Annotated in this window: 64 protein-coding genes and 1 tRNA gene (1 of these 65 running past the window's edge); 28 read left to right on the top strand and 37 right to left on the bottom strand. The window is 39.4% G+C overall.

The features are described 5' to 3' along the window. Positions 1–107: 107 nt before the first annotated feature. Positions 108–911 (top strand): penicillin-binding transpeptidase domain-containing protein, encoded by an 804-nt coding sequence (locus K2F45_RS12610; protein WP_075994776.1) that lies wholly within the window; start codon positions 108–110, stop codon positions 909–911. A 51-nt stretch (positions 912–962) separates the two neighbouring features. Next, on the top strand, positions 963–1,589 hold the full coding sequence (locus tag K2F45_RS12615) for a class I SAM-dependent methyltransferase (protein WP_075992507.1): 627 nt from the start codon (positions 963–965) through the stop codon (positions 1,587–1,589). A gap of 63 nt (positions 1,590–1,652) precedes the next feature. Here K2F45_RS12615 and K2F45_RS12620 read toward each other — a convergent pair whose 3' ends face one another. Beyond that, complete coding sequence (locus K2F45_RS12620; RefSeq protein ID WP_248933746.1) at positions 1,653–1,994, bottom strand: winged helix-turn-helix transcriptional regulator; 342 nt, start codon at positions 1,992–1,994, stop codon at positions 1,653–1,655. A gap of 93 nt (positions 1,995–2,087) precedes the next feature. Here K2F45_RS12620 and K2F45_RS12625 point away from each other — a divergent pair, with 93 nt between their 5' ends. Both K2F45_RS12625 and K2F45_RS12630 read left to right on the top strand, forming a co-directional pair. After that, the gene (locus K2F45_RS12625) at positions 2,088–2,723 is read left to right on the top strand and encodes a peroxiredoxin-like family protein (protein WP_248933747.1); all 636 of its coding nucleotides are present in this window, start codon (positions 2,088–2,090) and stop codon (positions 2,721–2,723) included. Beyond that, entirely contained in the window at positions 2,720–3,523 is an 804-nt protein-coding gene (locus tag K2F45_RS12630; protein ID WP_248933748.1) for a DNA alkylation repair protein, read from the top strand. Before K2F45_RS12625 ends, K2F45_RS12630 begins: the two co-directional genes overlap by 4 nt. 214 nt (positions 3,524–3,737) lie before the next feature. Here the strand turns inward: K2F45_RS12630 and K2F45_RS12635 are convergent, their stop codons facing one another. The 3 genes from K2F45_RS12635 to K2F45_RS12645 all read right to left on the bottom strand — a co-directional run bounded on the left by K2F45_RS12635 (position 3,738) and on the right by K2F45_RS12645 (position 9,764). Beyond that, entirely contained in the window at positions 3,738–4,889 is a 1,152-nt protein-coding gene (locus K2F45_RS12635; protein WP_248933749.1) for an efflux RND transporter periplasmic adaptor subunit, read from the bottom strand. Next, on the bottom strand, positions 4,882–9,279 hold the full coding sequence (locus K2F45_RS12640; RefSeq protein ID WP_248933750.1) for a CusA/CzcA family heavy metal efflux RND transporter: 4,398 nt from the start codon (positions 9,277–9,279) through the stop codon (positions 4,882–4,884). Before K2F45_RS12640 ends, K2F45_RS12635 begins: the two co-directional genes overlap by 8 nt. 107 nt (positions 9,280–9,386) lie before the next feature. Continuing rightward, a complete protein-coding gene (locus tag K2F45_RS12645; protein WP_157626074.1) occupies positions 9,387–9,764 on the bottom strand; it encodes a hypothetical protein in 378 nt (125 codons plus the stop codon). Between the two features lie 599 nt (positions 9,765–10,363). On the opposite strand from K2F45_RS12645, the gene K2F45_RS12650 reads away from it, so the two are divergent. Continuing rightward, on the top strand, positions 10,364–10,837 hold the full coding sequence (locus K2F45_RS12650; protein ID WP_075992514.1) for a hypothetical protein: 474 nt from the start codon (positions 10,364–10,366) through the stop codon (positions 10,835–10,837). Positions 10,838–10,849: 12 nt separating this feature from the next. On the opposite strand, the gene K2F45_RS12655 is transcribed toward K2F45_RS12650, so the two are convergent. Continuing rightward, on the bottom strand, positions 10,850–11,383 hold the full coding sequence (locus K2F45_RS12655; protein WP_075992515.1) for an O-acetyl-ADP-ribose deacetylase: 534 nt from the start codon (positions 11,381–11,383) through the stop codon (positions 10,850–10,852). Between the two features lie 274 nt (positions 11,384–11,657). On the opposite strand from K2F45_RS12655, the gene K2F45_RS12660 reads away from it, so the two are divergent. Beyond that, positions 11,658–12,050: a DoxX family protein gene (locus K2F45_RS12660; protein ID WP_237241631.1), complete on the top strand. Its 393-nt coding sequence runs from the start codon at positions 11,658–11,660 to the stop codon at positions 12,048–12,050. 76 nt (positions 12,051–12,126) lie between these two features. Here K2F45_RS12660 and K2F45_RS12665 read toward each other — a convergent pair whose 3' ends face one another. Then, the gene (locus K2F45_RS12665; protein WP_248933751.1) at positions 12,127–13,185 is read right to left on the bottom strand and encodes a metallophosphoesterase; all 1,059 of its coding nucleotides are present in this window, start codon (positions 13,183–13,185) and stop codon (positions 12,127–12,129) included. Positions 13,186–13,656: 471 nt separating this feature from the next. Here K2F45_RS12665 and K2F45_RS12670 point away from each other — a divergent pair, with 471 nt between their 5' ends. Next, entirely contained in the window at positions 13,657–14,010 is a 354-nt protein-coding gene (locus K2F45_RS12670; RefSeq protein ID WP_046676278.1) for a winged helix-turn-helix transcriptional regulator, read from the top strand. Between the two features lie 77 nt (positions 14,011–14,087). Here K2F45_RS12670 and K2F45_RS12675 read toward each other — a convergent pair whose 3' ends face one another. Next, entirely contained in the window at positions 14,088–15,278 is a 1,191-nt protein-coding gene (locus tag K2F45_RS12675) for a hypothetical protein (RefSeq protein ID WP_248933752.1), read from the bottom strand. A gap of 222 nt (positions 15,279–15,500) precedes the next feature. Here K2F45_RS12675 and K2F45_RS12680 point away from each other — a divergent pair, with 222 nt between their 5' ends. Then, on the top strand, positions 15,501–15,812 hold the full coding sequence (locus K2F45_RS12680) for a hypothetical protein (RefSeq protein WP_083663615.1): 312 nt from the start codon (positions 15,501–15,503) through the stop codon (positions 15,810–15,812). A gap of 485 nt (positions 15,813–16,297) precedes the next feature. Here the strand turns inward: K2F45_RS12680 and K2F45_RS12685 are convergent, their stop codons facing one another. Further along, positions 16,298–17,479 (bottom strand): glycosyltransferase, encoded by a 1,182-nt coding sequence (locus tag K2F45_RS12685; RefSeq protein ID WP_075992521.1) that lies wholly within the window; start codon positions 17,477–17,479, stop codon positions 16,298–16,300. A 502-nt stretch (positions 17,480–17,981) separates the two neighbouring features. On the opposite strand from K2F45_RS12685, the gene K2F45_RS12690 reads away from it, so the two are divergent. The 3 genes from K2F45_RS12690 to K2F45_RS12700 all read left to right on the top strand — a co-directional run bounded on the left by K2F45_RS12690 (position 17,982) and on the right by K2F45_RS12700 (position 19,826). Beyond that, positions 17,982–18,464: a GNAT family N-acetyltransferase gene (locus K2F45_RS12690; protein ID WP_075992522.1), complete on the top strand. Its 483-nt coding sequence runs from the start codon at positions 17,982–17,984 to the stop codon at positions 18,462–18,464. A 116-nt stretch (positions 18,465–18,580) separates the two neighbouring features. Then, complete coding sequence (gene xth / locus K2F45_RS12695) at positions 18,581–19,366, top strand: exodeoxyribonuclease III (RefSeq protein WP_248933753.1); 786 nt, start codon at positions 18,581–18,583, stop codon at positions 19,364–19,366. Next, positions 19,359–19,826 carry an NUDIX hydrolase gene (locus K2F45_RS12700; RefSeq protein WP_075992524.1) on the top strand — a complete coding sequence of 156 codons (468 nt, stop codon included), beginning with the start codon at positions 19,359–19,361 and terminating at the stop codon, positions 19,824–19,826. Before xth ends, K2F45_RS12700 begins: the two co-directional genes overlap by 8 nt. 34 nt (positions 19,827–19,860) lie before the next feature. Here the strand turns inward: K2F45_RS12700 and K2F45_RS12705 are convergent, their stop codons facing one another. After that, positions 19,861–20,271 (bottom strand): DUF6157 family protein, encoded by a 411-nt coding sequence (locus tag K2F45_RS12705; RefSeq protein ID WP_075992525.1) that lies wholly within the window; start codon positions 20,269–20,271, stop codon positions 19,861–19,863. Between the two features lie 124 nt (positions 20,272–20,395). Then, entirely contained in the window at positions 20,396–20,866 is a 471-nt protein-coding gene (locus K2F45_RS12710) for a hypothetical protein (RefSeq protein WP_075992526.1), read from the bottom strand. Positions 20,867–21,487: 621 nt separating this feature from the next. Here K2F45_RS12710 and K2F45_RS12715 point away from each other — a divergent pair. Continuing rightward, positions 21,488–23,662: an ATP-binding protein gene (locus K2F45_RS12715; protein ID WP_248933754.1), complete on the top strand. Its 2,175-nt coding sequence runs from the start codon at positions 21,488–21,490 to the stop codon at positions 23,660–23,662. 16 nt (positions 23,663–23,678) lie between these two features. On the opposite strand, the gene dapB is transcribed toward K2F45_RS12715, so the two are convergent. Further along, positions 23,679–24,482 carry a 4-hydroxy-tetrahydrodipicolinate reductase gene (gene dapB / locus K2F45_RS12720; protein ID WP_075992528.1) on the bottom strand — a complete coding sequence of 268 codons (804 nt, stop codon included), beginning with the start codon at positions 24,480–24,482 and terminating at the stop codon, positions 23,679–23,681. A 153-nt stretch (positions 24,483–24,635) separates the two neighbouring features. On the opposite strand from dapB, the gene K2F45_RS12725 reads away from it, so the two are divergent. Further along, positions 24,636–25,721, top strand: coding sequence for a baeRF3 domain-containing protein (locus tag K2F45_RS12725; protein ID WP_248933755.1), 1,086 nt, complete (start codon positions 24,636–24,638; stop codon positions 25,719–25,721). Positions 25,722–26,179: 458 nt separating this feature from the next. Here K2F45_RS12725 and K2F45_RS12730 read toward each other — a convergent pair whose 3' ends face one another. The 3 genes from K2F45_RS12730 to K2F45_RS12740 form a co-directional block, all read right to left on the bottom strand. Further along, positions 26,180–26,416, bottom strand: a complete 237-nt coding sequence (locus tag K2F45_RS12730) for a hypothetical protein (protein WP_075992529.1) — start codon at positions 26,414–26,416, stop codon at positions 26,180–26,182. A 282-nt stretch (positions 26,417–26,698) separates the two neighbouring features. Continuing rightward, complete coding sequence (locus tag K2F45_RS12735) at positions 26,699–28,180, bottom strand: hypothetical protein (RefSeq protein ID WP_248933756.1); 1,482 nt, start codon at positions 28,178–28,180, stop codon at positions 26,699–26,701. Positions 28,181–28,217: 37 nt separating this feature from the next. Next, the gene (locus K2F45_RS12740; RefSeq protein WP_248933757.1) at positions 28,218–28,406 is read right to left on the bottom strand and encodes a hypothetical protein; all 189 of its coding nucleotides are present in this window, start codon (positions 28,404–28,406) and stop codon (positions 28,218–28,220) included. A gap of 306 nt (positions 28,407–28,712) precedes the next feature. On the opposite strand from K2F45_RS12740, the gene K2F45_RS12745 reads away from it, so the two are divergent. Beyond that, complete coding sequence (locus K2F45_RS12745; protein WP_248933758.1) at positions 28,713–29,201, top strand: response regulator; 489 nt, start codon at positions 28,713–28,715, stop codon at positions 29,199–29,201. Then, on the top strand, positions 29,134–29,337 hold the full coding sequence (locus K2F45_RS27445; protein ID WP_420833022.1) for a response regulator transcription factor: 204 nt from the start codon (positions 29,134–29,136) through the stop codon (positions 29,335–29,337). Before K2F45_RS12745 ends, K2F45_RS27445 begins: the two co-directional genes overlap by 68 nt. On the opposite strand, the gene K2F45_RS12750 is transcribed toward K2F45_RS27445, so the two are convergent. Further along, a complete protein-coding gene (locus K2F45_RS12750) occupies positions 29,306–29,605 on the bottom strand; it encodes a hypothetical protein (protein WP_248933759.1) in 300 nt (99 codons plus the stop codon). The two genes, K2F45_RS27445 and K2F45_RS12750, sit on opposite strands and share 32 nt — an antisense overlap. Positions 29,606–29,811: 206 nt before the next feature. On the opposite strand from K2F45_RS12750, the gene K2F45_RS12755 reads away from it, so the two are divergent. After that, on the top strand, positions 29,812–30,219 hold the full coding sequence (locus tag K2F45_RS12755) for a putative quinol monooxygenase (RefSeq protein WP_075994779.1): 408 nt from the start codon (positions 29,812–29,814) through the stop codon (positions 30,217–30,219). 108 nt (positions 30,220–30,327) lie between these two features. Here K2F45_RS12755 and K2F45_RS12760 read toward each other — a convergent pair whose 3' ends face one another. Together K2F45_RS12760 and K2F45_RS12765 are read right to left on the bottom strand one after the other, a co-directional pair. Next, positions 30,328–31,848 carry a glycoside hydrolase gene (locus tag K2F45_RS12760; protein ID WP_083663619.1) on the bottom strand — a complete coding sequence of 507 codons (1,521 nt, stop codon included), beginning with the start codon at positions 31,846–31,848 and terminating at the stop codon, positions 30,328–30,330. A gap of 471 nt (positions 31,849–32,319) precedes the next feature. Beyond that, positions 32,320–33,672, bottom strand: a complete 1,353-nt coding sequence (locus K2F45_RS12765) for a DUF3472 domain-containing protein (protein WP_248933760.1) — start codon at positions 33,670–33,672, stop codon at positions 32,320–32,322. Positions 33,673–34,084: 412 nt separating this feature from the next. Here K2F45_RS12765 and K2F45_RS12770 point away from each other — a divergent pair, with 412 nt between their 5' ends. Next, a complete protein-coding gene (locus K2F45_RS12770) occupies positions 34,085–34,849 on the top strand; it encodes a hypothetical protein (protein WP_075992535.1) in 765 nt (254 codons plus the stop codon). A gap of 131 nt (positions 34,850–34,980) precedes the next feature. Further along, positions 34,981–35,709, top strand: coding sequence for a CPBP family intramembrane glutamic endopeptidase (locus K2F45_RS12775; RefSeq protein ID WP_248933761.1), 729 nt, complete (start codon positions 34,981–34,983; stop codon positions 35,707–35,709). Positions 35,710–35,830: 121 nt separating this feature from the next. On the opposite strand, the gene K2F45_RS12780 is transcribed toward K2F45_RS12775, so the two are convergent. From K2F45_RS12780 to K2F45_RS12820, 9 genes are all read right to left on the bottom strand, one after another. Continuing rightward, on the bottom strand, positions 35,831–36,247 hold the full coding sequence (locus tag K2F45_RS12780; protein ID WP_248933762.1) for a Cif family virulence factor: 417 nt from the start codon (positions 36,245–36,247) through the stop codon (positions 35,831–35,833). A gap of 76 nt (positions 36,248–36,323) precedes the next feature. Beyond that, positions 36,324–36,896 (bottom strand): Crp/Fnr family transcriptional regulator, encoded by a 573-nt coding sequence (locus tag K2F45_RS12785; RefSeq protein ID WP_075992538.1) that lies wholly within the window; start codon positions 36,894–36,896, stop codon positions 36,324–36,326. 2 nt (positions 36,897–36,898) lie between these two features. Continuing rightward, positions 36,899–38,440 (bottom strand): M20/M25/M40 family metallo-hydrolase, encoded by a 1,542-nt coding sequence (locus K2F45_RS12790; protein ID WP_075994781.1) that lies wholly within the window; start codon positions 38,438–38,440, stop codon positions 36,899–36,901. 118 nt (positions 38,441–38,558) lie between these two features. Further along, entirely contained in the window at positions 38,559–39,659 is a 1,101-nt protein-coding gene (locus K2F45_RS12795; RefSeq protein ID WP_248933763.1) for a DNA alkylation repair protein, read from the bottom strand. Positions 39,660–39,743: 84 nt separating this feature from the next. Next, positions 39,744–40,154 (bottom strand): VOC family protein, encoded by a 411-nt coding sequence (locus tag K2F45_RS12800; protein ID WP_075992540.1) that lies wholly within the window; start codon positions 40,152–40,154, stop codon positions 39,744–39,746. Between the two features lie 96 nt (positions 40,155–40,250). After that, positions 40,251–40,934: an ATP-dependent Clp protease proteolytic subunit gene (locus tag K2F45_RS12805; RefSeq protein ID WP_075992541.1), complete on the bottom strand. Its 684-nt coding sequence runs from the start codon at positions 40,932–40,934 to the stop codon at positions 40,251–40,253. 12 nt (positions 40,935–40,946) lie between these two features. Next, complete coding sequence (locus tag K2F45_RS12810) at positions 40,947–41,219, bottom strand: hypothetical protein (protein WP_145329060.1); 273 nt, start codon at positions 41,217–41,219, stop codon at positions 40,947–40,949. Next, a complete protein-coding gene (locus K2F45_RS12815) occupies positions 41,200–41,733 on the bottom strand; it encodes an RNA polymerase sigma factor (protein WP_145329058.1) in 534 nt (177 codons plus the stop codon). The genes K2F45_RS12810 and K2F45_RS12815 overlap by 20 nt, the downstream gene beginning before the upstream one ends. Positions 41,734–41,886: 153 nt before the next feature. Next, positions 41,887–42,843: a bifunctional helix-turn-helix transcriptional regulator/GNAT family N-acetyltransferase gene (locus K2F45_RS12820; RefSeq protein ID WP_075992543.1), complete on the bottom strand. Its 957-nt coding sequence runs from the start codon at positions 42,841–42,843 to the stop codon at positions 41,887–41,889. 174 nt (positions 42,844–43,017) lie between these two features. Between K2F45_RS12820 and K2F45_RS12825 the strand changes: the two genes are divergently transcribed. Further along, entirely contained in the window at positions 43,018–43,797 is a 780-nt protein-coding gene (locus tag K2F45_RS12825) for a class I SAM-dependent methyltransferase (RefSeq protein WP_083663620.1), read from the top strand. 539 nt (positions 43,798–44,336) lie between these two features. After that, entirely contained in the window at positions 44,337–44,498 is a 162-nt protein-coding gene (locus K2F45_RS27450) for a transposase (RefSeq protein ID WP_312460305.1), read from the top strand. Between the two features lie 96 nt (positions 44,499–44,594). Here K2F45_RS27450 and K2F45_RS12835 read toward each other — a convergent pair. Next, positions 44,595–44,668 (bottom strand) — tRNA-His (locus K2F45_RS12835). Between the two features lie 202 nt (positions 44,669–44,870). On the opposite strand from K2F45_RS12835, the gene K2F45_RS12840 reads away from it, so the two are divergent. Continuing rightward, complete coding sequence (locus K2F45_RS12840) at positions 44,871–45,431, top strand: DUF4230 domain-containing protein (protein ID WP_075992545.1); 561 nt, start codon at positions 44,871–44,873, stop codon at positions 45,429–45,431. Between the two features lie 134 nt (positions 45,432–45,565). Here the strand turns inward: K2F45_RS12840 and K2F45_RS12845 are convergent, their stop codons facing one another. Then, positions 45,566–45,781: a hypothetical protein gene (locus K2F45_RS12845; protein WP_145330575.1), complete on the bottom strand. Its 216-nt coding sequence runs from the start codon at positions 45,779–45,781 to the stop codon at positions 45,566–45,568. 280 nt (positions 45,782–46,061) lie between these two features. Between K2F45_RS12845 and K2F45_RS12850 the strand changes: the two genes are divergently transcribed. After that, entirely contained in the window at positions 46,062–46,265 is a 204-nt protein-coding gene (locus K2F45_RS12850; RefSeq protein WP_145330573.1) for a hypothetical protein, read from the top strand. 63 nt (positions 46,266–46,328) lie between these two features. Here the strand turns inward: K2F45_RS12850 and K2F45_RS12855 are convergent, their stop codons facing one another. The 4 genes from K2F45_RS12855 to K2F45_RS12870 form a co-directional block, all read right to left on the bottom strand. Beyond that, positions 46,329–46,580 carry a Rho termination factor N-terminal domain-containing protein gene (locus K2F45_RS12855; protein ID WP_248933764.1) on the bottom strand — a complete coding sequence of 84 codons (252 nt, stop codon included), beginning with the start codon at positions 46,578–46,580 and terminating at the stop codon, positions 46,329–46,331. An 87-nt stretch (positions 46,581–46,667) separates the two neighbouring features. After that, entirely contained in the window at positions 46,668–47,222 is a 555-nt protein-coding gene (locus K2F45_RS12860) for a type 1 glutamine amidotransferase domain-containing protein (RefSeq protein WP_075992549.1), read from the bottom strand. A 135-nt stretch (positions 47,223–47,357) separates the two neighbouring features. Next, positions 47,358–48,092, bottom strand: coding sequence for a metallophosphoesterase family protein (locus tag K2F45_RS12865; RefSeq protein WP_088161493.1), 735 nt, complete (start codon positions 48,090–48,092; stop codon positions 47,358–47,360). Between the two features lies 1 nt (position 48,093). Continuing rightward, positions 48,094–48,837, bottom strand: coding sequence for a nucleotidyltransferase (locus K2F45_RS12870; RefSeq protein WP_248933765.1), 744 nt, complete (start codon positions 48,835–48,837; stop codon positions 48,094–48,096). A gap of 183 nt (positions 48,838–49,020) precedes the next feature. Here K2F45_RS12870 and K2F45_RS12875 point away from each other — a divergent pair, with 183 nt between their 5' ends. Together K2F45_RS12875 and K2F45_RS12880 are read left to right on the top strand one after the other, a co-directional pair. After that, entirely contained in the window at positions 49,021–49,551 is a 531-nt protein-coding gene (locus K2F45_RS12875; protein WP_248933766.1) for a DUF421 domain-containing protein, read from the top strand. A 132-nt stretch (positions 49,552–49,683) separates the two neighbouring features. Continuing rightward, positions 49,684–49,911, top strand: a complete 228-nt coding sequence (locus K2F45_RS12880) for a hypothetical protein (RefSeq protein WP_157698448.1) — start codon at positions 49,684–49,686, stop codon at positions 49,909–49,911. Positions 49,912–49,944: 33 nt separating this feature from the next. Here the strand turns inward: K2F45_RS12880 and K2F45_RS12885 are convergent, their stop codons facing one another. From K2F45_RS12885 to K2F45_RS12895, 3 genes are all read right to left on the bottom strand, one after another. Beyond that, positions 49,945–50,445 carry a hypothetical protein gene (locus K2F45_RS12885; protein WP_075994784.1) on the bottom strand — a complete coding sequence of 167 codons (501 nt, stop codon included), beginning with the start codon at positions 50,443–50,445 and terminating at the stop codon, positions 49,945–49,947. Between the two features lie 165 nt (positions 50,446–50,610). Next, positions 50,611–51,132 carry a DUF4142 domain-containing protein gene (locus K2F45_RS12890; RefSeq protein WP_088161497.1) on the bottom strand — a complete coding sequence of 174 codons (522 nt, stop codon included), beginning with the start codon at positions 51,130–51,132 and terminating at the stop codon, positions 50,611–50,613. A 324-nt stretch (positions 51,133–51,456) separates the two neighbouring features. Beyond that, positions 51,457–51,708 carry a hypothetical protein gene (locus tag K2F45_RS12895; RefSeq protein ID WP_157626078.1) on the bottom strand — a complete coding sequence of 84 codons (252 nt, stop codon included), beginning with the start codon at positions 51,706–51,708 and terminating at the stop codon, positions 51,457–51,459. A gap of 261 nt (positions 51,709–51,969) precedes the next feature. Between K2F45_RS12895 and K2F45_RS12900 the strand changes: the two genes are divergently transcribed. Then, complete coding sequence (locus K2F45_RS12900) at positions 51,970–52,560, top strand: YciE/YciF ferroxidase family protein (protein WP_075992554.1); 591 nt, start codon at positions 51,970–51,972, stop codon at positions 52,558–52,560. Positions 52,561–52,781: 221 nt separating this feature from the next. Here the strand turns inward: K2F45_RS12900 and K2F45_RS12905 are convergent, their stop codons facing one another. Together K2F45_RS12905 and K2F45_RS12910 are read right to left on the bottom strand one after the other, a co-directional pair. Then, on the bottom strand, positions 52,782–53,165 hold the full coding sequence (locus tag K2F45_RS12905; protein ID WP_232475777.1) for a low affinity iron permease family protein: 384 nt from the start codon (positions 53,163–53,165) through the stop codon (positions 52,782–52,784). Positions 53,166–53,401: 236 nt separating this feature from the next. Next, positions 53,402–54,283, bottom strand: coding sequence for an AraC family transcriptional regulator (locus K2F45_RS12910; RefSeq protein WP_088161498.1), 882 nt, complete (start codon positions 54,281–54,283; stop codon positions 53,402–53,404). 162 nt (positions 54,284–54,445) lie between these two features. On the opposite strand from K2F45_RS12910, the gene K2F45_RS12915 reads away from it, so the two are divergent. The 3 genes in view from K2F45_RS12915 to K2F45_RS12925 are tightly spaced (at most 48 nt apart) and all read left to right on the top strand, a layout consistent with a single transcriptional unit that may run on beyond the window. Continuing rightward, positions 54,446–54,874, top strand: a complete 429-nt coding sequence (locus tag K2F45_RS12915; RefSeq protein ID WP_232475778.1) for an L-rhamnose mutarotase — start codon at positions 54,446–54,448, stop codon at positions 54,872–54,874. A gap of 45 nt (positions 54,875–54,919) precedes the next feature. Further along, positions 54,920–55,966, top strand: a complete 1,047-nt coding sequence (locus K2F45_RS12920; RefSeq protein WP_088161499.1) for an alpha-L-fucosidase — start codon at positions 54,920–54,922, stop codon at positions 55,964–55,966. A gap of 48 nt (positions 55,967–56,014) precedes the next feature. After that, positions 56,015–56,125 carry the beginning of an enolase C-terminal domain-like protein gene (locus tag K2F45_RS12925; protein WP_088161500.1) on the top strand. Its footprint extends 1,110 nt past the window's final position, so the window shows 111 of its 1,221 coding nt (coding positions 1–111); it begins with the start codon at positions 56,015–56,017; its stop codon lies beyond the right edge, outside the window.

A 56,125-nucleotide genomic window follows, 5' to 3' on the forward strand; every position in this document is an offset into this window, starting at 1 on the left:
AGTTTTCAAGTTTCAATTTGTACAATGGCTTTTTATTTTAATGGTATCAACGTATGGTTTTAAATAGTATTTATCGGATGGTTTTCAAATCGATTTTGTTTATAACAATGACGTTGATTTCGTTTGACTTGTTGGCCCAAGCTCGAAATCCTGAAAAGAAGATCATTAGATCTGACTTTCAAAAATATTTTGATGAGTGTCATGTTAAGGGCGCTGTTGCGCTTTATGACAATAACAAAGGTGCTTGGATTTTGTCCGATACATCGGACACACAAGTTGCAACATTACCTGCATCAACTTTTAAGATTATAAATATGTTGATTGCCTTGGAAACGAAGACGATCAAAGATGAAAATAGCATTGTTCCATGGCCGGGATCAACAGATACCTTAAAATATGGCTACCGACCAGATATTTATAAAAATATCAGTGTAAAAGAGGCATTTACCGTGTCTGCAGGTTGGGCATTTATTGAGTTAGCGAAGAAAATTGATCGTTCTGTCTATCTGAAGTATCTCAAAGCCTGTAACTACGGGAATGTGGACCTTTCCGAATCAGGTCCCGACTTCTGGAATTTTGGTCCAATGGGCATCTCACCAATTAATCAGGTTGAATTTTTGAAAAAGCTTTATGATGGAAATTTGCCATTTTCAAAAAGAAATATGGATATTGTTAAAGGTGTCATGATTTCGGAACAAAACGCGGACTATACGGTTCGGTCTAAAACGGGCTGGACAATGGCCAATCAGATCAACACCGGATGGTGGATAGGCTATGTTGAACAAAAGGAAAATGTTTATTTCTTCGCAACGCGACTTATTCAGGACCGGAAGTTCAACAGCCCTGATTTCTCGAGCTGCCGGAAGACGATTACACGGAAAATTTTTAAGGATCTAAAGATTTTGCCCTAACACCAAGGTTGATGGTTATCAGTCAATAAATTTTATCAGGACAATAGACAGATGGAAAATTTTAATCGAAAAAAGCATTGGGAAGAAATATACGAAAATAAGCCGCTGGAATCAGTTAGCTGGTATCAGCCTACCCCAGAAGTATCACTACATTTTATAAATCAATCTAGTCTCCCAAAAAAGGCTAAAATTATTGATATAGGTGGTGGTGACAGTTTCCTGGTTGATTTCTTATTAAAAGCAGGATTTGAAGATATTACCGTATTGGATATTTCCAGCGCTGCCATTGAAAGAGCGAAGAAGCGATTAGGGGATCAAGCGACTAAAGTCAAATGGATTGTTTCGGATATCTTGGACTTCGTTCCCGATACACCATATGATTTTTGGCATGATAGGGCCACATTTCATTTTTTGACTGCTCGCCAGGAGATTGAACGCTACATCGAAATCGCAGATCAAGCAATTGCAGTGGGAGGTATTTTGGTTGTTGGAACCTTTTCTGAACAGGGACCAACGAAATGCAGTGGCATTACAATTAAACAATATTCAGCACAATCGATAAGCGATTTGTTCCAGACATATTTTAGGAAAATTGAATGTATAGATATTGACCATATAACACCCTTCGACACGAAACAGCGTTTTGTGTTTTGCAGTTTTCGCAAAGAGCTGTTATAGCAGGGTCGAATACTTCTCTCGCAAATAGAACATCGCTGTGTCGATCGAATCTGCTCGTTTGCGCTAACTTTTATTGGAATTTTCCAATAAAAGTTCTCCCCAAGCATTCAATTTCCAGAGTACTTCCACTAAACTTTTCCCTAATGGGGTCAATGAATACTCCACTCTTGGAGGAAGCTCCTGGAAAGATTGTTTGGTTAGAATGCCATCATTGACCATTTCACCCAATTGTTGGTTTAGCACTCGTCTATCAACTGTTGCGATACCACGAAGCATTTCACTTGGGCGTTTTTCCCCTTCATTGATACGCCATACAATCGGAATTTTCCATTTCCCACTAATCGCATTGACGGCAAATTCCAATGGACATATTTTTTGTTTTATTGTTTTCTCTGTTATACGCATAAAATTGACTTTTTTGTCCCATAGGGATAATAAAATGCGGTATTGTGATTGTGCATTTACTTTTAAAACTTTGCAGAAATAACATACAGCATCATGAAAAATTTAGAATACGAAGTTGCTAAATTAAATGCAAATTTAGCAACTCTTCCTCTCGAAATAAAGGAAATATTTGGCAGATCGATTCAGGATCTACAGTCTGGGGATCTAACCGAAAAGAGCCTACAGATAGGGGACAAGTTCCCTGATTTTAGTTTGGTGAATTCGAAGTGTGAAGAAATTGAGCTGGGAAAACTTCTGAAGAAAGGAAAGGTCATTGTGGCCTTTTTCCGCGGTAGCTGGTGTCCCTACTGTAACCTCGAGTTAAGAGCTTTACAACAGAATTTGACTCATTTTACTGCTGTTGAGGCCACTCTTCTTGCAATTTCGCCACAAGTGCCTAAATTTAGCGAAGCACTTCTGACGGACAACAATTTGGATTTCGAATTGTTGTTTGACGAAGATAATACTTTGGCAATCAGTGTTGGCATCTCATTTGAACTTCAGGATTATGCCATTTCAAACTATAATCGCTTGGGAATCAACTTGTCCGCCTACAATGGTAATGACGGCAACAGACTGCCGGTCCCTGCTGTTTTTGTGATCGATCCTGATTATACGATATCTTATCGATTTATGGATGTCAACTATATGAATAGGCTTAATATCGAAGAGTTAATAACACAGCTATGAGTAAAGTACAACGTAAAGGTGCAAGACGGATAGCGGATATTTCGATAGATTGCCTGGACAGTCTGAACCGCGGAGAAATTGAAACTGCAAATCTTATGGAGTGGCTCGCTGTTGACCAACGGTTTTTACTCGAGCATATCCTTCAGCAAAATGGGCGCATTCATTACTTGAAACCAATCTTGGCACTGCTTGATCAGTTACAGAAACCGACGGTAAATTCCATCAATGAAACGATCGGGCGGGCGCTGCTCGATTTGATCACACAATATCGTGATAATACCTTCCTGACAATACTATCCAATCATGCTGCAGATCTCGTGCGTTGCTGGGCAACCTACACGGTCGGAGCTGATAAGCAGCTTGAAATTGAGAAACTACTGTTGTCCATGCGTCCTTTTGCCGCAGATCGGCATTTTGGGGTGCGAGAAATCAGCTGGATGGCGATACGTAATAGGATAGCTTTGGACTTGGAAAGGAGTATTGCCGGTCTGAGTCTATGGACGGTGGAGAAGGATGAAAATTTGAGACGTTTTGCTTCGGAGGCGACCCGACCGAGAGGCGTATGGTGTAAGCACATCGATCGCTTGAAGCAGGAGCCAAGTCTAGCCTTGTCTATTTTAGAACCGCTAAAATCTGACCCTTCAAAATATGTTCAGGATAGTGTTGGAAATTGGCTGAATGACGCAAGCAAAAGCCAACCCGGTTTTGTTAGGGCACTTTGTAATCGCTGGGAACAGGAAAGCGATACCAAGGAAACGCAATACATCATTCGAAAAGCACTTCGAACTATCCTGAAATAAATATGTCCGGTAGTTATCAAACAAAAAATGATGATCGCCCGCTTGAGCGACATTTGACCTCAGTTTACGGCAATAAATCTGAGTTTGCGTACTTTAACTAAAGCAGTTTAGATGGATGATCGGCTTATCCGAAATTAAAAGCCGCCATTTATTGTTCTTAAAAGAACGATAAATGGCGGCTATCACTTAAATGATTTATTCGATACGTATGATTTTACTCTTCCTTATTCTGTGCTTTCATTAGTAACGCGAAAGCATTTTTTAGTGCTAATTGTGTGTTCGGTTGAATGTTATCGGCCTGAATCTGCTGTTTTCCGTTCTCTTGGATACCTAATTTTACCTCATTCATTTGAAATGAACCAGCGCTATGTTGTACAAATACAAAATATTTATTTTGCCAACGTACGATAGCCTCTTCTGGTACAACCATTGCCTTGGTGTTATTGATATGAAGATCGGCATTCATGAACATCCCAGGGGTCAAAATAGCATCGGATTTTTGAAAACGGCATAGCACTTCGGCCATTCTATTTTCATCAAAAGTGCGGTTGACAAGAAAGACTGCGGCCGGAATTTTTCGAGCGACTTCCGTATTGGCATATGCAGAAACGGTATTTCCTATCTTGACTTTAGCCAGATCTTTTTCGAACAGCTGTAGGGAAAGATACATGTCTGATGGATTAACAATCTCAAATAGGATATCTGTGGGAGCAGTATATTTTCCAACACTGACATTCACTTTGGTGATAAAACCATTGGTTGGAGACAATATACGTACGTCTTTTTTGATACTTGTCGTCGTTAGTTTCTTCGGCTCGATTCCGATAAGACGCAATTTTTCCGACAATGAGTGAATTAGGATACGCTCACGATCCATATCTGCTTTGGCCTGCTGGAACACCTTGTCGCTGCTTGCCTTGCTTTGATTGAGCTCGTATTGTCTTTTATATTCTGTTTCGGCGAGCACATAATTTGTCTGTGCAGTCAAATAGTCCTGTTGGAGCTGGATAAACTGCATATCTTCGATAGTTGCCAATACCTGACCTTTTCGCACAGGTTTTCCAGGGAGCATAGTCGTCGATTTAATATAGCCACCAATGGGAAAACTTAGGCTCACAGTGCTTTCCGGCGCAACAGCGACATGGCCCTGTAATGTAATTTTGCCACTGACATTTTCGATTGTAGGGGGTCCGATTACAATACCGGCTGCTGCAATCTGTTTGGGTTCAAGTTGAACACTTTGCGCTGCAAGTGCAGAATCTGCTACGGGCGCTGGCTTGTTGTTTTCGGTGTTTTCTCCTTGAGCACAGGCAACGAAGGAAAAAAGGATCAAACTGTATGCTGTGTTTTTTAACGATTTATTCATTGTATAACTTACTTAATTGGATGGCTGCTTGATTGTAACTGTTTAATGTATTGATGTATTCGCTTTGTATGGCAATGGCTTGGTTGACAAGAATGACCCATTGTAGGTAGTCTATTTCGCCATTGACGAATTGCTTGTCGGCTGTTACAAAAATTGTATCTGCATGCTTTAATCCACGATCTTCATAATATTTTAGTACTTCTTTATACTTCTCAACCTGCTCGATGGCATTGTTTGATTCTGTCTTCAATTCACTTTTTACGTATTCAAGTTCTTTCAATTGACCTTTCCATGCGAGTTTTGCCGCGTTTATTCGATTGGACTGCGCTCCAAAAAATAGGGGTACACTGATGCCGGCGCTGAAGTAGCTCAAACGGTCGGACGAACGATACAATACCTCCTGACCACGGAAGGTTTGTACCCCCTGCAACGTTTGACTATTATATCCTATTGTAATTTCAGGAAGCAGCTTTGAACGCTCCAGTTGCCATTGAGCATGCGCTGTCTGTGTCTGAAGTTGCGCAATCTTATAGGCCGGAAGTGCTTCAGCCTGACTGGATAAGTCCGGGTGAATCGACATAACTTCTTGATATTTAATTGTGTCGGAGGCTGGGATGTAACGAATGCTGTCCTGCAATAAGAAATTGAATCTGTTCAGGGTGATGTTCAGATCTTTTTGAAGCAGCTTTAATTGATTATTGATTTCTTGACGCTGTGTTTGGGCTGCGGTTTGCTCCAGGATATTTGCCGCGCCAACTTCAAAGCGTTTGCTTGTCTTTGCTTCAAAAATACGATACAGACTATCTGCGCGTAACAAGAGCTCCTTTCGTTTGCCCATTGCCAGATAATCGAAATACAGGCTCTTAACGGCGGTTCGAATCTCCAGGAGATTAAACTTGGTAGATTCACGCGCCAATGAGAGCTCGTTTTTTAAGACTGCTGTCTGTTTTTTATAAACAGCAGGAAAACTAACCGTTTGGCTGATACCGATGCGATTATCGGTATACGCACTATTCACATGACCGTAATCGCCTGAAATAGCTAATTTAGAAGGGTCGAATCCGGTTTTGGCCAATTTTTCCTTAGCTTGTTCATTGATCCTGAGCTGTTGGATACGCGGACTATTATGCTCTGCCCGCTGTATGGCCTGCGCTAAAGATATATGCTGTGTGCTGTTGATCGTCTGTGCCGAAATCTTACCCTCCTGAAAAAAGGAACAAGACAAGAGAACCAAAAGGACTATTTTGGTTACAGCCGAATTTGGTTTGCTAAGGGCTTTGTCTGATTTATTAAACAACAGATATAATGCGGGCAAAACAAAGAGGGTTAGAAATGTTGCTGAGATTAAACCGCCAATAACAACTGTTGCCAGTGGACGTTGTACTTCAGCACCTGCACCATTGCTCAATGCCATTGGTAAGAATCCCAAGGACGCCACGGCGGCGGTCATCAGTACCGGTCGGAGACGATTGCGAGTGCCCATCATGATCAGTTCCTGCATGTCGGTAATAATCCCTTCCTTTTTAATACGGTTAAACTCCGAGATCAAGACAATGCCATTTAAAACGGCAACACCAAATAGCGCAATGAAACCAATGCCTGCCGAGATACTAAAGGGCATCCCCCGAAGTGCCAGGGCAAAAACACCTCCAATCGCCGACAGGGGAATTGCAGTGTAGATCAAGGCGCCATCTTTTAACGACGAAAATGCAAAGTAAAGCATACCAAAAATTAATAGCAGGGCAATGGGCACAGCAATGCTCAAGCGGGCCTTGGCCTGTTGCAGATTTTCAAATGTACCACCATAAGTCAATGTGTAGCCTGTATCCATTTTAAGCTGCGCAGCAACCTTTTGCTGCAGTTCCTCCACGATGCTTTGCACATCACGCCCCCTGACATTGAAGCCCAAGATAATACGGCGCCGCGCATTTTCTCGCTGGATCTGATTAGGGCCCTCCACTTCATCAATATCTGCAATCTGGCTAAGTGGAATCTGTATCCCTTTGGCGGTCGTTACCTGTAGATTCCTGACATCTTCAATATTACGGCGACCTTCATTACCTACGCGCACAACAAGATCGAAGCTTTTTTCACCTTCATAGATCTTGCCTGCGGAAGCTCCTGCAAAAGCCGAATTAACAGTACGATTGATGGAAGCGATATCGAGACCATATTTTGCAATCTCATCCCGGTTGTAGTCTATGACAATCTGGGGCATTCCCGTGACTGATTCGATGTACCAGTCTGCAGTTCCTTTTACTGTTTTGGCAATATCGCCCAATTGCTGCGCATAGTTTGCCAATTTATCGAGGTCTTCTCCATAAATCTTGCACACGACATCTTGTTTTGCGCCCGTCATTAATTCATTAAAACGCATTTGAACAGGGAATTGAAAGCCTGTCGTTATCCCGGGCATAACTTCCTGTGCTGTTGCCGACATTTTACCAGCCAGCTCCACAAATGATTTAGCATTTTTCCATTCCGACTTTGGTTTTAAGACAATGATCATATCACCTCCTTCAATAGGCATTGGATCTGTTGGTATTTCTGCGCTTCCGATCCGCGACACGATTTTTTCAACTTCAGAATAACGATTTTTTAAGGCTTCTGAAACCCGATCAATTGCATTTATCGTTGTCGATAGATTGGTACCAACGAGCAGCCTTGTCTCTACAGCAAAGTCACCTTCCTCCAGTTGGGGTATAAATTCACCGCCCATTTTTGAAAATACAACGATTGAAATAGCGAAAAGTGCAATTGTGATGGCAACGAGTATTTTACGGATAGCAAGTGCACCAGTGAGTGCATTCTGATAACCCTGCTCGAGACGGGTCATAATCCGATCCGAAATATTGGGTTTATGATTGAGCTTCTTGCTCACCACAAGTGAGCTTATCATTGGTACATAGGTCAAAGATAGAATGAAAGCGCCTAGAATAGCGAATGCTACCGTTTGAGCCATCGGTTTAAACATTTTCCCTTCGATTCCAGTAAGCGAAAGAATGGGCAAGTAGACGATCAAGATAATAATTTGTCCAAAAACTGCGGCATTCATCATTCTGGAAGCTGAAGAAGTCACTTCCTGGTCCATTTCCTGTTGGGATAAACTGTCGATGCCCTTATATTTTTTTGAAAAATGAATATGGTGCAGGATGGCTTCAACAATGATAACAGCACCATCGACAATTAAACCAAAGTCCAGTGCTCCTAAACTCATTAGGTTGCCACTGACGCCAAATGTGTTCATCATGCTGATGGCAAAGAGTAGGGATAGCGGGATGACCGAAGCAACAATTAAACCTGCCCTCAGATTACCTAGGAACAGCACAAGAACCAGTATGACAATGAGAGCTCCTTCCAAGAGATTGTGTTCTACGGTTCCAATGGCGTTGTTTACCATTTTCGTGCGGTCGAGGAAGGGCTCAATAAGGACTCCTTTGGGAAGTGTTTTCTGAATTTGATCGACTTTATCTTTGACGATTTTGATCACATCCGAAGAGTTTCCACCTTTGAGCATCATGACAATACCACCGCAGACCTCGCCTTGTCCTGCCATAGTCAGTGCGCCATAACGAATCGCTGAGCCCAACCTGACTTCGGCAACGTGATGGATGAGGATCGGTACGCCACCATTATCTTTGACCACAATTTTATTGATGTCGGCTATGGATTTTGTCAAGCCAACACTTCGGATATATAATACTGCGGGGCCTTTTTCGATATAAGCTCCGCCTGTATTCTGGTTGTTGTTTTCGAGTGCCGTAAAGACATCAATTATACTGATATTCAAGGCTTTCAGCTTGGATGGGTTTACTGCAACCTCATATTGTTTGAGTTCTCCACCAAATGTAGCAACATCTGCAACTCCGGGAGTTCCGAGAAGTTGACGGCGTACAGTCCAGTCCTGAATGGTGCGCAAGTCTGCCAGCGAATAGGTCTGTTCATAACCTTTTTGAGGTTTGAGGACATATTGGTAGATTTCACCAAGTCCTGTAGTGACGGGAGCGAGTGTAGGAGCACTTGCATTTTCGTTTATTTCAATTTGTGCGAGACGCTCTGTGACTTGCTGTCTCGCCCAGTAGATATCGGTGCCATCTTCAAATACGATGGTTATTAAAGATAGACCGAACCGCGACATACTTCGACTTTCCTTGATTTCGGGAACATTGCTGACAGCCAATTCCACGGGAAAGGTGATAAGGCGCTCAACGTCTTCGGCACCAAGAGAGGGTGCGGTCGTGATAACTTGAACTTGATTGTTCGTAATATCTGGTACGGCATCGATAGGCAACTTGGTCAATTGGTAGATGCCATAGCCGACCCATACCAATATAAACAGACCAATTGCCAGTTTGTTTCGAACTGAGAATTGTATTATTCTATTAAGCATTTTAGTAAAATCTAAATTATAAGAAATCGTGCAAACCTCATTTTGGGACAAAAAAAGACCTGCAACTTGAAAAATCAGGTTGTTTTAACATGCTGATTTAATATAAATTAGACTTGAGGCGGGCGGAATAATGCGGAAATATATGATCGGGAATAATTATTCGGTTTAGGCAAACCAAAAGCACTATCCACTGCGACTTGATGCGGCCTAACATAATGAATCTTATAGTTGGATACAAAGACAAATGAAAATGCTGTTAAATCGTATTTTTTGAAGGGCAGTTTCATGTCTTCCTGCTCATCGTTGTCAGGCAGATCCTGGCCCCAATAATGCATGGAAAGAAATTCCACAAAGGTTATGGGCGGACCTATCTCATTATGGATTGTAAAATGCTGATACAGCTTGGGCAGTTTCGCCAGCTGGGACAGCATCGTTGATTCTCCAATGACCAAAAATAGAAATATGTAAAGAAAAAATCTTTTCACCGTTGTAAAAATACAGTTGTTCAATCAATTTCGCAACAAAACTATCACTTATTATGCAGATCGATCGGGGAAGGAGAGCGTTCTTTGAAACGATGTCATAGTGAGCTGATTTCGGATGGCCGAGTATAATTCTAGGTGAGCCAATCGGGCACTGTTTTACTGCTTTGTGCGTTTTTGTCGCTTTATTGTAATCGTTTGTGCATTATAGTATTTAAATGACCGTCGAACAATATTCAAGCTGTGTTTGGGTATTGTTCAATATGACGTAATGGGGGGAGACATCTTCATGACAGCTTCTTGCAAAAAAAAGGTTACCCAGATATTTGATAACCAATGTTTTAAACAGATACTGGTAGGGTGTTTATTTTTTTAAATATCGTGAATTCTAATGACTTATAAAGAAATTTTAAAAAGATGGCCATATTTGTTTGTTTACCTCCTTTTTGTTCTGACTAATTTGTATCTTAATAAACTGTATAGCCATCCGCAATCTCATGTTCTAAGGCCTTAAATTGGGGTATTAACTTGTTGGTCATATTGGCTTCTAAACTTTGTCAAAGGAATATTGCTGCAGTTTAAAAATAAGGAGAAAATACGAAATGAAAAAAATTATCGTCATTGCTGTCTACTGTGTTGTGTTGTTTATGTCGTGTAACAATAGGGATGAAGATGGGGGAAATGATGAGGTTGCTGAAATATCTCAAAGCGGAATAGCCTCGGTCGTAAAATCATACTTTCTCTATCATGAAATAAGAAATGTAGACTATGCTATCTATATCAATGACGTATTGGCAGGACAATCTCATGAAAATGATGGTATTCCGGGGCCCTATAAGTTGAACCAGTATATAACTTCATCAGGAAAGCAAATTGTGAAAATGATCATATCTGCCAACAGTCGAGAAAGAGAGATCACTCCAGAAATATTGGGAGAAATCAGTAAGAACACAGGTATATATTTGCTTTTAAATAAAGATTTCGAGAATATTAAGGAGCTCAAAAAACTGCAATTTCCGCACATCGAAAAGTCTGTTCCTTCCTATGAATGTATATGGGAATTTGAAACTGACTAGGATAATTTTCCCCTAGGCTTGCATTACTAGTTGATTGATCAGCCGGAAGTTATCATCGTCAAAACATACTATTTTGACTTGCGTAAGTGTTGTATCCGCCATCAGAAACTGCGTAATGACGCGGATGGATATTTGAGCAGCTAGTTCTTTCGGGAATCTGTAAATCCCTGTACTGATATTGGGAAAGGCAATCGAATGGCAACCATTTTTTACAGCTAATCTGAGCGCATTATAATAACAGCTTTCTAATTTTTCAATTTCGTGATTTTTCCCTCCATTCCACACAGGGCCAACTGTATGAATTACATATTTAGCGGCTAGCTTGCCTGCAGTTGTAATGACGGCTTCGCCGACCTTGCAGCCTCCTTGTTTAGCCACAATGTTACGGCATCCTTCCAGAATTTCCGGCCCACCGGCGCGATGAATAGCGCCATCTGCACCTCCACCTCCAAGTAACGACGTGTTGGCAGCATTTACAATAACATCGACTGCAATTTTTGTTATATCGCCCTTTACTACGGTTATTTTATCGGTATTATGTGACATAAGATTAATCTTAATTCAAAGATATGAAAAATAAAATAGCAGGTCTAATCACTGTATTAGGGGGATAGCCATTGAAGTTAATGTCTCAGGTAAAAAAATATTGTGTAGTTAAATAGCTACGCTTATATTTATAGTCAAATAACTACATAACAAGGAGCGGTCGGTAATAGAACTAGCTTATTTTAGGAAATAAGAAGAAGACCCAGTGTTGAAGATAGGAGAGGTGACTATTAACGTGAAGTAATTAACAGTATAATAAGTAAATCATAGTATTATGAAAAGAAATAGGATAATTTATTGGATAGCGACCGTATGGTTGGCTGTAGGATTATTGTCAACTGCTATCATACAGATTTTTAAAATTCAAACGGAAGGAGCAGGTGGGATACAAAATGTTACTCATTTGGGATATCCTAGTTATATACTTCCTTTACTTGGGATCTGGAAGCTTTTAGCCGTGGTTGCCTTGCTTTGGCCTAAAAGGCCTCTCTGGAAAGAATGGGCATATGCGGGTATTTTCTTTACCGCTACTAGTGCTTTGTATTCACATATTGCATCGGGAGATTCTTTCGCTTTAATGGCTCCGGCACTATTATATATTATTCTAATTGCTACTTCTTGGTATTTCAGACCAGCCGATAGGAAATTTGATTTGAAATCGTGTTGAAACCTGTGATGAATTTAATGAGTTAACCGAAAATATACACTGTATTATGGATTCATCAGTGACAGTATTTAATGCTTTAACCTTTACTCTTTAGATGAAATATGGTGATTTCCGGTAGTATCCCAACTCGGCTTGGATAATCCAGATAACCGAATCCAACATTTACGTACAGTGCCTGATGCTTTTCACGGTATAGGCCGGCCCATTCACGGTAAGCATATTTCACTGGACTCCACTGATAATTCGGGCTATTATAGCCGAATTGTCCCCCATGTGTGTGTCCACTGAAAGTGACGTCGATTGTGGGATATTTGGGTATGATCTCCGCGCGCCAATGGGAGGGATCGTGTGAAAGCATTAAGTTGATGGGCGAAGATTTATCTACTTTAGACATGGCCAAATCGATATTCCCATAATTTTTGGGATTATTTGTTCCCCAATTTTCGACGCCTATAATGGTAATCTTTTCGTTATTCAGTATCAGTTCTTTCGATTCATTGAGAAGTAGTTGCCAGCCTAGTTTTTGATGAATGGATTTGAGATTTGAAAGATTTTTTTCCTTGGTCAAGTTCATTTGATCAAAGAAATGATATCTGTTAAAATGATAATCTCCATAATCGTGGTTTCCAAGTATAGAGAATGTGCCTAATGGGGCCTTCACTTTATCAAATATGGATAAATAGTCCTCCATTTCGGCAGCAAAATCATTGACTAGATCCCCTGTAAAAAAGACGATGTCAGGCTTCTGTGCTAACAAGAGGTCGATCCCTTTTTTTACAGCAGTTGAATTAAATAGACTACCTGCATGTATATCGGAAATTTGCGCTATAGTAATTCCTTCAAATGATTTCGGTAACTTAGGTAAGATTAAATCGAGGTGGTTGACCTGATATTTATACAAATTGAAGGCAAATCCACGTGTAAGTGCAAGAATGGGAACACTGGCTAGCAGAAGACCGCTTTTGACTATAAAATCTGATCTTTTTATAGGCGGTAAATTTCCAGCCTGTTTCGGCGAAGATTTAGTTTTTTTAAAACGTCTGTTAATTATTTTGAACGTATATACAATAGTATCAATACCGATAAAGAAAAGACAGATTATCTTACCAAATAGCAACGAAAGCGTAAAAAACACGAAACAGGCAGATTCAAAACTAGTCCATTTAAAAAATAAATTAAGAAATATGCACAGATAGGAAAGTATACTGACAGACCACCAGACTATGTTTAGTAGCTTTGGATTGAATTTCCAAATTGACAATGTCCGAATTCTTAAGAAGATTAATAGATCTAAAAAAATGAATAGCATTAAAATTTTTAGATAAGCATAGAACTGTTGGAGCATATTCGAAGTTTAACTAATTTGGACCAGGCATATCTGGAATAAATAATTGGATTACAAAACCTAAAATAGGTGTTTTTTTCCGTAATCATAATTTCATTGTTAAATTATTTTCATAGTAAAGACTATTACGCTTTAGAGCCTATAACCTCCTCTTGTTTTGTGTCATATTATTGACGAATGTGGTGTTACAGATGTAGGGTAGAAGTTTTAAATTTGGCCCTATTTGCAACGGATTGTACGCTATTAAAGAAATTTTAAATCATGGGAAAACGAAAAGAAAATTCGACAAATAGGATTAATGAACAGTATATTATTGAATGTGATTTAGCATATGCTGTATGCAAAATCGGCGGCCGATGGAAGCTGCTGATACTTGCTAAATTGCAGCATGGAAAGTTGCGGTTTGGTGAAATTAAACAATTGATTACAGGGATTACCGATCGCATGCTCACCTTGCAGCTCAAAGAATTGGAAAAGCAAGGACTTGTTAAAAGGATTGCGTATGCAGAAGTGCCCCCCCGAGTGGAATATCAATTGACTGAGATTGCGGCAGAACTTATCCCTATTTGGTGTCAGTTGGAAAAATGGGGCGCCAAGCATAAAATGATAACGTAACGGCAACGTTGTTTCCTGTAATTTTTTATCAATACCTAAATCAAAAAAGATTAGTGTGGGCGCAATGGAAATTTACACTATGATTGTCTCTTAAAGATTTTTATTTCAGAAAATCGACCTTGTTTTAGATCCCAGGTATATTCGAAGGCAATGGAATAGCCTAAAGATCTAATTTTCCACACCTGGTCTTTTTCATGCCCAACTATATAGTGTAAGAACCCTGACATTGCATTTTTTCCAATTTCGTCAATATCTTGATTAAAAGGGATAATGCCATTTGAAAATGAAAATAGCTGCTGTGCAGCTTCGTCAGGTTGAAGTATATTACTTTTTAATGTTTGTTCTACCATTAAATTTTCATCAGGAGATAGTTTTAGTTCCTGCCAATTTGCACCTAAATCGTTTCCCTTCCCAGTTTCTTTAAGTATTTCATTTTGAACTTTAATGAAACGAGACTGATTTTTTAGGTAAAAAACCGATAATCGCTTATCAATAATATCTTGCCATTCTTGAGGACTGACTTCCTGTATACCTGTTAATGAATAGCTGTTCCAGCGTATTTCGTCCATTTCTTGGTAGAGTTTCTCTAATTCATTGGCTGACTTCTGAATTACGAACGGGAACTGAAGTTGTAAATATTCCGCTTTATTGGGCAGCGTATATTCCGAATGATCGATAACCATAGTTTGTAGATTCAGGTTAAACCTAAGCATATAAAGCCTATTTACTAACCAAATTTGCCAAATATCCTCTTTTAATTGTTTAGCGAACACTTGATTTCCAAAGGTATAAGCTATTGTGGCTTCGTTTGTTCCTGTATTCGATTGCTGATAAATCACAGGTTGAATAATTTCACTGATAAGTCTGGCTATTTCAAGCGGACGATAACATTGCAATAATGTCACAGTTGTGAATTGTGGATTTTCAAGCATTTTTGACAATTCTTTGGAAGGATTTCCATCAAACCTAATTGCGTTAAGGACAGCTGGGGGAGGCTGTATCTTTTGAAAATACTTTTTGCGCAGTTGTGTTAAACTACTGTGCACTCTATGGGCATAATCAAAAATTGGATCGAACAATGCAAATTGTTGTTCAGTCGTTAGCGTGGAATCCGATAACTTACTTTCTATTTCACTAATAAATTTAAAAAATTCCTTTTGAGTTTTTTGCTTCTGATCCTTTAGTTCGCGGTCAATAATCTGAGAACTACAAGTGACCGCCATCAATAAGAAAAGAACTGTTGACAGCGTTATTTTTAAAGATATCATGTGTTGATAGTTTTTATCTTAATGTTAGTCTGCAAAGATCGCTTTTTTATTTAACATGCATACCATATATATGTTTATGATTACTTAAAGTTCGCTATGATAATGAATGTAAATTAATTTATTTAAAACGATTTTAGGTTGTATGCTGTTCGGTTTCTAGAGCGATTTGGACAGCGTAATTTAGCCACATTCGTATCAGGTCAGGGAAAAAGTTAAGCTATTATGGACAATAAAAATAAGGAACAAATGACAACAGCATATTTGCAAATTGTGTTAAAAGCGAATTCTTCCAATAGAGGAGAATTGGGGAGTACTTATAATAAATTTAAAGATTTATTTCCGGAGCAAATAAAGGGAGCTAAAACACAAGAGTTACTCATCAGCGATGAGGACATACAGCTATTATATGGCTTTGATACCTTTGAACATGCAGCGGCCTTTTTGTCAACAGAATTATATAACAATATCATCCTCCCCGCATTAAAACCATTAATGAGCAATAATCCTGAGATCAAAATATACAATGTGGCTTAAAGAAGATTTAACTTACATGTAATAGACGGAAATTATCCATGTTTTAATATAGGATGAAAATAGAGTTTCTAAAATTATTAGTACACGAGGTCGCGAAACATATTAGATGATGAAAACAGAATTGCTGCTGCTGAAAGTGTAACTGTAGGATTCTCACAATTGGCCTTTTCACATGGAGGCAGCAGGTTAAGTTTTGGTCGCTTATATGTAAATTGCTCACCGGCACAGGAGTGTAACCACCGAAAAAGTCGAACTTCGATCAGGTAATAAAATGGAGGGTGCCCAGGCTATCTATGCATGATAGCCATTCAAAACGTTAAATGAGCTATTAAAGCTAGATAGATAGTCCCAAAATTTAGGCCATTCTTTTTTAGAATCGAATATTCGATGTAGCGTAGCGAGGGTGAAAAAATCAATTTGTTAATGGAAGGGTTGTCCATGTTAATCTCTGTCCAAGAATTTAGGCTTTGGACAACCCCCTAACTTTATGCCTCTCTTTTTAAATCAAAAGATACATATTTTTCATAATCAACTAAAGATCTCACCGGAGTTGTTACACGCTGTAAAAGCTCCATATACATTTTTGCCACGTTCTTCCATACCGTTTGTTCTCCATAGCTGCGTGCTTTGAAACGATGCCATGCGAGTAAACGATGCGATCTACATAATAGATTGATGTTGTCACGCATGCTTTCTATGTCATTAAAAGGGGTAAGGATGCCTCGTTCATCTTTTAATAAATCTTTGGCATGCCAGTACGGTGTGGAGATAACTGCAGCGCCGGCACCAACAGCAAAAGATAAGGTTCCACTACTGATCTGCTGTTCGTGAGGGTATGGAGATAGATAAATGTCACATGCGGTCAAATACTCCTTTAGTTCATCATCCGTTAAGAATTTATCAATAAAAACCACTTTATCGTCTAAACCGAGTTGACTAACCAAATTTTGCAATTCGTAACGGTAAGATTCGCCTTCATGAGCAAGCACATTGGGATGTGTTTTTCCAACGATCAAATATTTGAATCCTGGGAGATCAATACCCGACAAGGATTTGATGGCGTATTCCAGACCCTTGCTTCTTCCGATTAGACCAAAGGTCATCATCACAAAGTTCTCCTGCAGGTTCAATCTGTATTTGGCCAATCCCTGATTATAGTCAAATTGTGGCACGCCATGTGGTATAACCTTAATCTTATCAGCATGCGCCGAATTGAATTGCTCCTTTAACAATTCTACTCCTTTTGGCGATAGACTCACAACAACCTGAGACTTTTCTAAAAGTAACTCGATAATTTCTCGCTGCTGTAAGGATGGGGTTTGCAGAATAGTATGAAATACGGTTAACAATGGTACATTAAGGTTGTTGGCGATTTGCGTGATGAAAATACCGTCAACACCACCAAATATTCCAAATTCATGTTGAATAATACAATAGTCGTATTCCTCATTAATGATACGGGCGGCTTGATGATAGCTGTCGAGTTGGTCCTTAAAGATGATAAAACGCACAGATTCGTCAAAATCCTCTAAACCCAGTTTAGATAAAGCGATTATGTCTATTTGGACATGAGGATCAAGCTCCATGCCTTGTTTGAGATCTTTGGTAAAAGTTGCCAACCCACATTCTTGAGGCGGACAAGTGCTAATGATTGCTATTTTTTTCATATAACTTAACCCTCCTTTGTTGTATTTTGTTCTTCTTTAACAGGAAGGTCCAAAATAGCCATTAGCAATAAATAATAGCCTTTCTCTAGGTTTAATTTTTTCGCTTTTTCATTAATATTTTCCATATCCGTATGCTATTTGAGTGTAACTTCTTTTGATCTAAGTGAATCAAAATTTATACCTAAAGATTGTTTATCATGCTTTAACCGTAGTTTTTGAATAGAAATAGCGTAAGATTTTATGGAATTTCCAAAAAATACAGATCAGTTACGTATTTATAGCGTAGCAGAGTTAGAATTATGCTCTTATCATTTAAATAATTCTATAAATCAGATGCAAATTTTAGAAATACTGTTTTGTTGATACAAGTTTTTTTACGAATTCAACTTTTTATACATTTGATCAGCTATAATGTTAACTTACACTGCTGTTCGTGGAAAAGATTCGTATCGTGTACAGCGCTGGACCATGGTCTGAATTAAATTTATCATATATTAGTAATATGATAAACATCAGAAAGGTTAAACCAGAGGACAATCTAATATTAGCAACGATTATACGGGGTGTTTTTGAAGAGTTGAAGGCTCCGCGCTTGGGAACAGTTTATTCAGACCCTACTACAGATAATCTTTTTGAGCTATTCCAAGAGATGAAATCTTGTTTGTGGGTCGCTGAGGTAGGTACTGAAATTGTAGGTTGTTGCGGTATTTTTCCGACTGTTGGACTTCCTGAAGGTTGTATTGAACTCGTAAAATTCTATTTGTCAGCTAAAGCAAGGGGCAAAGGTATCGGCCGGGAATTAATGGATAGATCAATAAATTCAGCCAAGGAACTCGGTTATTCCAGCATATACCTCGAGAGCTTACCGGCTTTTAGCGATGCAATTAATATGTATAAAAAACAAGGATTTGAGACACTCCCCGCACCAATGGGCGAATCGGGACATCCCGGTTGTGATGTCTGGATGGTGAAAGAAATAATATAAGGTGATATTTTGTCTCTTATTACCATGTTAAAATTTAATAAATAAATTTTTCTGAGCAGTTCTCAAACAATTGAAAAGCTTCTTTGGTTGTCTATTTTAGTTAGAAGGACAATTTCATGAAAATAGCCACCTATAATATTAATGGCATCAACGCACGTCTTCCCGTGTTGTTACGTTGGTTAGCGGAAGAATCACCTGATGTCGTATGTCTGCAGGAGTTGAAATCTCCGCAGGAACGTTTTCCATTGAAAGAAATTAATGACATCGGATATCATGCGGTCTGGCATGGTCAGAAAAGTTGGAATGGGGTTGCGGTACTTTCCAAATACGACATCGAAGAAGTAGCTAGAGCTCTTCCAGGGGATTCCGAAGATGTACAAAGCCGTTATTTGGAGGTTATGATCCAGCAAGTCGTGATTTGCTGTCTTTATCTGCCCAATGGCAACCCATTTCCGGGACCCAAATTTGACTATAAGTTGACGTGGATCGAGCGCTTAGCAAAGCGGGCTAAAACGCTGCTTAGTATGGATGTTCCAGCGATACTCATTGGGGATTTTAATATTATTCCAACAGAAATGGATACGTATAAACCTGAAAAATATGTCAACGATGCATTGTTTAGAAAGGAGGTGAAGGATGCTTTCAGTCGGCTTCTTGAAGAGGGCTGGCAGGATTCTATTCGTCAGCTTTTTCCAGATCAGCAGGTTTATACGTTCTGGGATTACTTTCGCCAAGCTTACAATCGAAATGCTGGTTTACGTATCGACCATATCTTATTGAGCCCTTCAATTCAGGATCGTTTGATTGAAGGCGGAATTGATCGCGATGTGCGCGGATGGGAGAAGAGTAGCGATCATGCGCCTACGTGGATTCGATTACGAAATATCAGCACGAATGGCTAAGAAGATAAATACCAGTGCGGGATTGTTATTGTATAAATTTCAGGCGTTGGAAATTTATTTTTTCTTAGTACATCCTGGAGGACCCTATTTTACTAAAAAAGATGAAGGCTCGTGGACAATCCCTAAAGGGGAAATCGATTTGAATGAAGATGAACTTGATGCGGCCAAAAGAGAGTTTATTGAAGAGACAGGCTATCTTCCCTGTGGAAATTTTATTGCGCTAAATGCTATTCAACAAAAAGGAGGCAAAATAGTTAAGTGCTGGGCAATTGAAGGAGATATAGATCCTGCTAGACTTGTTAGCAATACCTTTGACATCGAATGGCCACCTAAATCAGGAAAAATGCAAACTTATCCTGAAATAGATCGTGGCGATTGGTTTACATTTACGGAGGCCAGGAAGAAAATAAACGAACGACAAATTTCTTTTCTGGAGCAAGTTATTGCTCATGGGAAGTGATCGCTTATTTCAACACAAGTTTATTGTGCAAGCGCTACCTAGCGGATTTCATTGCTTTAACTTTTGTTGTATTATCATCCGATACAAATTGTTGGTATATAGCTGTTTCCATTCCGTATAAGGCGACCTTGCCTTCACTATTGCTATGAATCCCATACCCATATGTCTTTGTAAGAGGGGAGGCGCGCAGGCAAGCTTGTCCTCTAGAGAAAAAAACTGTTCTAGCTTCGGAATACTCATCTGGCGTTAGGTCCCTTCTTTCCGCATAGACTTGGAAAATAATGTCGTCAGATGTATACTGATAAGGCGCTGCAGCGATTAATTCATATTGTCTTTCAGCTATGGTTTTATGGCGTTTTGATGGTGGAATAGTACCCTTAACTACTTTGGTATCTGTAGCAGCTTCAATTAAAGTATTGAAGTAATTTGTCGAATGTGTTTTCATAATTTTTATTTTTCTTTAATCAAAAGGCATGTAATGATACAAACAAAAATAATAGAATATCTTGCGATCTGATAGTGGATCGCAAGATATCTTATGAATTACTGATTATTGTTGCTGTTCTCTATTACAGTGCTGCTTTTATAGCGGCTAGGCAATCGGACTGATATTTCATGATATTATCTTTATCCGAAGCGGATATTTTTCCTTCAACAAGATTTTTTTCAATCTCATTTTTAATATCCAATATCGATTTTTCTTTGTCCAATGCTTTTTCTGCAGATTCTGCATTGATACGGTCTACCCAAGTTTTACCTAGCTTTGTATAAAGCTCTTTAGCCTTATCATTGGAGAGTACTGGGGCAGTCACTGAAGCAATTGCTGCATTGGCCGCAGCTTTATCTGAATAAACGACTGCTTCCGCATCTTTTGTTGCAGCATCTTCAGAGGTTTTCATGGCCTCTTCATTAGCGTCAGCTGCTTTTTCCTCCGCATTTTCCATGTGCTCGGTTGCTTTTTCTTGTGGCGTTTGATTGTTACATGAAACTAGAATTGCTGCAGTCGCTAATGAAGCGAGTAATGTTTTGTTTGAAATCATAATATTATTTATTTAGTGACAATGTTTAAATGACAAGATTTACTGATGAATAGTTTTACTAACTAAAGACTAACATCCTATCTTTGCGTAAATATTACGGAAAATGTGGTTTATACTTGTTTTGTTGTAATCGGTTCATTATGAGTTTTGTGGCGTTTTGCTTCAGGACTTCTCAATCTATTAGCCAGTAATATAAAACCGTATAAAAATTTCGCCGATAGCTTATATTCTTTCGAATTCTTTATATGACGTTATTTATACTTTAATTGAGTAATATCTAAGATAATCCAAACAAAGTCGTAAAAAGTATTGTTGATTAAATACAGACTGCTTGTCCGGTCATGAAGAAAGTTTTAAAGCTAGGCACCTTTCCAACCTAGCTTTTTTATTTTTCACCGAAATAGCCAATTAATAGGCTTCAATACCAGCCATCCGGATTACTCAGATTCTGAATAATTATTGGACAATCGTTTGATCCACTTTTCGTAGTTATTTTTTTCTATATTAGCCTTAGATATGACATGTTTGAAGAGGGGTGCTAGATTTTATTATGCGTGGCAAATTATCTCTTTCGAGAATTTCCTATTATTAGTAAGTTAAAAGATTAAAAACTAGCAAAATATGCGTCAACTGGAGTGCCACGAAGAAGAAATCCACCTATGCGGTAAAATCCAATATTTCGGTTTCCTTTGTATTTTTAATGAGAGTGGGTGTATTGCCGCAAGTGAAAACCTATCTGCATTGCTCGATATTTCTATGAAAGAAATCTTGGGGAGATCGATCGAGCAGCTATTGCCTTTGATATCGTCCGAACCGGAGTTGAATCTCAAAGAAATAGAAAAACAGATCACAGGGGAGATATTTACCCGTTTTGTAGAACGTATTCGTATCAAAAATGTAGATTATTATCTGAGCATTTACCGATATGATGAGAAAACATATCTTGAAGTTGAAATCTGTAGTGAGAATCATCTAAAAGCGACCCGTTTATTTTATTATGCGAAATATCTGGAAGAGCAACATGGAAATGCTTGGCAATCATTGACTGTGTTGATTCGCCAGATTATTGGTTTTGATCGTGTCATGGTATACCGTTTCGAAGAGGACAATAGCGGACAGGTAATTGCAGAGTCCATCGCAGATGGGATGACCTCATTGATGGGCTACCGCTATCCAGAATTTGATATTCCGGCACAAGCACGCGCGCTATATGTTAAATTCCCTGCACGCCATGTAGCAGATATTGAGGCACCAACTATTACTATACAGGGCCTGGAGGCAAGTGAAGTAGACCTGACTCGTTGTAGCCTCAGAGCGTTGTCTCCCGTACATATACAGTATCTTAAGAATGCAGGTGCACGTGCCAGTGCCAGTTTTTCGATCGTTATCGAGGGAAGACTCTGGGGGCTGGTGGCCTGCCAGAATAGCCTAGCTTTGAATGTGGACCTTGCCCAACGCCACTTATGCGCCTTCTTAACGCAGTATGCTATAAATTATTACCTTTCAGAATATCAAAGGGAAAATCTTGTCGCGCAGACTATCATGGGCGTTATGGAACGTGACCTAAAGTCTGAATTATTGGTAAACAGTGATATCGGAATCGTGCTTGAACGCTTCGCTCCGCAAATCTTGGAAATAGTGGAGGCAGACGGCTTGGTGATCAAACATGACCGTGGTTCCAAAACTTGGGGTGTAGTACCGACAGAATCAGAGCAACGACAGATTGATCTGTATATAGAAAAACAGGGCGAGAGTGATTTATTTTTTACATCAAATTTTGTTCCTGACAGGGCCGATCCAGTACAAACGCTCATATTTCCTGGTATTTTACGGATAAATATTCTTCCCAGCAATAAATGGTACATCTATTTATTCCGCAAGGAGCACGTATATGAAGATGTGTGGGCAGGGAAACCCGAGAAAATATATCATTACGATCCTGAAAGGGAAATAGAGTTTCCGTCACCCAGGACATCATTTGAAGCCTGGCGTGAAACGATGAAAGGCAAGTCTATTAAATGGAAAAAAACGGAGCTTTCCTTCATCGAAAAAGTTGCACAAATAACCCAACAGGCTATTGCGCAACGGGGTGGAGAGATTGCTCAGCTCAATAAGGAGCTCGTAAGATCAAACAATGCCTTAGATACGTTTGGCTATACATTGACTCACGATCTTAAAAACCCTCTTTCTTCCATAAAGCTTGCGGCACAGATGATGTTGATGAAAGATGATCTTCCGAAAGAGATGTTGCGAAAAATGGCAACGAATATCATCGATGCGACTGGACTGATAACAGAAATGATGGATAAGGTTTATCAACTCACACAGTCTAATTATGTAGCATTCAAAACAGAACTGATCGATCCGCGAAACAAAATTCTTAATATTCTCGAAAGCTGCAAGCAGCAGTTTGACAGTACAAGGTTGGAATTTGTCTTAGGGGAGACCTTGCCCATTCTCGGGGAAAGAACACTGCTATATCAGCTGTTTTTAAATCTGATCGGCAACGCGATAAAATACAGCAGTAAAAAAGATCAACCAAGGGTGGAAGTTTATAGTGAAAAACACGGCCATTCAGTTTACTATTATATTAAAGACAATGGCATTGGGATGGATATTCGGGATGACAGTAATATATTTGACATTTTTAAACGGCTGTCAAATTCGCAGGGCTTTGAAGGATCGGGGATTGGACTTTCCATCGTCAAACGGATAGCGGATCGTCTCGACGCGAAGGTCACAGTAGAAAGCGATCTCAGCGTGGGTACAACGTTTTGTGTTAAATTTAGAGGTTGATAGATAATGATCCAATTTACAAATCCATTATGGTATCCAAACCACGTTTTAATCCTTTAAAGGTACCCATTTTAGCAAGGGCAATCTTAATGCCATTCAGATAAGGTGCTACACCAGTTCCAGCTTCATGTTTGATGATTAATTTTTCATCTTCCATACCAAAGATTGTTTCGACACCTAGTACATAACCCGGCAGTCTTATCGCATGCACTTGAATACCATTGATATCACCACCACGCGTCTCTTTGTTTCCGATGGTATCCTTTATGGGAACTTCAACCTTCGGCGTTTTAATTTTGGAAAGACTATAGGCTAATTCTGCGACTGTGCCGCTTGGTGAGTCCACCTTTCTTTGGGATGCATAATCTATAATTTCAAATTGATCAATATATTGAGCGGCAGTCTCCGCAAATTTCTTCAACAAAACAGCGGTGATCGAAAAATTACCGGCGGCGAGTACGGATAACGCGCTTTCTTTCGCATGTTCTTCAATTTCCTCATAATCCTGATTTGAGAGCCCTGAAGTCCCAATAAGAACATGCTTACCTTTAGCTATCGCATTCAGGATGTTCTTCTTGGCAATAAGTGGACTGGTAAAGTCAATTAAAATATCAAAATCAATATCCTCAATTGCATTTTCTATTGTATCAAATAGGGGAATCGGAGACGTTTTTATCTTTAGAATCTCAGCGAGATTTTCTCCTGCATAAGAGCGTGAAAGCCCGCCAACCAATTTATAGTTTGTATCGTCGATTATATTTTTACTCAATTCTTTACCGACCCAGCCTGTTGCTCCTGCAATAAACACCTTTTTCATCATTGTTTTTTTTAACAATTAATAACTATAAATAAGCTGTTTTTGTTTCGATAATTAACTAAATGAGGTAATACTTACTTTTATTTTACACAAACAAGAAGGATCTTTAATTTGTTGTTATTAGTAAAGTGTGTTCAATTTTTTAACTATTTGTCCATGATTATGACCGAAAAACAACTTCTGCAAATGCTTATCCGAGTTCAGGATGAGTTATGCATTACCATTTCCATCAATACCCATCGCACACATCCTGATAACTTAAGCGACCGAATAAAGATTAAAAATTTTATCGGAGAAGCGATTGATAGACTAACGGATAAGTATGATAAGAGGGTCGTTGCTGGCCTCATCAAACAATTGGAACAGATAGCGCATGAACTTGATATTAATTATAATCTTGAAAGTCTGCATATCTTTGTTTCAGATACAATCGCAGAAGTTTTCAAGTCATCATGGGAGACAAACCAAGAAGGTGTCCATATTAGCAATACATTTGCTGTACGCCCTTTGGTTAAGGAGATTGGCCGTCAAACCAGTTATCTTGTGATGTTGCTCTCGCAAAGCGGTGTTCATCTTTTTCGTGCCTTGAATGGACGTATTGTTGAGGATATCAGTAGTGAAGAGTTTCCTATTGCCGAAAATCAATTTTACAATACATTTCCCGATAAAAGTAGCGATGCCAAACATCTTGATGACCTCTTAAGGGAATATCTTAATCGGGTGGACAAAGCGCTACTGCGTTATATAGGGGACACAAAGAGCGTAACACTCGTGTTTTGCACGGAGGATAATTATAGTAAGCTCTTACAGGTTGCGGATAGACCATCAATCTATTATGGATACTTACCAATAGATTACAATAACGTTGAAACACATCAGTTGGAGAGCCGTGCCTGGAATTTTATGAAACAGGAGCTGGTACGAAAAAATGAAGACTACTTTAAAGAGCTGGAAGTAGCTGTGGGCAAGGGGTTAGTGATCACTGATCTGCAAGAAATTTATCGTGCATGTCAAGATGGACGCGGGGATATCCTGGTCGTTCAAGAGAGCTTTCATCAAGCCGTTAAGATTCTTTCGGATCAGGATATAGCGATCGTAGAAAACCCTATCGGATTGGATACAATCGACGATATTAGCAGCCTATTGGCCCTATTGATCGACGAACGAGGAGGACAAACCGTATACGTTCCCCAGATACCGAACGAGGAATTGCAACCTATTGCCCTTAAGATTAGGTACTAGCCTAGATTAATTGCCAATCCAACTACTTCGCTCGTTAATTTTCATCGTACTGAATCGCGATTTCGACGAAAAAGGAGACAAGACAATCATTCCCGCTCGGAGACTAATAAACTAGTATTTATATTTGAAGAGTAAATCGGTAATGAAACTTACAATAAATGGTAGCAGAGACGATCGAATGAGGCGCTCGAAGAACATGTGAACCTTGATTAATTTTTATGGAAAATTAATTTTAAATGCATCGTTTAGATAAGTGATCCAATAGTGCATTCTTTATCCCGAAAAAAAATATACCTATTTTATAAAGTAATCGATCAATTTGATTGTGCAAAAGCCTCTCGATTTTCCAAAAATCAGAGGCTTTGTTTTTAGTCTCAGGTCAACGGTAATCTTTAAAATAATAAGGCCAATTCTGTGGAAAAGGCCTTGTTATTTAAATTGTTCAATCTAGGAGAGTTTTAATCATTTCCATGATCCTCTGTCGCAAATGAAAATTTAACTGATTTTTGCGGATAAGCCTCCATACTCTTACGGCTTGTATTTTTGATAATGGTTTTGATACTAACGCGATCGCCCAATTTATAGTAAGTTTCTACGGTCTGATAATCCAGTAGGTAGGGACCACAAAAGTAGTTCCCATTATCATCTTTTTCGATGATTCCCTGATAAAGCCCTGTTCTTGTCTCTTTTGGCATGTTAATTTAATTTGAAGAACAAAGGTAGCAAGAGTATTTGGAGAAAGTGATATGAAAGATGAAATTAGGAACATTTTATTAAAATCTGAAAAGACAGCTCCCTTAGGCCGTTCTATATATAGCGGATTGAAGGCTAAGATGATTTGATTGTTGAGACGACCAGAAGTTAGGATGGAATAATTTGATAAGGTTCCGATGATATAAAGAAAACGATGGAGCAAGAGGAGGTCAATTGATCCCGTCTTGTTCCATCGTTTCCTTTGTATGATTAAAAACGATCATTTATTTGCTTTTTACACAACGTATACCGACTTGATTATTTTGATGTATGTCTACGATTGAAACGCCTGTCGCTGTTAATATCAATGCTGGCTTAGCGTTACCTTGAACTGTTGAACTTGCCCAATAAACACCCAAAGCACCTGTAGGAATGTTGTTGTTTCCCGAAGAAGAACGAACAAAATCGTTGTCTGGTAGGAACATATAATTGTCTTTATTTGTGGTTGGTACAGTAGATGTCCCGAGGAACCAACCTGTTTGACCATTATAACTACCTCTAGCGATACCCATATTGATCAATGACTGATATTCCGTTTGTGTAGCTGTTCGCCACCCAGTACCTAAAGCGCCTTCACAGTATGTTGCCGATCCATTTCCTCCATAAACACTTCCTTTTATATATTGAGCGGATGCAATTGTGATAGGCGCGGTGCCCATCAAGTTAGCCGAACTCCAATAGTAATTTGAGTTTGGTACGTCGATTGCACCCTTGGGTACCAAGCGAAGCTTTAAACTATATTTTACACCTTTTTGTAAGCTTAAATTCGATAAATCTATTGTTCCTGAGCGGACGCCATTTTGTGTGGAGTTTAGGGATACTGTTCCAAAATTTACTTTACCAACCGTCGTTCCTTCGGTAATAATCAGCGCTGCATTGCTCGTCCATGCGAGACCTGTGCCACTAAAAGCGACATTACGTGCCGTCGATGAACCACCTTGGGTGAAAAGCCCGTCAGCCAATTTAACCGAAGCCGTTCCATAATTAGGGGAGATTGTACTACTCGTCATGGCGGTGATAGTGCCAACTACATTAGCGGAAGTACTTTCTAGCGTGGCCTGTACCTGTGTAAATAAGTGACTTAAGATAAGATCTACGGCCAGTGTTTGGTTAGCGATTACAGTAACCGGTAATTTTTTCCATAAGATGTCGGTATCTGCGCCAGTTACGTTAAACGTGATGTTCGCCAACGCCTGATTAAAATTGATCGAAGGAAAAGTTTGGCCATTTGCAGCGATAGCAACGAACGTATAAGACCCTGCTGGAAGCGATAGGTTCCAATTTGTGCCGCTGGTCGAATAAGTTAACATCCCTGTATCTTTAACATAATTTCCAGTTGCATTGTAAACCGCAATAGCATATTTTGCTCCATTCCCTAGTGAGACGGGGGCTGTTGCTATTTTAAGCCCTGTTGACGCACGCAATACATTGGATGAAGTAGTGGGCTCCGGTGTCAAAGTTGCCAGTACCGAAAGTTCGCTATTAAATGGAACAATGGACTCCTGGATGTTCGAAAGCGTATTGTTTAAACTTTTGTTGGTTGATAATTTTAGTTGGGGATCTGTATCTTCATCAGTGAAAGAGGCTCCACTCATTTTTACGCTCACATTCCCTTCTGTCTCGACAGCCGTGTTGCTTTCATTTTTGCTACATGACGTGAAAAGTATAATGAGGAGGGTGAGCAATTGAATAAATTGATTTTTCATTTTTCTTTTTTTGGGTTAATTGATCGTCAATGGGTGACTACCACCATCCGTCACTTTTACTTTGAGTCTGTGATTCCTCGTTGTCCCAGGTCTGCTTTACATCTCCAGAAGTGTGGGCATTTGAACCTGCCGCAATGCCATTTTCTAATAAAACGACAGTCATTTGAATCTGAGGTACCTGGTAGGGCAGTTTGCCAGTTGCAGATTTAAAAAGTCTCTTGTTCATAACAATGTATTTTATAAGTTGAAATATTTTATAGTTCTTTCGCTAGCCTAATGGCTTATTTCGTGGGCTAGTGAATTCGTCTAAGATGATATGGCATGCTTAAATTCTATTGTAAAAGACGCGCTTTATTGCCTTACTTGGTAACTTCTAAGCGGTATATAGCATGTTTATGCTATATTTCAAGTTGGATATAACAGGAATATGCGAGGTTTGTAGCTGAATACCTACACACTTGTAAAACAGATTATTATGATTGTTTTAAATAATTATATTTGTCTTACTAGGTTAATTAAACCAGCCATATTTATGAAGACCACTAGCCATGCTGTTATCTTAGATGACCAGAAAATAGTTGCTTTTTCCTTCGCACTCTTGTTGAAGCGTGAATGTGGAATTGAATTGGTCCAATCTTTTAGCCAAGGATCTGAATTCCTTCAGTTTTTACGTGCTTTTGGAAAGCAGGAACTGTTTATTTTTTTGGATTACTATCTTCCAAATGAAAATGGACTTTCGTTGTTGACCGAGATCAGGCGTATAAATGGAGACGCAAAGGTTATTTTTTTGACGGGAGCAACAGCTCCTGCCGTGATATCGAGTATTCTTCAATACCGTCCAGAAGCTGTGTTATGTAAATCTTGTGAATTAAGTGAAGTATTTGCCTGCTTTGAGGCCATAAAGAAAAAAGAACTATATATATGTAGTGAATTTGAACGTATTTTATCTACATATGATAAAAAAATTAAAACATTTACGCCGAGAGATCGAAGTATTACAATACTTTTCGGAGGGCTATAGCGTCGCTGAAACAGCTTCAAGAACCTTTTTGAGCCCACATACAGTTGTTGCACATCGCAGGAAAATGATGGCAAAAGCAGCGTGTCAAACCATAGGACAAATGCTTAAATATGCCCGTGAGCATAATCTAATTTAAAACTATAATTTAGCTTCACCCAAAATATTATTATCATCGTCAAAAGCAGATTCCCAAAGGGATTTAAAGGTAAGTCGGCCTTTGGACGATAACTGTTCGTTCCCTTGATCGATAGATGCTCATTGAGCGATCTTTCATACTCCAGTACAATATTCCCAACAGATAGAGGCCAAAGATTTAATTTGATAAGATTTGATTTTTCTTGTGCTTTTAATCCAGAAATAGTACATATCCCAAGTGTAAGCATCGCAAGGTAGTGCAATTTCATCGTAGTTTTTCCAAAATTCAGGTAGCAAAGATATTAGAATATATGATTTAAGAGAAATCTAAGACATCGATATTTTGACCTAAATCCGTAAAACTGGTAGATATTTCAGTAATATATATAGTGGTGCTATCATCCAGTATAACGAAATTTGTGAAGGGCTTTGATTGGAAAAAATGATCAGGCCCAAAACTTTTAAACTTAATCACATGAAATCATTATTGTCTTTGCCCTTAACGCTAATCATACTTTTCTTATGCGGGGATATTGTTCGTGGACAGGATAAGGAGTCTATGGTACGTATTTCTGAAATTGAGGTTTATGTTGAACACCTCGAAGAATATAAGACCATTTTAAAAGAAGAGGCTGCTGCATCTGTCGTGCTCGAAGAAGGTGTTGTTGCGATTTTTCCAATGTTCAAAAAAGATAATCCGACACAGATACGTATCTTGGAAATCTATCGGGACAAGCAAGCTTACCTTGCCCATTTGAAAACAGCACACTTTTTAAAATATAAGTCTACTACACTCCATATGGTGAAATTATTGAAGCTCATTGATATGGACGTATTAGATCCAGAAACTGCAAAACTTATGTTTACAAAAATGAAAGAATAGCTGCGGTGCTGAGAAGGAATTTGACGATCAGTAACATGTAGGATTTAGCACATATCGGATTTTAAATTATATGCTGAGGGAGCGTGCTCCCTCAGTATACTTAACAAATTAAAGTTTTTTGCCTTCTAAAGTACTTATACTTTTGGCAGGTATTGTTAAAGAATAGACGCCTGAGCTATTCGGATTTACAGCGCCGACATTACCCCAATGCCCCGAACTGCTTGCTGTGGTTTGGTAATTGTTCAATGCTCCGCTTGCAAAACCTGTAAGGTTGATATCCAATGGAACTGCTGCGGTTCCCGTGTTGGTGACAACTAAGACAAACTTACCTGTTTGTGGATCTTTGTAAGCCGAAATCAATAAGCCATTTCCATTTTGAACCGCTACATTGATTCGCATATAACCTGTTTTGATGAATCTGGAATAATGTCCCATCACATCGTACGTTTTTGGAAATTCCAAGGAACCATCACTCTTTGTACAAATAAGCGCCTCATTATTTTGAAATGCCAGCATACCTAGCCAAAACACATAAGCATTGGCATTACAATCCGCAAGAAGCTTGTGCATATTAACCGCCAGTTTCAAGCCTCCTTCAATACCATTGTCATAATTGCCGCCATCATCGGAAGCTTCTGTTACCCACATTGGTTTACCTCCAATACTAAAATTCCACATGGAAGGGCTCTGGTTAAATCCACGTTGACCAGTGATGATGCCACTTATCTCTACGTAGCCATGCCCGGCGAGGATGTCGACTTTGCTTCTGTCCATACCTGAAAGGAAATTATCTGCTGTTCCCCAGGCCGCATTTTCAGAAGATATGATCTTGGTGGATTGAAGACCCGCACTGTTTAATTCGGGACGGAGGTTGTTGGTAATAAACTGTCCTAGATGTGAAGAGTCCCAATAAGAAGCATCCCAGTCAGAAAAGACATTTTCAGGCTCATTTGACGGAGAAATAGCATTGATTGTAATCCCCTCGTTCTGAAACGATTTTACAAATCCAGTCAGGTAGCGAGCAAAAGCTGTTGAAGAAGTATTAAAATTAAGTCCATTAAACCATTTCGCGGAAATACTACTCGTATTGGTCTTCATGTATAATGGCGGAGTCCAAGTACTTGCCATAACGAAGGGAACTTCATAGCGTTCTTTCGCTTTCTTGATGATCCAGACCTGCCCAAGCTGTTCTTTTTCGTCTGCTGTCAAATTCTGATAAGTCGTACTATTGGGATCCACGTCAATCGAAACTCCTGCAGGTTTAATGGTGACGACCTTGGTCTGTTGGTTAAAAGGGTAGGTATGAAGTACCTTACCACGAAGGATATTCAGTTTCAACCCACTGCCTCCCCATAAATAATCCAGGATACTATCTCTTTTTGCGGATTCAAAGAATGGAACAATCCGACCTCCGAATGCACCAAATCCATCAATCTTTTGATAGGTTTGATCCCAATTCAATGTAGCAATTGTAGCTCCTGCTTGCGCGGATACTGCAGCTTTTTTGTTAAGTTGTGCCTCTGGACTCTCTAGAGTCAATGAATTTTTTTGGCAACTAAAAATAGAAAATGTGGAAACTACGGCCAAAACAGTATAAAGTCTGTTCCAGCGACTGGTTAATTTTAACATAACTTAGTTTTTAAGATTTGTGAATGAATCATTAATTTAATTGTGCCTGGTTTTCCAAGCGGTTCTCATTGTCGTTGTTTTGTTTGCCTCCTTTCGTTAGTTAAAAAAATAAACATTCACCGATTTCCACATTGGTTAGTTTCCGAAAATTAATAATATTTTGGGAGAATTTATTATTACTTCTATTATTTTAATTTTATTTTTTATTGATTTAAAAATAAATACATATTTTTTTAATGATGACTTAATTTTACTTCTTCTTTTCTGCCGAAGATGGAGCTTAAACTTATCATTGATTATGCATTAAAAACTGAAATCCATCGTCTTTGCCATGAATAACGTGTTACAAAAAGGTACGAATTGTTGCTGTAAATACGACAAGGTTGAGTTTAAAAGGGACCACACTTCTTAATGAAGTATTGTCCCTTTTATTGGATGTAAATTCAGAATAATTTACTGTAAATATGCTTGTTAAGGTAGAGTTGTTAAATTTATTGAAGGCGCTGTGCCAGAACCTGGTTGTGTGAACTTCGTTCCGGGATTTACGACGGTATTGAAAAAACCGCCATTTTTCAGGAAGAAGCTATTTCCGGCTATTCCGCCAATTGCGTCTATACGCTGGTTGTTTGAATAGGTCGCATCGACTGTAAAGGTACTTTCCACAACTTTCAGCCAAGTTCCAGTAGCTGTACGAACCCATTGATTACTATATTCTGCAGAACGGCCAAGGAAGCCATTGTCGGCATTAAAATTTTCGAGGAAGCTATGAAAGCCCGTTAAATAGGTATTTGTTTTGGGACGTTTCCAGCTTGCAATGAGTATCCAATTATTGGTCGAAGGATCATTAAACCATGCCGTAAAATCAGTACTTCCATTGTTATCAGGTTCTCCCTTTAATAAAAATTTATAGGTAGTGGCGGCAGTCCAGTTATACTTGAGGTAGCTTTGTCCACCAGAACCTTCGCCACCAAACTCACCTGTTGTCGTATTTGTCCCTTTTCTATTTAATGTGATGCGATCCTCTGCTGGTATTTGGGACGGGTTATCGGTGCTATATGGACTCCAAACAGAAAATAGTATTCTGCGCTCTGTCGCTGAATTGACCTGCATACCGAAATATCCTTGGCCGAACCCATTTGCCATAAAGTAAGAACCTATTTTATCTTCTCCGGCAGGCACTTTCACCTCGCTATAATAATAGGATACTTGCTGATTTGTTGGAATGGTATAACTCAAATGGCAGGATGGGCCCCGTCGCGACCAATAGTAAGTATTATCAACATTATTGTCACTATAAATCACAGTGCCATTTGTTGCCGAACTATCTAAAATCAAGTGTGATACATCTGCAAAATAACCACCTGACTTGGTCACACCTTGAAGATCCATTGTTATGTATCCCGCTGTATTTAGCGAATAGGTACCAACCGTGTAATCCTGTAATGTTCCACCCTTAAGTTTGATTTGTTTGCTTACACCGTTGATTGTTAACTTCACCGTACTACTATCGCCTGAAGGTAGCACTTTAGCCCTTATTTTAACACGTAAAGCGCCCGCTTGGGGGACCTTAGCATAGGTACTGATCACGCTATTGGCACTGGTCCAGTTTGCCAATCCATTGCTATTGATGACTTCTACTGCACCGGAAGGTGCCGAAGTAACAAAAGCATTGCCACCTAAGGGAACTTCGTATCCGCTTACACCAGGGGATGCGGCCCGTAGCGATAATTTCTCTTCTAAATTTGTTTGTACCTCGCTTTTTTGGCAAGAAAGAAAGCTTGCCAATACTGTACAGAGCAGTAGCGTAATTTTGGAATATCTCATAATTTAAATTTAATTGTTCACCCTAATTTTATAAATACAATTAAATTAAACGAAAACTATACAATGCAATCGTTTGTGTGAATTGCTTTTGTAACAAAAGAGATACTTTAAGTAATGGTCATTATCCATTTAATGAATTGTCGTTAGGTAAACATTGCAATGCGCAATAGTTTAAATCGTCCCCAATGGTTGGTTTCAAAGAAATGGGCCGTAAAAGGAATTCGTGAAAACGGATAATTAGGTCGTTGAGTTGAAGTAAAGTAGCATAGGCCAAACTATGCTTGATTTATAAATTATATTTTTATAAATTCATTATGGAAGATTAACCATTTATTTTTCGCTTAAGCGAGAGCAATCATTATTGTTATGAACTTGCCGTAATAACATATTGAAATTTATAAAAATTAAGCCAATGTCCGAAAATAATTTTGCTGAACTTTATAAAACTTGGCCCACAGATCAGTTGCTGTCTGTGGTAGATAATCCCGATCACTATGAGCCTTCGGCCCTTGAAGCTGCCGAGATTGAATTAAAAAGTCGACAGTTGACCACCGAGGAGTTGACAGTGGCAAGATATGTGCTTAACCAGCGAGAAGCGGAAAAAGAGACTAATATTGATACGATAAAAGCCAAAGACCAATGGACTATTACCGGTAGATTTGATACGCCCAGGGTACAAGTGGTCAAAAGAAGTATCGTGCGGATCTCATTTTTTACAGGTATCCTCATTGTGTTTAAAGGCTATAATCTTTTTCCTGCACTGTTATATCCGATCAAATATTTCAAAGAGCTACCGGATAACTACACATTATTGTCCTTTTTCAATGTAATGGTTTTAATAGTAGGTTTCCTTTTGTTTTGGTTGTTGAAAAGAACTGGATGGATACTGCTCACACTCTTTTTTGCAAGTTCCTCATCCATGGTTGTTTCTACCTTGATGTACATGCTCTTTCAAAGCAGAAGGGAGGCCAAAATTTTAGTGGAGTTCAATCCAATTCTACAGCCATATCCTTTGGAGATGTATATCTTACCAATTTTGCTCTATGGTTTTTTGACCTGGATTTTGTGCACAAAAAAAATACGTGAATGTTATTTCATTAGTAAAACAGCGATGTTTTGGACACTTGCAGTTGGTATATTGTTGATTCCATGCCATTCTTTTTGGCTAATGCTTTAATGCCGATTAATTTTTACTTTTGAAGGCAAACCTGCTTTTATCGTTTTTTTGTAAGTTCGCGACTTCCAATTTTGTAGTCGTTATTTAACAAAGAACAGTTGCTGTAGGGACAATAGACTAATAAATAGTGTATGAAGATTATTGAAAGCATAAAAAAGCCGAACTGGTTGCATATCGCATTATTTTACGGATTGTTGATGTTGGGAACTTTTGCTATACGAAAGCTTCCTAATATTTTCCAGATGGCTATGAAAGATGTTTTTAGTTTTCCATTACCCTGGAATATGAATCACGGATTGATTATTCTGATTATCTCGGCATTTTTTTATGCTTTGTCAAAAGTCGTTTCCACCGTTACACTTTTTGGCCCTAATAAAACAAAGTCACTGTTGTTTCCATTCCTTTTATTCGCAGGATATGGTATTTATGGATTTAATAATAATTACGGTGTCGATGAGCACGTTTGGGCACTGTTGTTCTGCCTGTTTACATTGCTGTATGATATCATGGAGGAATTTACTTGGCGGGGCTATTTGAATGATAGTCTAGGTGAAATAAAATGGCCCATTAAAAGTGTGATAACGGGAATATTTTGGGCGATTTGGCATCTTTTAATTTTTGATAATTTTAGCCAATTTGGTGGTTTTGCCGGATTTGTGCTTTTGTGTATTGTCTTTTCATTTGTATTGACTTTCTCCACCGTAAGAACCAATTCAATTATAGCTCCAGCTACTTTACACGCACTGTTGGGGAAGACAAATTTAGTCACCCTGTTATTATTTATACTGTTTATTATTTTATTACTCTTTTGGAATAAGAAATTCAAGGGATCAACCAGCGATGCCGAACTCAAATCGTAGGAAATCGCTGGAGGACCATTGCTGCACTCAGCCGATCAATTTTGAGTATCTGACCATAAGGAACAGCGGGCACAAACCATAGCGATCTATAAACAAACTGCTGCTCCCTAGGTCATTTAGACTATTCGGCCAGTGTATCGGCATGTCGATGCATAAGCTTCCAGGTACCTTGCTCTTTTCTGAAGATTTCGGTGATTCTGAGATTGAAAATCACCACGGTATCTTGTCCTTTTATGTTGACGGACGAACGTTGTATACCCGTCCAATAGGCTAGCGTATCACTTGCATCTTGATGGATCACTTCAAATTTGTTTTGTGCACCCGGAAGGAAATTGGAAGCTCCTTTTTGGTTAAAATCATTGACCTGTAATACCCCAGAAATATATATTCCTTTGGGCGGAAAAATTGTGGCAGGCTCATTTGAGACAGAAATATCTTTTAGGGAATCAAAATGACCCTCCACAAAATCTGTTGAGGCTTTTAAACGGATAGTCATAAATTTTTCGAAATCCAAGAGTGCATTATTGGATGTTTTCATATCTTTTATCTTTGTTTAATTGATACAAAGTTCCCAAAATGAAATTATTCTAACCTGTGACAATCGTCACATAATGTCAGGTGTTTAATCTTCTCCGACGAATCCGGCTTAAGGTTTCTCGAGCTACTCCCAAAAAAGAAGCCAATTGAGAAAGTGGTACACGTTGTGAAATTTCTGGATATTTTTTTTCTAGATAACACAGACGTTCGGCAGCCGAATAGAGTTTAAATAGATTGGCAAACTCTTCCTGGCGTGAAGCAAACTGCCTGATACAAAACCGTCCCAACCGTTCTATTTCTATAACCTGTGCAGCAAGTTCAAATAGTGTCGACTTATCAAAAATAATGGTCCTTAAGTCCTCACAGGCAACGATGTTAAATTCGGATTTTTGCCCGCTGCCAAAACTTTGAATATTGGTAGCGATATCGTTTTCAAAGAAAAATCCTGTGTTTTTGACAGTTCCATCAATAACATAATAACTTCTACAATAGCCTTTGTCGATAAAAAAGAGCGAATTGCAAACTTTACCCTGTTCCAGCAGTAAATCATTTTTTTTGAAGTTACGCAATGTCAATGCTGGCTGCAGCAAGTGCCAGCTATCCGTCGAAAAGTCAACCAATGCGTGAATGTAATTGCGAAGATTGTCCATGGTTAAATGGTTTCATCGTCGTAGTGACGCATAATGTAATAAAAATAGTCTATCATCTTCAGGTAGTTTTCAATGCTGATGTATTCATTGGTACTATGCATACTCTGCTGTTCAGCGTGATTAATTTTAATGGGCATAAAGCGATAAATATGATCACTGAGATTTTGGTATTTGATAGCGTCGGTTCCGCCAACAGTCAGGTAAGGCGTAACAATAAGATCAGGGTATAGCCTGCGGATAGAAGCTTCCATCATCGTATAGGCTTTAACGTCTGTTGGTGAAACTTTGGATGCTTCTCGGGCATTGTCGACCTGTTCGATTTCAACATCAAACCCGCGTGTAGCCTGCTCGACATGATCCCGAACTTCCCGCAGGGTGTTTTCAGGCAGTAGCCTAAAATTGACAACAAATTCAACTTCAGGTGAAAGTACATTGGGGGCATCGCTGCCCTTCATCATCGTCAGTGCTGTAGTTGTTCGCACGAGGGCATTAGTCGAGTGGTTTTTCGTTAGTTGAGCCAGAAGTAAAGGTTCCATAAGCCAGCGATTAGCGATCGCAAAACGGGAGACAAAAGGCATGCTACCACCAACCTGTTGAAAGAAGTTTTGGATCATAGGGCTGATCTGTGCTTTCATCTGGTGATTTTCTAAGCGCTGCATAATGACTGCCGCTTTACCAATTGCACTCGTCGTTGGTGGCATCGAAGAGTGCCCACCAAGACCTTTGACCTTAATTTTCAGGGATAAAAATCCCTTCTCCGCGCAACCGATCAATGCTACATCGGAGCTGATTCCCTTGACCGAGCCCTTTTCCAGAATGAGTCCACCCTCGTCATAAACGGCTTCGAATTTAAGACCTTTTTCTTTGAAGTAGTCTGCTATTTTAGCTGCGCCGCGTACGCCACCAACTTCTTCATCAAAACCAAAAGCGAGGTAGATATCCCGCTTGGGCTGTACCTGTTCTCGAACCAACTGTTCCGTAGCTTCAAGTAAGGAGAAGAGCATGCCTTTCATATCTAAGCTTCCGCGGCCATAAATGCGGCCGTTGGCTACTGCCCCCGAAAAAGGTGCATAGTCCCATTCTTCGGCTATTTCACTAACCGGCGGTATTGCCTGGTCTCTAGGCTGAAATAGCGTTGAATCGTTATTTTTTATAGCAGCTGAACCGGGAGGAACCACATCCATATGAGAAAGAAAGAGTAGCGGAAGCAAGCTATTGTCGCTTCCCTTGAGTCGAATGACCAGCGCGTGGCCATTGACCGTATAGGTTTCCAGGGAGCGATAGATCAGTGGGAAATTGTGCCTGATGTAACTATTAAGTTCTTCAAAAGGAACATGATTAAATAATGTCGAGTCGCCAAAAGAGATTGTGGCTATTTTGATGCCGCCGGCAAATCGGGCAACAATGCTATCATTGACCGCTGGCTGCACAGGCGCTGCAGCAGATTTTTTGACACGCGTAAACGGGTAAGTCAGCGTTCTAATTAAAAGCCCAATGATAAATAGGATAAGTAAGACAAAAAGGATTAAGAGAATTTTCTTCATAACAGACCTCATATTAACATAAGAACTTACCTTATATACGCTGGGAAAAACCTGTCCAGCGTATATCCTGTTGTTTCTAGTAGAACACGAAAGCCCTTCGTTTGTTTCTTATTTCCCGTTAAATGTGCAATAGCTCAAATTCCTGTTGGACTGTTTCTTGCCCATTGACAATAATTGAAATTTTATGTTTCCCGGCATAGAATTTCCGGGTAGTAATCAATTTGAAAGATTGCTTTCGCTCGATACGGTTTATTTCAGTTCCCTGATAGATTCGTTCACTAATTTTAAATACCTTTCGAGATAGCTGACCATTTGACTTTTGATAATATAACCCATACTCCAAACGTAGTGATCGGGGGGCGCTGCTTCCATTCTTAATTTCAAAGGAAAAAATAAGGTGTTCACCTATTTTAACTGCCGGTGTATGGATACTGAGATTCCTAATATGAAAATCGCTACTATCCAGTCCATAAAAGCTTAGAATTGCTGGATGTCCTTGTTTGAGTAAGGTACGGCAGCCATGTTTGATGATGGCATCTGTATTTTTACTGATTCCATTCCACTGCTGGGCAATGGTCAGAACGAGATGGGGATGATCTTTGGCAATATCGTTGAGATTGTTGGCCACACTTCTTCTTACGCTCTCGGATGGGTCATTATGGAGGTTTTGGAGGATAGGCAGGATAGGGGAAGGGTCGTTTTTCAACGCTGGAATTGCCATCGCCCAGGGGAGTCGGGGCCTAGATCCTTCACTTGCAAGGCGTCGAACTTGAGGATGTGGGCTTTTGGACCATCTTTCCATTTCCGCGATCATACGAGATCCATAGTTGATAATAAATGGACGGACGGCAAATTCGCAGGTTATGAATCTCGTGACGATTTCAAATGACTGCACAGCTGTTTCAAAATCTCCGATACCGTAAGTTTCGATATAGTCCGGAAAAATAACATATTCAAGGCCTCCTCGATGCTTCGTTTCTAGGAGATGTTCCACCACTTGTGTTAGTAAGGCCGCTGCTTCGGGAAAGGATGCCGGCATAAATTCCTGTAAGGCCGCTGTGCTATGTTTTGTACGCTGTTTCCATTCCATTTCATGAAAACTGCCTGAAAAAACGCGTTTGATAAACTGTTCTCTGTTAAAACTGTTGTCAACGCGGTGGAACTGATCGGCAATAAACTGATAAAATTCCGGTGTATATATATCTTTAATTAGGGCCATGAGTTGAAGAAATAGCTGTTAAATATCGATTAAGGAAGACAAGATACTAATTTTTGGACTTTAGTATCTTGTCATGTGAGCGGATTAGTTCGTGGCTTCTACGCCAAATTTTTTGATCGCCTCAGGGCTCAGCGGAGTGAAAAAGTTAAGCATGTTACCATCGGGATCACAAAAAAGCAATGAGCGATTACCCCAAGGCATTGTTGTCGGTTCCTGAATGATTTTTGAAGCACTATTTTTGATCCGAATATATTCATGATCTACATTTCCCACTAAAAATTCAATAATAATAGGGGCCATGTTACCAAAGATAATGGGGCTGTCGCTAAACATTTGCATCGTGCGAGTACCTCCTATAGCTAGGGTAATCGAACTGGTGGAAAGCTCGGCAAAATCTGGTGTAAACCATTGTGCGGTGAGCCCCAGGATTTCTTCATAGAATCTGACGGACTGCTGAATGTCATTTGCAATCAGTCGAATGGATGTTAGTTTCATGCTGATATAAATTTATTGATGACAAAGTTAAAAGGGCCATTGACAATAGTCTGTCAATAGCCCGATTGAAACTGTCCATAAATTTACTTATCCTTGCTAGATTAGTACGTCGTCAATAATTCCAAATTCTTTTGCTTCTGCAGCAACCATCCAGTGATCTCGGTCGCTGACATCATGTACGCGTTGATAGCTCTGTCCACTGTGTTTGGCAATAATATCGTACAGCTCTTTCTTAATTTTCAGCACTTGATTGGCTGTAATTTCGATGTCCGAAGCCTGTCCTTGAACACCGCCAAGTGGCTGATGGAGCATCACCCGTGCGTGTTCCAGTGCGCTACGTTTGCCGGAAGCACCGCCGCAGAGTAATATCGCACCAAAGGAGAGCGCCATACCTGTGCAGATCGTTGCAACATCCGGACTGATCAATTGCATTGTATCATAAATACCTAATCCGGCATACACTTCACCTCCGGGAGAGTTGATATACAGTTGTATATCTTTTTTGGGGTCAACAGATTGAAGGAATAGCAGCTGGGCTTGTACAATATTGGCGATGTTGGATTCTACAGGAGCACCCATAAAAATAATACGGTCAATCATCAATCTGGAAAATACGTCCATTTGTGATACACGCAATTCGCGTTCTTCGGTGATATATGGCGTCATGGCCAACGGAATGCGTGACTGCTCGATGCCTGAAATATAATGATCCACTAGATCTTTTTGGACATAACAATGCCCTACCGCAAATTTGCGGAACTCATTTTTGTCAATCGTCATGATGTTAGGAATTTAGGATTTGCTAAATAGCTTTATTATTTTTTTTCTAAAAGAGACATGTTCAGGATGTGTAAATAATGCCTGCGTTATGGCTTCAATTTCCATTTTCACTTGTTTGCGCCCGAATTGCCGAATAGCTGCATAAGCTTTTTGTTGCGCAATAACCTTGTGTGCCAACTCTTCGTCCAACACCAATTTCGCTTCAAAAAGCAGTGCATCTTCCGGCTTCGCTATTCCAAAGATATACGCTTCTATCTGTTGGATTTCATTCCATGAAGTCATCATAAACCAGGGATTTTTGTTTAACGGATTCTCTAACTTTCTCCAGGCATTTAAATTTCTGTACAGTGGCGCTCCTTGCTCCCGAATAGCCATATTCATCTGCAATTTCCTGCAGTGACATTTGATCATAATAGAAGCTTTTCAAGAGTTCTAAACATTTACGCCCAGCAGTCTCCAAAAAACGAAACAGCCTTGTGCTAGAAGGAGACTCTTCGGTTATCAAAGCAATATCCACTTGATCTAGGGGAAGGTTTGGACTGGATTGACCATACCGTTTTAACCATAGATTTTTGGCTGTTCCAACCAAATAGCCAATATCGTTGTTTAGTGGTGCTGCTGTTAAAAGAATCTTTTCATAATACACCAGCAAAGCGTCCTGAAATACATCTTTGGCTTCATCCAAATTACCACCCATGCGACTGATATACTTAGCCACGATGGGAAATGTACTTTTATACAAGTTCATAAAGAGCACCTGTCGGTCTATTGTTCGATTTGAATTGATCAATTGTTGCATAGCAATAGCATTTATAGACATGTACCAATTTAGTGAAAAGTATCACCTTTTATTTGAAAAATTAGTTAAACAAAAATGCTTCCCTTTTTTGGGGAAGCATTCATTCGCTTATCAGAGTTAGCTTATTCCAGTTTATGTTTCTACTGCTCAAGGTTATTTTTTTAAATCCAGTTCCATCTGGATATTACATCGCTGATAAGGACTTGGATAGCCGCTAATCTTTTGGAACCCCAACTTGTAATAGAGATTGATTGCAGGTTTCAAAATGGTGTTGCTCTCGAGAAACAGTTTTGATGCCCCTAAGGTTTTTGCTTCTTCAATAATTGCTCTTCCCAAAAGATAGCCTATACTTTTGCCCTGCACTGTTGGGGATACCGCCATTTTTGCCAATTCATAGTCAAAATCGGGATGATTCATTTTAATAAGTGAGCATACACCTACAGGTTCATCGTTATAAAGAGCAACCATAATTTTACCCCCTTTTGCCAAAATATATTCCTCGGGATTGTCAAGTGCTTTATGGTCAGTTTCTTCCATTTCAAAATAGGTGGAAATCCATTCCTCATTTAAAGACTTAAATGCCAGGCGGTATGTTGGATCATATGGAACAATGTTGACATCCTTACTTTCACGCATTTTCTTTTGTTCCTGGACGCGTTTCAGCAAGGATTTTTGTTCAAGTAGAAATTCCCATTCAGCTAAAGCTTCCCATAGATTGTGCGTGGCTTCCTGGATAACCCCATCTATGGCCCGATCGATATCGATGCATTGAATTTTCATTCTTTCCCAAAGCATTTTTCCTTTATCGGTCAATCCAACCATATTTCGCCGTTTATCCACAGAGCGAAGGTTATCCTCTACAAGACCCGCATTGATCATTTCTTTAACGATTTTAGTGACTGATGGCTGGGAGTGGCCAATCTCTGTTGCTATATCGGTAATTGTTTTTGAATCACCCTCAGACAAGATAAAGAAAACGGGAAACCACTTGGGCGCAAAATCAATCTGATAAAGCTCATGTAATCGGGCGGCCTCTTCTGTGATGTTGGAAGCCATATAGCGCAATCTGCTGCCTAATGCTATTTTTCCTGTTTTTTCAAATAGTTCCATCGTATTATAAGTAATTATATAATCAGTTATGTAAATGTAGGAAAATAATTTAAATGTTGTAAAATTTAAATTTTAAAATTCTGCTGAAACAAAAATATATCGTTGCTTTTTTCGTTATATTTCAATAAATTCAAAGCATAAAAAACCAGAACCCCTTAAAATAGACCGAAGGACATGAACGAGTTAGAAACTTATTTCCGAAATAATGATGCGAAGCTAATCAATAAATGGATGCATTATTTCGATGTATACGACAGACATTTTAGTCGTTTCAAAGGCAAAGAGATCGTGGTGTTGGAAGTTGGGGTTTTTCAGGGCGGAAGTCTTCAGATGTGGAAGAACTATTTTGGTGATCGTGCGAAAATTTACGGTATCGACATCAATCCGCACTGTAAGGAACTCGAAGAAGAGAATGTAGAGATATTTATTGGTTCACAGTCGGACCGGAAGTTCCTGCGGCAGGTAAAGCAATCCATTCCGCCGATCGATATATTGATCGATGATGGTGGTCATACGATGATACAACAGATTGTGACATTTGAGGAGCTTTTTGATCATGTGAAAGATAATGGCGTATACCTTTGTGAAGATTTACATACATCTTATCAGGTATTTTATGGTGGTGGCCATAAAAGGAACGGTACTTTTATTGAATACAGTAAAAATTTTATTGATTACATCAATGCTTACCATTCCGAGCAACGTGGATTGAAGGTCAATGGATTTACGCGTTCTGTAAGTTCCCTGCATTACTATGACAGCATCTTGGTCGTGGAGAAGCATCGAAGGGATGAAGCACCGATACATATGAAGACAGGGGCAGCGACAGTGAAAGATTTCAATGCGGCTCCCACAGGATTCGATGGATTAAAATGGAAGATTAAGAAACCTGCTTTGACCATGATCAACAAGTTTCTCCGTTTCTTCCGTATTGGTGGGTTTATGTGGCGTTAATAGTCTGTGGAGATAGCATCTTTTCATTCATGTGTATTATGTTGTTATCTGAAAAAGACGCTTAAAACGTATTTCTTTCCTAAAAAATTATAAAATAGTTGAATTTGTATACTGAAGGAATGATTATGGTAACATTTCGTAAGCTTCAATAGATTACATTTGTAATGTAACACAAATTACATCTACTAAAAATATACTTACCTCGCTCCGGTTTCCAAGAATCCGTCAAGTTCCACCGGAGTGGGTAAGTTTCTTTACGCTATAATATATGTTCATTTATTCCTTGAGCACTGCAATATTTAATTTGATTTGTAGCTTCTTGTTCAAGCATCCAAACCGATGGTCCGAAAACCAGAAATACCGAGCTGAATTGTTGTTCATGTGGTTTCCCAAGCTAAAGCTCGTTTATGACCTTGGAATTGCCGTAGGTGACATATTCAATAAATGCCAGGACAAAAAGATAGCATTGACCAAACTAGGACTGGCACAATCAGGTTGAAAATGCGGGCATCGCTTCATTTGAGAGCGCAGCAAGATCCATTGCAGCGCATCATCAATATATTCTACACTACTTCGACAATAGAAGCACCAATGCTTCAGCAGAATCTTTCAATGCAAAGCTCAAAGCGTTCAGGAGTCTCTTTCGCGGCGTAAGGGACACCACATTTTTCCTATATAGAGTAATGAAATTGTATGCTTAAAAACTTCCCTTCCCCCCAAACTTTCGGTATGATCCATAGATCTTAACAAGGACTTACAAGAAAACAAAAAAGGCAGATCATTTGATCTGCCTTTTGGGTAAGTAATCGGGCTCGAACCGACGACCCCTAGAACCACAATCTAGTGCTCTAACCAACTGAGCTATACCTACCGTGATTTTGATGTCACAAAAGTAGTATTATAGCTTATATGTTCCAAATGTTTTTTAAACTTTTTGACTAAACAATTGTCTATCAAAAGGTATAATTTTCAAGCATGCCCGTTTAGCGACCTTGGAGAATAATATCTAGGTAATATTTTCAGGTTAAATGCCTAAAAAAGCAGCTTGGTCTTTAATTTGTATACTATAGTTTATGGGAAAATTTTTAAAATTTTTAATTATCGTAGCCATTTTGGCAGTGGGCGCTTGGTTCGTGTATAAAAAATATAACAGCGGACCGGCAGTGGAAAGCAAACATCAGTTGTTGGTGGATCGCATTGAAGCAATGGGAAAACTGGAATTAGTCAAATACCGCTATAGCGATGTTGTGGAGCATAAAAACGTGAATACGTTTTTGCCGGATGCAAGCGTATTGTTAATCGTCAAAGCAGATGCTGTAGGCTGTGTGAACCTTACAAAACTTAATCCGGAAGATATCAAGGTTGTAGGGGATTCGGTTTCCATCAAATTGCCGGCTCCAGAAATCTGCTACATTAAGATCGATCATGAAGCATCCAAAGTCTATGATACCAAAATGGCGTTCTTGCGCGAAGCAGAGCTTGTGGATGAAGCTTACAAAGCGGCGGAAAAAGCTGTTGCTGATGATGTTAAGAAGTCAGATATTCTGCAGCAAACCAAGGCCAACGCAACAACCGTGTTTAAACCGCTCTTACAGGGATTGGGGTTTTCGAAAATCAATCTGACTTTCGAATAAATTCAAAAAAAAGCTAGGCAATGTTAACATTGTCTAGCTCTCTACAATAAATCTAATCTCCAGCCATCTCACGACGGGAGGATTTCATAATTATGCTATTACCACGCAAGAACAATAGCCAGTTTATATTTGTTTTACTTTTTTGTCGATGTATCGGGCTGTGGTGTTGGCGGGATTTCTCCACGGGATTCTGCAGATGTGGTATCGCGATATTGTATCGTCGTGGTATCGTTGGGAACGGAGTCCCGCATCAGTTCCTTTGATTTTTGATCATCAGTTTTAACGCCATTACATCCATAGGCTGCTAAGCATATTAGACCGAAGGAAATTAATTTTGTTGGGTTTTTCATATTATTTATTGTTTAATGATGGCATGCCGCTGCATACACTCAGCGGAAGAACAAAGGTCAAATCAAAATAGTTTCGGATTTTTAAATTAGCTATTATGATATAAAAAGAAAACATATCTTATATTCTTAGTTTTTAGGTAAATTACATTGTAAAAACTTTTTGCAATTGAGTACTGTTCCTATGATCGAGAAAACCAATACAAAAAACACCGCTGGCCTTGTCCGATTTGGTTTTCACCATATGCTTATACATTGATTAAACAACAAAAAATAGATGAATATGGCTACAAAAAATGAAAACCGCGTTGTCGGGACCGAAATGGAAAAAAAGAAAAAGGTCAAGCTAGGAGTGAACGGGGAGTCACTTCGGGATGTAAACGATAAGGATCAAGGAGATGCCGAGGCTGGTGTAGACCCGCAGGTGGATCAGCTCAATGACATGCCCAATGACCCTGCTGATAGGCCCAAGGAAAGGAAGAAATAAAAAAGACCCGCATTTGCTGCGGGTCTTTTTTATAGTGGCCGAACCTATACGTTAAAAACGTTTCTATTTTTTGCCGTGTTTGTCAATGGCTTTAATAAGTTCATCTTTTGTCATATCATGACGACCCGTGATATCCATTTTCTTTGCCATTTCCAAGAGCTCAGCTTTGGTTTTTTCTGAACTTCCCTTTTGTGAACTCTTAGACGCAGAAGCGCTTTTAGCAGTTGCTGGAGCTGATTTTTTTTCTTTGTTGCTGCTGTTGCCCTGCGATTGTCCTTTAACAGTCGTATGGCTTGAACTTTTTGTCGTATTCATAATGTTCTGTTTTATTTGTTACTTATATGCTGAACATGTTACAGACACAAAAGGTTGGTCGTTTTAATACGTTATTAGACGGTACTATTACGCTTTGTTCTTTTTTTCCATAGCAAATGCTTTGATAATGGCTTTATTAAAAGCGGGTAAATCGTCGGGCGTGCGGCTCGTAATAAGTTTATCGTCAACGACGACTTTACTGTCTTCCCATAATGCGCCTGCATTAATCAGGTCCATTTGAATGGCCTCGACAGACGTTATTTTTCTATCACGTACCAAATCCGCATTAATAAGTAATTGTGGGCCGTGACAAATTGCCGCGATCGGTTTATCACGTTCCCAAAAAGCATTAATCAAAGCAATAGCCGTTTTATTGGTTCTCAATTTATCGGGGCTTATGACTCCGCCGGGCAGCAGCAATCCATCGTACTTATCCTCTTCTGCCTCCTGAAGAGCAACATCGACAGGATAATCATTTGACCACTCATCACCATTTTTTGCGCGAACTTTTCCTTTAGCCGGTGATATAATGTCTGTTTTGGCGCCTGCATTTTCCAGCGCTTCTTTGGGACTGGTCAATTCGATTTCTTCAAATCCATCTGCTACCAATATGGCAATCCGCTTATTTTTTAAATTTTCCATAGCTAAAGTTTGTTTGTATTATATGTTTTTTGTTCTTAAAGAGAACGGATCTAAACCTACGAAGGTTTGATATAAATTACTTTCGAGATGGGTTTTGACAATTACCATAATGAGAAGTTAAAGTTGATTTTGAATTTAGATATCGATAAGTGCAAAGCATGTATCGTCGCCATGATGAGCTTTCAGTACAGGTACTGCCACATTATAAATCGGTATTCCGGCGGGGGATAGGGCTTTGAATTTCCCCGCATGCGCATGCCCATGAAAGGCAGCAGTAACTTTACGCCGCTGGAGCGGCTCCATTAAATGTGTTGAGCCTAAGAATGGATAAATCTGTTCGGGTTCACCCAATACTGTTTCCGCTATAGGTGCATAATGGAGTAAAGCGACTTTTTTTATAGCTGCATGCTCTTGCTCTAACCTTGCCAAGGCACGGTCCAGTAGCAATGATTCGTTTACAGCTTCCTGCACAAAACTTTTCATGGCATCTTCGCCGAACATCGACAACATATAACGGTCAAACCCACCACCAAATCCTTTTACGCCGGCAAAACCAATATTTTCGATTACGATTGCTTCGCCGTCCAAAACCGTAATTTTACTGTCGGTCAAAATTTGTCGAATCTGTTTCTGCCGGCCTTTTTCATAATCGTGATTTCCTAATACGGCGAGGACCGGAACTTTGATGGATTGAAGTTCGGCAACGAGTAATTCAGCTTCTTCTTCATCCCCCGTGTCGGTTAAATCACCACATAATAGCAGGACTTTTGCTTTTTCTGAAATTTCTTCAAATTTTGTTTTCCATTTTCCATGCTGGTTTGCATTCATATGTATATCGCCCAAAGCGGCTATTGTTGTCTTTTTATTCATCTCAAACAGTTTTTATTGTATATGATTTATACGCCCAATCTTTAATATCGATCTCATATTGCGTCTGGTCGATGAGCGGTCCAAGGCAAACTTTCTCTAAGCAAGGAGGCAGTTCATACTGGTCTGCTGCGCGCTTAATAAGCTGATCAAATAAGTCCTTTGGTAGAATATCGCGATAGTCATGCGGATAGGTAAACTGAAAGATGAGCATTTGGGCCAACAAGAGGTGCCAATGTTGATCCATCCGGGATAATAAACGATCCCAGTCCAGTTTCTTCCCATATTTTAGCCAAATATGGTTTATATCGGCGCTATCGTGCCGCTCTCGGTTTTGCACATACAGTTTACACCAAACGAGTTCTTCTGCGGGTATATAACGTACGGTTGTATCAAACAACACTCCCTCAGGCCCCCTGTCAAACCAATCTTGTTCCACAGTACAATTGTGATTGACACTATCAAAAATAATGTCAATAAAATAGGGGGGCTTATAAATCTTGGCCAGCCATCTTACATCCGTCAATTCCGTTTTATAACCACTGGCGGCAAAATGCTTGAGAATTTTTGGGTATTCGCTGCTTTTGCAAAAAATATCCATGTCTTTCGTAGGCCGTATGATCCCTGTGTAGTGAAACATAGCCAAACCGCCACCTACCATAAATTGACATCCGTTCTCTTGTAGCAGTCTCAATGTATCTTGAAAGAAAGCCAAGCAATCCTCAGGTGGATTATCTAAATGAATCATATTGTCTACTTTTTATTAAAGACAGTCAAATAAATGCAGTAGTTTGTTGATAGTCAATGAAAACGTATTATCCACCAGATTAATAGTAAAAGTACTCTATTTAAAAATTTTTGGAACTCGGAGGGCTCTTATCGATGTTCTGAAATAAAATGTTCTGAAATAAAATAGAGGGCTCATTGCCTGATGAAGTATGGATGGACATATCACAACGATCTAAACAGCATGGATATGGACAGTTTTTTTGGCTCTGGTGAGGATCTCACGATGTTACAGATGGGATCGCGCGCGTTTATTATGTTTATTATAGCGCTTTTTCTGGTTCGACTAGGAGGAATTCGAATTCTCGGCCGAAAGTCGGGTGTGGATTTCGTAATCATTATTATGCTAGGTGCAGTGTTGGCTAGAGGGATAGTTGGCGCCTCGCCGTTCCTGTCAACGGTGTTCGCTGGCTTTGTCATGATTATTTTCAATAAAATCCTGGCCCAGGTATCGGCCCGGCTTCCCTATTTGGGTAATATGGTAAAAGGTAAGCCGGCTGTTTTATACAAGAACGGTAAAATCCAATGGGATCAGATGGATCGACTGGGTGTAAGTCGCACAGATCTACTGACGAGCTTGCGGCTAGAAACAAACAGTAAGCACCTTGATGAAGTAGATATGGCTTTGATGGAGCCGAATGGCCGAATAAGCTTTACACTCAAGGAAAGAAAATAAATATTTAACAGATAACTCTTCCTGTGTAAAAACATATTGTGACGTCGAAAGGGATCACTTGAATCAAAGCCTATTGACACTTCACATAGCTAACCTGGGAAGGGGTAAAAAACATAAATAAAAGATAAGATTATGATAAAATATTTTTATTTGGTCATCGCATTTGCGGCAATAGCAATGTCTTGCGATAATAGGGCTAATAATAGCGAGGAAACTTTGATAGACACCGCAGTCAACCAAAATGGTCTACCGTTAGACAATATTCACCGAAGCCGCGGAAAAGATACGACAAAAAATGACGGGAGCGCAAAAGAAGGGGTGCCATTGGACAATCTGGATCGCGGTAAAAATACGGATTGACCCAGTTGTATCTTTGCGAACGATGGTGCAAAATTATTTACTTACAGAGCGATAATAGATCCAACCTGGTAACTGCTCCAATGGGTTTGGTATTTTCAGATCTATAAGAGTATTCAACCCTAGTTCTTGGGACAATTTTCCAAATGCATCTATGTCGTGAACGGGATAGAATATCGCGTGTTCATTGGGCATATCGACATTCCCTTGTAACCAGCGGTAGCCCTCGGCATGTAGATTGTCAATAAAGGTATCGGTAATAACCTCTAGGTAACGCATCATTTTGTTGATCCACATAAGTTCATCCTTCGCTCGCGTCGGATAGTGTTCATGTGTGAAATCGAGGATCAGTTGTTCGCCCTCCATGTCCCAGCCATCGCGAATCATTGCAAGCCCCATAGCCCTCACTTCTTCCTGATAAAAATCCTGCCCATAGCTCATTTTAATTTCGCCCGCAATAGGGCTGTCTTCTATTTTAGCACGTAGCGCCATTTGTCTATTAAGAAGTTCATGTATGTAGTCGAATGTCTGTTCCATGGTATGATAAGAATTAACGAAGGACATCGCCTTTATGGCTTTGTCCTTCGGAGTGAATAAATGAAATAAATATGCTTATTATTTTAATGTCGGTTTGAGCACTTTGTTCTTAACAGCTGGCGATGGCGCATTTGGTGTAATGTGCATATCACTTATCGAAGGATCTTAAGGCTGCATATTTTTAATTTGATCAAGATGTTTTTCAAATGCGGGAATTTTATCAGTAGCGAATTTCTTAAGGTCAGCATCTGTAATTGCTGTGCCTGTGCTCGCATCTTTGAAAAGTGAAATGGCATCCTGATGGCTCTTAACCATCAGATCGGTATAGATGCGGTCAAAACTTGCTGTGTCCGCATGATTGAGTTGGTCGATCATGGATTTATAATTTTGATCGTCACTCGTACTCAGCTGCCAATTTTTATTCTTTACAATGGTCGACAGTTCATTTCCTGCAGCAGTATGGTCGTCTGTAATCATCTGTGCATATTGTTTTATATTAGGGTTTTGTGATTTTGAGAGAGCAATGCTTGCTGTCTGCAGTTCGAAATTGTTGCTGGCCGTGGCTTTGCTGGCAAAGTCCAAGTCTCCAGGCTGTGGCTGAGCGGGTTTGCTGTCTTGCGCCTGAACAGTTAAAATGCAAGCAAAAATCACTAGCAGCGTTCCCAAAGTTTTTAAAAAGGTTTTCATAATGCTATTGTTTAATTGTTAACGATGTATGCTATTTCGGTTGTCATTTCCTTGTTTGTCCATAACTAATGATAGTAGAAGATGCTAAAATGGATAAGACGATACCGATGATATAAACATAGACTCCTTTATGTGTGTGTTTTAAATAGTGAACAGTGGTCGAGAAGCTAGGGTTTGGAACTGTTATATTTTACGTATTTAAATCGAAAACGGTGTTGTTTACGTAAATGCATCGTACAAATTCGTATTATACCATGATTAAAGCTTTTATGTCAATTTCGGAACATCAAAAATAAATTACTCAGCTAAACTAAAAACAGGCAGCTATGAAACAGTTGTTTTTTGGCTGGGTATCTCCGGTTCTTCCTCGGCAATGCCTAGGTCTATTTCTTCATCCGTTTTAGAATCTTCCTGATCAATTTCCGGTTGTTGATACGGTGTGTTTTCCGGTAGATCTTCTTCATGCTCGTCCGGAATATCGTTCGGAAGATTTTCGGGACCTGATTGTGATACGATCGTTGAACCGAGAATGGCCATACCTCGATGGGCATCCTGAGTTGTGCAATTTTTATTCATACTACATTTAATTTATAATCATTTGTTGATGAACCACCGCTGTTGCTTGATCGTTAACTGTGTTAGTACGCAATTTAGCATGATTTGTACGTTAATTGTAGCGTGGTTCTTCTTTTGGGGCCTTTTGTCGGAAAAACGTGTTTTTACTGGAGATATGTGGTAAATGCTTGATTTGGAAGTATCAGCGTGATTTGCTGAACGAAAAAAGTTTGAGATCTGTTTATTTGACGAACAGCTCTTCGGAGCATAAAACTTATTATTATGGCAACAACATCAGCAGACAAAAGCAAAACAAGCACAAAATCAGGTAGCACATCAACTTCAGCATCTGCTTCGGAAGGAAGAAAGCTACGTGCCGAGGCAGGTGCAGCAAAAGATTTAGCGGAATTATTTGAAGATGGTCTAAAAGATATTTACTGGGCTGAGAAAGCGCTGACAAAGGCACTTCCTAAGATGGAAAAAAATGCAAGTTCAAAACAATTGAAATCTGCTATTTCTAAACATTTGGCGGAAACAGAAACGCATGTGGGGCGCCTCGAACAATGTTTTGAGTTTATAGGAGTGAAAGCAAAAGCTGAAAAATGCGAAGCGATGGCGGGCTTGGTTGAAGAAGCAGAAAGCCTTATGAAAGAAACAGAAGTCGGGTCTGTTCGGGATGCGGCTATTATTGCTGCGGCTCAAAAGGTGGAACATTATGAAATTGCTACTTATGGCACACTGGCGGCTTTTGCAAAAGTGCTGGAACATAAGGATGCTTTGAAATTGCTACTTGAAACACTGGATGAGGAAAAGAAATGTGACGAAGATCTAAGTGCGCTGGCCGATACAAATCTTAATTCGAAAGCTAAATAGGTAGCTGTCTATAACACGATTGTGAAAACCGAAGAAAATGATCAGTAAGTGTGTTGCTAAAAGCACCAATGTAAAGAAAGTATAAAAGGCTCAATCCAATTTTGCTGGGACTTTTCCAAAAAATGAGCTATGAAATACTCTAATATGGGAAGCACGGCTTTACAATTTATAATAATCCCCATTACGGGGATTTATTTTTTTATCATTAATAATTTGAAATGCTAATCCGTCTTGTCTGTTCTGTTACCGTCTGTGGCGGCGTGTCTTTCTTTTCGAGCCTTCATTTTAAAAGCGTGATTTTCCTTTGCGGCATCAATTGAATGTGTGCAGGTAAGGTCACCTTCCTGAAGCGCCAATTTAGCGACGTGGGCATAAAATTTTGCAAGCTGATCAAGTTCTTCTTCACTGAGATCTTCCAAATTAACCATTCTATTGCTAGTGCCCTCGTGAGAGGCAATCAATTCATTGAGCTTGAGGTGGATTGCCTTTGAATCCTTATTCTGCGATTTTTGAATAAGAAATACCATTAGAAAAGTAACAATGGTCGTACCTGTATTGATGACCAGTTGCCAGGTTTCAGCGTAGTTAAATATGGGACCACTCACTGCCCGATAACTGTAGATGTTGCAATAATAAATGCCGCTGAACTACCAGTTGCGTGTGTCGCCCAGTTTGAGAACCGTTCAAATAAGTTTTTTCTCTTTTTCATTGCTAAACTTTAAGTTTCTATAGAGACCCCACTGAAACTGAATTTGTTTGCATTTATTAGCTTTATCTTAAAAGATCCGTTCTTCAAAGGTTTTTCTGCTCCATAGCTAAGAATAGCCTACCTGCTTTGTTGCTACTGCCGTATTTGAGCTTTGTACTGACTAGGTGTGACTCCTTTAATTGACTTGAAAATTTTATTAAAGTTTGAAAGGCTATTGAAACCACAGGCATAAGCAATGTGCGTGATTTGATGTTTATTTTCAACGATCAATCTACAGGATTCACTAATGCGCACCTCATTGACAAACTGGACGAAGGTTTTCTGCGTACGGGATTTGAAGTAACGGCAAAAGGAATGTTTCGACATATTAGATAGCTGCGCAACTTGATCCAATTGAATTTCTCTAGTATAGTTGTTAAATACGAATTTAAAGATGCTGTCAATTTTACTATTGTCAATAGGACTATAGTTGTGGGTGTATCCCGCGCTGGAGAGGTAATCAAATTCATCTGTGGATAACATCAATTCGATAATCTCCAATAACAAAATGGTTTTCTCAAAGCCATAATCCAGCTGTACGATCTTTTTTAGCTTTACCTTCAGTTGTTCCTTTGTTGCGCCACGGAATAGGAGACCACGTTTTGAGGCCGAAAAGAATGCTTCGATTTTATGTGTCTGAAAGAAATGCCCTAAAACTTTAATCATTAATTTAGGTTCTATATACAAGGCCAAAGAGCGGGATGTCTTTGTCTCCGCAATAGCAGAGCCCGGGCAATTTATATAGTTATTGTGCCAAACATGTGGCAGATCGGGCCCTACAAAAGTGAGTTCATCAGAAACAAAGTTACTCACATTATCTCCAATGATCCGTTTTCCCTCACTTTCCACAATATAGGTCATCTGACAGGCGCTATGAAAGTGAAATTCGGTGGAGAAGAATGGTCGCTGCACATCTTTGGTCGCAAAAGCCGTAATAGCTGCACCTTCCAGAATTTTTGCAAAAACAGGTTTCATGCGTTTGGTTATTTTAATTAAGAGCAAGTAATATAGCTTATTTTGCCCTAAAAAGAGGTAAGCAGAGGTAAAAATGTTAATATAGTGGGAGAATTAAGCAATCTAGCAGTAGTCACAGAACTGTTAAGCGCGTAATTTCGTATAAAATAACGCGTAGAGCTTATGAATCCTAAATTATATCCTTATAGCATGATGATCGTCTTTGTCGTACTCTGTGCGACAGCCTTTCGGTCTACAGAAAGAAGCCGCCCTATGGCTCGCTATGCATCTATAACAGGATTAAAAGCAGAGAAAGTAGCTTATTATAAGAAGCTTCATGCTAAGGTTTGGCCCACGGTACTTCGAAAGATCAAGGCATGTCATATCCGCAATTATTCTATTTTTTTGAAGGAAATAGACGGTAAATTTTTTCTTTTTAGCTATTTCGAATATGTAGGACAAAATTTCAAGCTTGATATGCAGAAGATGGCGTCCGATCCAGAGACACAGCGTTGGTGGAAAGAAACAGATCCTTGTCAGCAACCCCTGTCCGATGCACAGGAGAAAGGGGAGATATGGTCTGGTATGGCGGAAGTATTCCATACGGAATAAAGAAAGAAAAAGAATGAATGCTGTAATAACCAACATTATATAACCATGAGAAAGAAATTATTATTTAGTTTGACACTTGCTGTATTGGGAACAAATCTCTGTGCGCAGACAAAGACTATTGTACCTGTTCCATCGATACACCCCAATGCTTATCAGCGGGAGCAAATTGACCGAAAATATGGTATGTTCGTTCATTTTGGCATGAATACATTTCATGACCAGGAGTGGACAGACGGATCTAAACCTGCTAGCTCGTATGCGCCATCGGCTATTGAGGTTAAACAGTGGGTTTCAACGGCAAAGGAAGCTGGGATGAAGTACATGATTTTGGTTACGAAACATCATGAAGGTTTTTGTTTATGGGATAGTAAGTATACGGACTACGATGTGGCGAGTTCTTCAAACGCGACAAATGTTGTGCAGGAGCTGGCTAAAGAATGCGCCAAACAGGGGATGCGCCTTGGTTTGTATTATTCTTTATGGGACCGAAAGCAGAACCCCAATGTAAAAGACATGTCTGCAGATGCAGCATATAATCAATATATGTTGAACCAGCTTAGTGAGTTGGTTGATATGACCAAAAAGTATACAGATATCGTTGAGCTTTGGCTGGACGGTGGCTGGGAAAAAGAGAGCTATCGATGGCCCACGCAGGCGATTTACAATTTGATCAAGAAAAAGATGCCCGGATGTCAAATTGGTATAAACTGGAGTATAGGATCACCTGAGAACACAGACAAACACATTGTTTTGCCGAAAGATCAGCAGAATTATTATCCTATACGTTACTTTCCAAGTGACTTTAGGCTAGGCGATCCCTATCTTCCGATCAATCCTGATCCTAAGCTTTTTATGGCCAACGGGAATACTTACTACATGCCTTTTGAGACAACAGTGGTACTTGGAGAACGCTGGTTTTATAATACTACAGACAAGAAGTATAAGTCTTTGGAAGAGCTTGCGGGGATTTATCAGACCGCAACCGCACAAGACAATATCCTGATCTTAAACGTTGGTCCCAATCGGATGGGACGCATAAAGGATTCGGATGTTGACATTTTGCGCAAATTAAAGGATAAGTTAAAGTTGTAATTCAAAATAGATTAACCTAAACACTAAAAACAAGTACGTTAAGATTTTATGATAAAGACGTTTGATATTCAGGATCGGAGATTTCCTTTGGCTACAGGTGCGGGCAGTGATGCGATTCACAAGGATCCGATCTATTCTTATGCTGTGACTCGATTGGCA

The organism is Sphingobacterium siyangense, assembly GCF_023277505.1.
GTDB lineage: Bacteria > Bacteroidota > Bacteroidia > Sphingobacteriales > Sphingobacteriaceae > Sphingobacterium > Sphingobacterium siyangense.

Coding starts and splice junctions, on each gene's coding strand:
- K2F45_RS12745 (WP_248933758.1), top strand. CDS start 28,713: ATGAAGACCACTAGCCATGCTGTTATCTTAGATGACCAGAAAATAGTT.
- K2F45_RS12630 (WP_248933748.1), top strand. CDS start 2,720: ATGAGTAAAGTACAACGTAAAGGTGCAAGACGGATAGCGGATATTTCG.
- K2F45_RS12845 (WP_145330575.1), bottom strand. CDS start 45,781: ATGAAAAACCCAACAAAATTAATTTCCTTCGGTCTAATATGCTTAGCA.
- K2F45_RS12860 (WP_075992549.1), bottom strand. CDS start 47,222: ATGGAAAATTTAAAAAATAAGCGGATTGCCATATTGGTAGCAGATGGA.
- K2F45_RS12670 (WP_046676278.1), top strand. CDS start 13,657: ATGGGAAAACGAAAAGAAAATTCGACAAATAGGATTAATGAACAGTAT.
- K2F45_RS12795 (WP_248933763.1), bottom strand. CDS start 39,659: ATGGCCCTAATTAAAGATATATATACACCGGAATTTTATCAGTTTATT.
- K2F45_RS12625 (WP_248933747.1), top strand. CDS start 2,088: ATGAAAAATTTAGAATACGAAGTTGCTAAATTAAATGCAAATTTAGCA.
- K2F45_RS12805 (WP_075992541.1), bottom strand. CDS start 40,934: ATGACGATTGACAAAAATGAGTTCCGCAAATTTGCGGTAGGGCATTGT.
- K2F45_RS12800 (WP_075992540.1), bottom strand. CDS start 40,154: ATGAAACTAACATCCATTCGACTGATTGCAAATGACATTCAGCAGTCC.
- K2F45_RS12890 (WP_088161497.1), bottom strand. CDS start 51,132: ATGAAAACCTTTTTAAAAACTTTGGGAACGCTGCTAGTGATTTTTGCT.
- K2F45_RS12705 (WP_075992525.1), bottom strand. CDS start 20,271: ATGAAAACACATTCGACAAATTACTTCAATACTTTAATTGAAGCTGCT.
- K2F45_RS12685 (WP_075992521.1), bottom strand. CDS start 17,479: ATGAAAAAAATAGCAATCATTAGCACTTGTCCGCCTCAAGAATGTGGG.
- K2F45_RS12785 (WP_075992538.1), bottom strand. CDS start 36,896: ATGGACAATCTTCGCAATTACATTCACGCATTGGTTGACTTTTCGACG.
- K2F45_RS12635 (WP_248933749.1), bottom strand. CDS start 4,889: ATGAATAAATCGTTAAAAAACACAGCATACAGTTTGATCCTTTTTTCC.
- K2F45_RS12820 (WP_075992543.1), bottom strand. CDS start 42,843: ATGGAACTATTTGAAAAAACAGGAAAAATAGCATTAGGCAGCAGATTG.
- K2F45_RS12790 (WP_075994781.1), bottom strand. CDS start 38,440: ATGAAGAAAATTCTCTTAATCCTTTTTGTCTTACTTATCCTATTTATC.
- K2F45_RS12840 (WP_075992545.1), top strand. CDS start 44,871: ATGGGAAAATTTTTAAAATTTTTAATTATCGTAGCCATTTTGGCAGTG.
- K2F45_RS12850 (WP_145330573.1), top strand. CDS start 46,062: ATGGCTACAAAAAATGAAAACCGCGTTGTCGGGACCGAAATGGAAAAA.
- K2F45_RS12675 (WP_248933752.1), bottom strand. CDS start 15,278: ATGATATCTTTAAAAATAACGCTGTCAACAGTTCTTTTCTTATTGATG.
- K2F45_RS12615 (WP_075992507.1), top strand. CDS start 963: ATGGAAAATTTTAATCGAAAAAAGCATTGGGAAGAAATATACGAAAAT.
- K2F45_RS12730 (WP_075992529.1), bottom strand. CDS start 26,416: ATGCCAAAAGAGACAAGAACAGGGCTTTATCAGGGAATCATCGAAAAA.
- K2F45_RS12855 (WP_248933764.1), bottom strand. CDS start 46,580: ATGAATACGACAAAAAGTTCAAGCCATACGACTGTTAAAGGACAATCG.
- K2F45_RS12895 (WP_157626078.1), bottom strand. CDS start 51,708: ATGAATAAAAATTGCACAACTCAGGATGCCCATCGAGGTATGGCCATT.
- K2F45_RS12780 (WP_248933762.1), bottom strand. CDS start 36,247: ATGAAAACATCCAATAATGCACTCTTGGATTTCGAAAAATTTATGACT.
- K2F45_RS12735 (WP_248933756.1), bottom strand. CDS start 28,180: ATGAAAAATCAATTTATTCAATTGCTCACCCTCCTCATTATACTTTTC.
- K2F45_RS12750 (WP_248933759.1), bottom strand. CDS start 29,605: ATGAAATTGCACTACCTTGCGATGCTTACACTTGGGATATGTACTATT.
- K2F45_RS12825 (WP_083663620.1), top strand. CDS start 43,018: ATGAACGAGTTAGAAACTTATTTCCGAAATAATGATGCGAAGCTAATC.
- K2F45_RS12650 (WP_075992514.1), top strand. CDS start 10,364: ATGAAAAAAATTATCGTCATTGCTGTCTACTGTGTTGTGTTGTTTATG.
- K2F45_RS12870 (WP_248933765.1), bottom strand. CDS start 48,837: ATGATTCATTTAGATAATCCACCTGAGGATTGCTTGGCTTTCTTTCAA.
- K2F45_RS12815 (WP_145329058.1), bottom strand. CDS start 41,733: ATGCAACAATTGATCAATTCAAATCGAACAATAGACCGACAGGTGCTC.
- K2F45_RS12690 (WP_075992522.1), top strand. CDS start 17,982: ATGATAAACATCAGAAAGGTTAAACCAGAGGACAATCTAATATTAGCA.
- K2F45_RS12865 (WP_088161493.1), bottom strand. CDS start 48,092: ATGAATAAAAAGACAACAATAGCCGCTTTGGGCGATATACATATGAAT.
- K2F45_RS12710 (WP_075992526.1), bottom strand. CDS start 20,866: ATGATTTCAAACAAAACATTACTCGCTTCATTAGCGACTGCAGCAATT.
- K2F45_RS12885 (WP_075994784.1), bottom strand. CDS start 50,445: ATGGAACAGACATTCGACTACATACATGAACTTCTTAATAGACAAATG.
- K2F45_RS12875 (WP_248933766.1), top strand. CDS start 49,021: ATGAAGTATGGATGGACATATCACAACGATCTAAACAGCATGGATATG.
- K2F45_RS27445 (WP_420833022.1), top strand. CDS start 29,134: ATGATAAAAAAATTAAAACATTTACGCCGAGAGATCGAAGTATTACAA.
- xth (WP_248933753.1), top strand. CDS start 18,581: ATGAAAATAGCCACCTATAATATTAATGGCATCAACGCACGTCTTCCC.
- K2F45_RS12660 (WP_237241631.1), top strand. CDS start 11,658: ATGAAAAGAAATAGGATAATTTATTGGATAGCGACCGTATGGTTGGCT.
- K2F45_RS12715 (WP_248933754.1), top strand. CDS start 21,488: ATGCGTCAACTGGAGTGCCACGAAGAAGAAATCCACCTATGCGGTAAA.
- K2F45_RS12915 (WP_232475778.1), top strand. CDS start 54,446: ATGAATCCTAAATTATATCCTTATAGCATGATGATCGTCTTTGTCGTA.
- K2F45_RS12775 (WP_248933761.1), top strand. CDS start 34,981: ATGAAGATTATTGAAAGCATAAAAAAGCCGAACTGGTTGCATATCGCA.
- K2F45_RS12740 (WP_248933757.1), bottom strand. CDS start 28,406: ATGAACAAGAGACTTTTTAAATCTGCAACTGGCAAACTGCCCTACCAG.
- K2F45_RS12910 (WP_088161498.1), bottom strand. CDS start 54,283: ATGAAACCTGTTTTTGCAAAAATTCTGGAAGGTGCAGCTATTACGGCT.
- K2F45_RS12640 (WP_248933750.1), bottom strand. CDS start 9,279: ATGCTTAATAGAATAATACAATTCTCAGTTCGAAACAAACTGGCAATT.
- K2F45_RS12725 (WP_248933755.1), top strand. CDS start 24,636: ATGATTATGACCGAAAAACAACTTCTGCAAATGCTTATCCGAGTTCAG.
- K2F45_RS12655 (WP_075992515.1), bottom strand. CDS start 11,383: ATGTCACATAATACCGATAAAATAACCGTAGTAAAGGGCGATATAACA.
- K2F45_RS12920 (WP_088161499.1), top strand. CDS start 54,920: ATGAGAAAGAAATTATTATTTAGTTTGACACTTGCTGTATTGGGAACA.
- K2F45_RS12610 (WP_075994776.1), top strand. CDS start 108: ATGACGTTGATTTCGTTTGACTTGTTGGCCCAAGCTCGAAATCCTGAA.
- K2F45_RS12880 (WP_157698448.1), top strand. CDS start 49,684: ATGATAAAATATTTTTATTTGGTCATCGCATTTGCGGCAATAGCAATG.
- K2F45_RS12620 (WP_248933746.1), bottom strand. CDS start 1,994: ATGCGTATAACAGAGAAAACAATAAAACAAAAAATATGTCCATTGGAA.
- K2F45_RS12680 (WP_083663615.1), top strand. CDS start 15,501: ATGGACAATAAAAATAAGGAACAAATGACAACAGCATATTTGCAAATT.
- K2F45_RS12760 (WP_083663619.1), bottom strand. CDS start 31,848: ATGTTAAAATTAACCAGTCGCTGGAACAGACTTTATACTGTTTTGGCC.
- dapB (WP_075992528.1), bottom strand. CDS start 24,482: ATGATGAAAAAGGTGTTTATTGCAGGAGCAACAGGCTGGGTCGGTAAA.
- K2F45_RS12770 (WP_075992535.1), top strand. CDS start 34,085: ATGTCCGAAAATAATTTTGCTGAACTTTATAAAACTTGGCCCACAGAT.
- K2F45_RS12755 (WP_075994779.1), top strand. CDS start 29,812: ATGAAATCATTATTGTCTTTGCCCTTAACGCTAATCATACTTTTCTTA.
- K2F45_RS12810 (WP_145329060.1), bottom strand. CDS start 41,219: ATGATGACTTCATGGAATGAAATCCAACAGATAGAAGCGTATATCTTT.
- K2F45_RS12765 (WP_248933760.1), bottom strand. CDS start 33,672: ATGAGATATTCCAAAATTACGCTACTGCTCTGTACAGTATTGGCAAGC.
- K2F45_RS12700 (WP_075992524.1), top strand. CDS start 19,359: ATGGCTAAGAAGATAAATACCAGTGCGGGATTGTTATTGTATAAATTT.
- K2F45_RS12900 (WP_075992554.1), top strand. CDS start 51,970: ATGGCAACAACATCAGCAGACAAAAGCAAAACAAGCACAAAATCAGGT.